The organism is Arthrobacter sp. sptzw32 (assembly GCF_059089735.1).
Map to the genome: position 1 here is coordinate 114082 of NZ_JBNHEZ010000001.1, position 55236 is coordinate 169317.

General features: G+C 65.4%; 57 protein-coding genes and 3 tRNA genes (2 of these 60 cut by a window edge). 39 read left to right on the plus strand and 21 right to left on the minus strand.

Translation table 11 applies throughout. The features are described from left to right. Window positions 1-273, minus strand: partial view of a potassium channel family protein gene (locus AC5RVN_RS00515; RefSeq protein WP_494105170.1) — the start only. 459 nt of this gene lie to the left of the window's left edge; the window shows 273 of its 732 coding nt (coding positions 1-273); its start codon is at window positions 271-273; its stop codon lies off the left edge, out of view. A gap of 79 nt (window positions 274-352) precedes the next feature. Here AC5RVN_RS00515 and AC5RVN_RS00520 point away from each other — a divergent pair, with 79 nt between their 5' ends. Then, a complete protein-coding gene (locus tag AC5RVN_RS00520; protein ID WP_494136762.1) occupies window positions 353-898 on the plus strand; it encodes an acyl-CoA thioesterase in 546 nt (181 codons plus the stop codon). A 128-nt stretch (window positions 899-1026) separates the two neighbouring features. Then, on the plus strand, window positions 1027-1440 hold the full coding sequence (locus AC5RVN_RS00525) for a thioredoxin family protein (RefSeq protein WP_494136763.1): 414 nt from the start codon (window positions 1027-1029) through the stop codon (window positions 1438-1440). Between the two features lie 74 nt (window positions 1441-1514). Here the strand turns inward: AC5RVN_RS00525 and AC5RVN_RS00530 are convergent, their stop codons facing one another. Both AC5RVN_RS00530 and AC5RVN_RS00535 read right to left on the minus strand, forming a co-directional pair. Further along, on the minus strand, window positions 1515-1793 hold the full coding sequence (locus tag AC5RVN_RS00530; RefSeq protein ID WP_163161755.1) for a putative quinol monooxygenase: 279 nt from the start codon (window positions 1791-1793) through the stop codon (window positions 1515-1517). Window positions 1794-1908: 115 nt separating this feature from the next. Then, the gene (locus AC5RVN_RS00535; RefSeq protein ID WP_494136764.1) at window positions 1909-2892 is read right to left on the minus strand and encodes a DNA-3-methyladenine glycosylase family protein; all 984 of its coding nucleotides are present in this window, start codon (window positions 2890-2892) and stop codon (window positions 1909-1911) included. 156 nt (window positions 2893-3048) lie between these two features. Between AC5RVN_RS00535 and AC5RVN_RS00540 the strand changes: the two genes are divergently transcribed. Genes AC5RVN_RS00540 through AC5RVN_RS00565 form a run of 6 tightly spaced genes read left to right on the plus strand, consistent with a single transcriptional unit; the run spans window position 3049 to window position 8783 of the window. Continuing rightward, entirely contained in the window at window positions 3049-3456 is a 408-nt protein-coding gene (locus AC5RVN_RS00540) for a VOC family protein (protein WP_494136765.1), read from the plus strand. Window positions 3457-3491: 35 nt separating this feature from the next. Next, the gene (locus AC5RVN_RS00545; RefSeq protein ID WP_494136766.1) at window positions 3492-4877 is read left to right on the plus strand and encodes a cystathionine beta-synthase; all 1386 of its coding nucleotides are present in this window, start codon (window positions 3492-3494) and stop codon (window positions 4875-4877) included. Window positions 4878-4904: 27 nt separating this feature from the next. Next, window positions 4905-6068: a cystathionine gamma-synthase gene (locus AC5RVN_RS00550; protein WP_494042013.1), complete on the plus strand. Its 1164-nt coding sequence runs from the start codon at window positions 4905-4907 to the stop codon at window positions 6066-6068. A gap of 54 nt (window positions 6069-6122) precedes the next feature. Further along, entirely contained in the window at window positions 6123-6632 is a 510-nt protein-coding gene (locus AC5RVN_RS00555) for a winged helix-turn-helix transcriptional regulator (RefSeq protein ID WP_494105163.1), read from the plus strand. Continuing rightward, a complete protein-coding gene (locus tag AC5RVN_RS00560; RefSeq protein ID WP_494136767.1) occupies window positions 6629-7993 on the plus strand; it encodes an MFS transporter in 1365 nt (454 codons plus the stop codon). Before AC5RVN_RS00555 ends, AC5RVN_RS00560 begins: the two co-directional genes overlap by 4 nt. A gap of 25 nt (window positions 7994-8018) precedes the next feature. Beyond that, the gene (locus AC5RVN_RS00565) at window positions 8019-8783 is read left to right on the plus strand and encodes an SDR family oxidoreductase (RefSeq protein ID WP_494042010.1); all 765 of its coding nucleotides are present in this window, start codon (window positions 8019-8021) and stop codon (window positions 8781-8783) included. A gap of 92 nt (window positions 8784-8875) precedes the next feature. Here the strand turns inward: AC5RVN_RS00565 and AC5RVN_RS00570 are convergent, their stop codons facing one another. Genes AC5RVN_RS00570 through AC5RVN_RS00580 form a run of 3 tightly spaced genes read right to left on the minus strand, consistent with a single transcriptional unit; the run spans window position 8876 to window position 12277 of the window. Next, window positions 8876-10414 carry an APC family permease gene (locus AC5RVN_RS00570; RefSeq protein ID WP_494136768.1) on the minus strand — a complete coding sequence of 513 codons (1539 nt, stop codon included), beginning with the start codon at window positions 10412-10414 and terminating at the stop codon, window positions 8876-8878. 13 nt (window positions 10415-10427) lie between these two features. Then, window positions 10428-11639, minus strand: coding sequence for a glutathionylspermidine synthase family protein (locus AC5RVN_RS00575; RefSeq protein ID WP_494042008.1), 1212 nt, complete (start codon window positions 11637-11639; stop codon window positions 10428-10430). 2 nt (window positions 11640-11641) lie between these two features. Continuing rightward, window positions 11642-12277 carry a Tat pathway signal protein gene (locus AC5RVN_RS00580; RefSeq protein ID WP_494105161.1) on the minus strand — a complete coding sequence of 212 codons (636 nt, stop codon included), beginning with the start codon at window positions 12275-12277 and terminating at the stop codon, window positions 11642-11644. A gap of 166 nt (window positions 12278-12443) precedes the next feature. On the opposite strand from AC5RVN_RS00580, the gene AC5RVN_RS00585 reads away from it, so the two are divergent. The 8 genes from AC5RVN_RS00585 to AC5RVN_RS00620 all read left to right on the plus strand — a co-directional run bounded on the left by AC5RVN_RS00585 (window position 12444) and on the right by AC5RVN_RS00620 (window position 19774). After that, on the plus strand, window positions 12444-13100 hold the full coding sequence (locus tag AC5RVN_RS00585; protein WP_494136769.1) for an MOSC domain-containing protein: 657 nt from the start codon (window positions 12444-12446) through the stop codon (window positions 13098-13100). Between the two features lie 403 nt (window positions 13101-13503). Beyond that, the gene (locus tag AC5RVN_RS00590) at window positions 13504-15630 is read left to right on the plus strand and encodes a DEAD/DEAH box helicase (protein ID WP_494136770.1); all 2127 of its coding nucleotides are present in this window, start codon (window positions 13504-13506) and stop codon (window positions 15628-15630) included. Window positions 15631-15978: 348 nt separating this feature from the next. Beyond that, window positions 15979-16050, plus strand: a tRNA-Thr gene (locus tag AC5RVN_RS00595). Between the two features lie 61 nt (window positions 16051-16111). Next, window positions 16112-16185, plus strand: a tRNA-Met gene (locus AC5RVN_RS00600). Window positions 16186-16474: 289 nt separating this feature from the next. Continuing rightward, a complete protein-coding gene (locus AC5RVN_RS00605) occupies window positions 16475-17437 on the plus strand; it encodes a hypothetical protein (protein ID WP_494136771.1) in 963 nt (320 codons plus the stop codon). A gap of 191 nt (window positions 17438-17628) precedes the next feature. Continuing rightward, window positions 17629-18429, plus strand: coding sequence for a membrane protein insertase YidC (yidC, locus tag AC5RVN_RS00610; RefSeq protein WP_494136772.1), 801 nt, complete (start codon window positions 17629-17631; stop codon window positions 18427-18429). A 64-nt stretch (window positions 18430-18493) separates the two neighbouring features. Then, window positions 18494-19051, plus strand: coding sequence for a dihydrofolate reductase family protein (locus AC5RVN_RS00615; protein WP_494136773.1), 558 nt, complete (start codon window positions 18494-18496; stop codon window positions 19049-19051). Between the two features lie 63 nt (window positions 19052-19114). Continuing rightward, window positions 19115-19774 (plus strand): SDR family oxidoreductase, encoded by a 660-nt coding sequence (locus tag AC5RVN_RS00620; RefSeq protein ID WP_494136774.1) that lies wholly within the window; start codon window positions 19115-19117, stop codon window positions 19772-19774. Here the strand turns inward: AC5RVN_RS00620 and AC5RVN_RS00625 are convergent. Continuing rightward, window positions 19767-20975 carry an ROK family protein gene (locus AC5RVN_RS00625; RefSeq protein ID WP_494136775.1) on the minus strand — a complete coding sequence of 403 codons (1209 nt, stop codon included), beginning with the start codon at window positions 20973-20975 and terminating at the stop codon, window positions 19767-19769. The two genes, AC5RVN_RS00620 and AC5RVN_RS00625, sit on opposite strands and share 8 nt — an antisense overlap. A gap of 97 nt (window positions 20976-21072) precedes the next feature. Here AC5RVN_RS00625 and AC5RVN_RS00630 point away from each other — a divergent pair, with 97 nt between their 5' ends. The 8 genes from AC5RVN_RS00630 to AC5RVN_RS00665 all read left to right on the plus strand — a co-directional run bounded on the left by AC5RVN_RS00630 (window position 21073) and on the right by AC5RVN_RS00665 (window position 28442). After that, entirely contained in the window at window positions 21073-22785 is a 1713-nt protein-coding gene (locus tag AC5RVN_RS00630) for a glycoside hydrolase family 13 protein (RefSeq protein WP_494136776.1), read from the plus strand. 34 nt (window positions 22786-22819) lie between these two features. Then, window positions 22820-23761 (plus strand): aldo/keto reductase, encoded by a 942-nt coding sequence (locus AC5RVN_RS00635; RefSeq protein WP_494136777.1) that lies wholly within the window; start codon window positions 22820-22822, stop codon window positions 23759-23761. Window positions 23762-23929: 168 nt separating this feature from the next. Further along, window positions 23930-24793: an HpcH/HpaI aldolase/citrate lyase family protein gene (locus AC5RVN_RS00640; RefSeq protein WP_494041997.1), complete on the plus strand. Its 864-nt coding sequence runs from the start codon at window positions 23930-23932 to the stop codon at window positions 24791-24793. A 185-nt stretch (window positions 24794-24978) separates the two neighbouring features. Next, window positions 24979-25203 carry a DUF3188 domain-containing protein gene (locus tag AC5RVN_RS00645; protein ID WP_494041996.1) on the plus strand — a complete coding sequence of 75 codons (225 nt, stop codon included), beginning with the start codon at window positions 24979-24981 and terminating at the stop codon, window positions 25201-25203. A gap of 41 nt (window positions 25204-25244) precedes the next feature. After that, window positions 25245-25706, plus strand: a complete 462-nt coding sequence (locus AC5RVN_RS00650) for an FAS1-like dehydratase domain-containing protein (RefSeq protein WP_494136778.1) — start codon at window positions 25245-25247, stop codon at window positions 25704-25706. 2 nt (window positions 25707-25708) lie between these two features. Then, entirely contained in the window at window positions 25709-26146 is a 438-nt protein-coding gene (locus tag AC5RVN_RS00655; RefSeq protein WP_494136779.1) for a MaoC family dehydratase, read from the plus strand. A 41-nt stretch (window positions 26147-26187) separates the two neighbouring features. Further along, window positions 26188-27255: a UDP-N-acetylmuramate dehydrogenase gene (locus AC5RVN_RS00660; RefSeq protein ID WP_494136780.1), complete on the plus strand. Its 1068-nt coding sequence runs from the start codon at window positions 26188-26190 to the stop codon at window positions 27253-27255. Between the two features lie 50 nt (window positions 27256-27305). Further along, window positions 27306-28442: a winged helix DNA-binding domain-containing protein gene (locus tag AC5RVN_RS00665; RefSeq protein WP_494136781.1), complete on the plus strand. Its 1137-nt coding sequence runs from the start codon at window positions 27306-27308 to the stop codon at window positions 28440-28442. An 84-nt stretch (window positions 28443-28526) separates the two neighbouring features. Here AC5RVN_RS00665 and asd read toward each other — a convergent pair whose 3' ends face one another. The 8 genes from asd to AC5RVN_RS00705 form a co-directional block, all read right to left on the minus strand. Further along, the gene (gene asd, locus AC5RVN_RS00670) at window positions 28527-29657 is read right to left on the minus strand and encodes an aspartate-semialdehyde dehydrogenase (protein ID WP_494136782.1); all 1131 of its coding nucleotides are present in this window, start codon (window positions 29655-29657) and stop codon (window positions 28527-28529) included. A gap of 133 nt (window positions 29658-29790) precedes the next feature. Then, complete coding sequence (locus tag AC5RVN_RS00675; protein WP_494041990.1) at window positions 29791-30009, minus strand: NF038396 family protein; 219 nt, start codon at window positions 30007-30009, stop codon at window positions 29791-29793. 2 nt (window positions 30010-30011) lie between these two features. After that, a complete protein-coding gene (locus AC5RVN_RS00680) occupies window positions 30012-30596 on the minus strand; it encodes a dihydrofolate reductase (RefSeq protein ID WP_494136783.1) in 585 nt (194 codons plus the stop codon). Next, window positions 30593-31396 carry a thymidylate synthase gene (locus AC5RVN_RS00685; RefSeq protein ID WP_494136784.1) on the minus strand — a complete coding sequence of 268 codons (804 nt, stop codon included), beginning with the start codon at window positions 31394-31396 and terminating at the stop codon, window positions 30593-30595. The genes AC5RVN_RS00680 and AC5RVN_RS00685 overlap by 4 nt, the downstream gene beginning before the upstream one ends. Before the next feature lie 43 nt (window positions 31397-31439). Next, complete coding sequence (locus AC5RVN_RS00690; protein ID WP_494136785.1) at window positions 31440-32405, minus strand: NUDIX hydrolase; 966 nt, start codon at window positions 32403-32405, stop codon at window positions 31440-31442. Between the two features lie 11 nt (window positions 32406-32416). Then, the gene (locus AC5RVN_RS00695) at window positions 32417-34666 is read right to left on the minus strand and encodes an RNA degradosome polyphosphate kinase (RefSeq protein WP_494136786.1); all 2250 of its coding nucleotides are present in this window, start codon (window positions 34664-34666) and stop codon (window positions 32417-32419) included. A 117-nt stretch (window positions 34667-34783) separates the two neighbouring features. Further along, window positions 34784-35764 (minus strand): mycothiol synthase, encoded by a 981-nt coding sequence (gene mshD, locus AC5RVN_RS00700; protein WP_494136787.1) that lies wholly within the window; start codon window positions 35762-35764, stop codon window positions 34784-34786. A 48-nt stretch (window positions 35765-35812) separates the two neighbouring features. After that, on the minus strand, window positions 35813-36511 hold the full coding sequence (locus tag AC5RVN_RS00705) for a winged helix-turn-helix transcriptional regulator (protein WP_494041984.1): 699 nt from the start codon (window positions 36509-36511) through the stop codon (window positions 35813-35815). A 336-nt stretch (window positions 36512-36847) separates the two neighbouring features. Between AC5RVN_RS00705 and AC5RVN_RS00710 the strand changes: the two genes are divergently transcribed. From AC5RVN_RS00710 to AC5RVN_RS00730, 5 genes are all read left to right on the plus strand, one after another. Next, a complete protein-coding gene (locus AC5RVN_RS00710; RefSeq protein WP_494136788.1) occupies window positions 36848-37615 on the plus strand; it encodes a permease in 768 nt (255 codons plus the stop codon). A 169-nt stretch (window positions 37616-37784) separates the two neighbouring features. After that, entirely contained in the window at window positions 37785-38393 is a 609-nt protein-coding gene (locus tag AC5RVN_RS00715) for a nitrobindin family protein (RefSeq protein WP_461172091.1), read from the plus strand. Between the two features lie 90 nt (window positions 38394-38483). After that, window positions 38484-39566, plus strand: a complete 1083-nt coding sequence (ygfZ, locus tag AC5RVN_RS00720) for a CAF17-like 4Fe-4S cluster assembly/insertion protein YgfZ (protein WP_494136789.1) — start codon at window positions 38484-38486, stop codon at window positions 39564-39566. Continuing rightward, window positions 39566-40000: an ankyrin repeat domain-containing protein gene (locus AC5RVN_RS00725; protein ID WP_494041981.1), complete on the plus strand. Its 435-nt coding sequence runs from the start codon at window positions 39566-39568 to the stop codon at window positions 39998-40000. The genes ygfZ and AC5RVN_RS00725 overlap by 1 nt, the downstream gene beginning before the upstream one ends. A 50-nt stretch (window positions 40001-40050) precedes the next feature. Further along, a complete protein-coding gene (locus AC5RVN_RS00730) occupies window positions 40051-41571 on the plus strand; it encodes a DHA2 family efflux MFS transporter permease subunit (protein ID WP_494136790.1) in 1521 nt (506 codons plus the stop codon). On the opposite strand, the gene AC5RVN_RS00735 is transcribed toward AC5RVN_RS00730, so the two are convergent. From AC5RVN_RS00735 to AC5RVN_RS00755, 5 genes are all read right to left on the minus strand, one after another. Further along, window positions 41533-42249, minus strand: a complete 717-nt coding sequence (locus AC5RVN_RS00735) for a GNAT family N-acetyltransferase (protein ID WP_494105537.1) — start codon at window positions 42247-42249, stop codon at window positions 41533-41535. The genes AC5RVN_RS00730 and AC5RVN_RS00735 overlap by 39 nt on opposite strands. A gap of 63 nt (window positions 42250-42312) precedes the next feature. Next, window positions 42313-43338, minus strand: a complete 1026-nt coding sequence (locus AC5RVN_RS00740) for an ATP-dependent 6-phosphofructokinase (RefSeq protein WP_494041979.1) — start codon at window positions 43336-43338, stop codon at window positions 42313-42315. A gap of 191 nt (window positions 43339-43529) precedes the next feature. Beyond that, complete coding sequence (locus AC5RVN_RS00745; RefSeq protein WP_494041978.1) at window positions 43530-43787, minus strand: PspC domain-containing protein; 258 nt, start codon at window positions 43785-43787, stop codon at window positions 43530-43532. Window positions 43788-43790: 3 nt separating this feature from the next. After that, window positions 43791-44069 (minus strand): hypothetical protein, encoded by a 279-nt coding sequence (locus AC5RVN_RS00750; protein ID WP_494136791.1) that lies wholly within the window; start codon window positions 44067-44069, stop codon window positions 43791-43793. Window position 44070: 1 nt separating this feature from the next. Continuing rightward, a complete protein-coding gene (locus AC5RVN_RS00755) occupies window positions 44071-45621 on the minus strand; it encodes a PspC domain-containing protein (RefSeq protein ID WP_494136792.1) in 1551 nt (516 codons plus the stop codon). 124 nt (window positions 45622-45745) lie between these two features. Between AC5RVN_RS00755 and AC5RVN_RS00760 the strand changes: the two genes are divergently transcribed. Together AC5RVN_RS00760 and AC5RVN_RS00765 are read left to right on the plus strand one after the other, a co-directional pair. Then, complete coding sequence (locus tag AC5RVN_RS00760) at window positions 45746-47182, plus strand: ATP-binding protein (protein WP_494136793.1); 1437 nt, start codon at window positions 45746-45748, stop codon at window positions 47180-47182. Continuing rightward, entirely contained in the window at window positions 47179-47859 is a 681-nt protein-coding gene (locus AC5RVN_RS00765; RefSeq protein ID WP_494136794.1) for a LuxR C-terminal-related transcriptional regulator, read from the plus strand. The genes AC5RVN_RS00760 and AC5RVN_RS00765 overlap by 4 nt, the downstream gene beginning before the upstream one ends. 172 nt (window positions 47860-48031) lie before the next feature. On the opposite strand, the gene AC5RVN_RS00770 is transcribed toward AC5RVN_RS00765, so the two are convergent. After that, on the minus strand, window positions 48032-49249 hold the full coding sequence (locus AC5RVN_RS00770) for a pyridoxal phosphate-dependent aminotransferase (RefSeq protein ID WP_494105531.1): 1218 nt from the start codon (window positions 49247-49249) through the stop codon (window positions 48032-48034). A 276-nt stretch (window positions 49250-49525) separates the two neighbouring features. On the opposite strand from AC5RVN_RS00770, the gene AC5RVN_RS00775 reads away from it, so the two are divergent. From AC5RVN_RS00775 to rplJ, 8 genes are all read left to right on the plus strand, one after another. Continuing rightward, window positions 49526-49598: transfer RNA gene (locus tag AC5RVN_RS00775), tRNA-Trp, on the plus strand. An 82-nt stretch (window positions 49599-49680) separates the two neighbouring features. Beyond that, window positions 49681-49965 carry a preprotein translocase subunit SecE gene (secE, locus tag AC5RVN_RS00780; RefSeq protein WP_104042553.1) on the plus strand — a complete coding sequence of 95 codons (285 nt, stop codon included), beginning with the start codon at window positions 49681-49683 and terminating at the stop codon, window positions 49963-49965. Window positions 49966-50079: 114 nt separating this feature from the next. Then, window positions 50080-50904, plus strand: a complete 825-nt coding sequence (nusG, locus tag AC5RVN_RS00785; protein ID WP_494041972.1) for a transcription termination/antitermination protein NusG — start codon at window positions 50080-50082, stop codon at window positions 50902-50904. 131 nt (window positions 50905-51035) lie between these two features. After that, entirely contained in the window at window positions 51036-51467 is a 432-nt protein-coding gene (rplK, locus tag AC5RVN_RS00790; protein ID WP_003803853.1) for a 50S ribosomal protein L11, read from the plus strand. A 199-nt stretch (window positions 51468-51666) separates the two neighbouring features. Further along, entirely contained in the window at window positions 51667-52374 is a 708-nt protein-coding gene (gene rplA, locus AC5RVN_RS00795) for a 50S ribosomal protein L1 (protein WP_163161877.1), read from the plus strand. 127 nt (window positions 52375-52501) lie between these two features. Further along, window positions 52502-53632, plus strand: coding sequence for a GNAT family N-acetyltransferase (locus AC5RVN_RS00800; protein ID WP_494136795.1), 1131 nt, complete (start codon window positions 52502-52504; stop codon window positions 53630-53632). A 7-nt stretch (window positions 53633-53639) separates the two neighbouring features. Then, window positions 53640-54761: a GNAT family N-acetyltransferase gene (locus tag AC5RVN_RS00805; RefSeq protein ID WP_494136796.1), complete on the plus strand. Its 1122-nt coding sequence runs from the start codon at window positions 53640-53642 to the stop codon at window positions 54759-54761. Window positions 54762-55058: 297 nt separating this feature from the next. After that, window positions 55059-55236 carry the start of a 50S ribosomal protein L10 gene (rplJ, locus tag AC5RVN_RS00810; RefSeq protein ID WP_494041969.1) on the plus strand. It continues 407 nt past the right edge of the window, so only the first 178 of its 585 coding nucleotides appear in the window; it begins with the start codon at window positions 55059-55061; the stop codon falls past the right edge of the window.

Below are 55236 nucleotides of genomic sequence, written 5' to 3' on the forward strand. Positions count from 1 at the left end.
GAGCAGGCGCAGCGGCCGGAAGAACGGCAGCACCACAATAAGCAGTTCATGCAGGTTCCGGAGAAACCAGCTGCCCCGGTCATCCGCCAGCCACAGGTTAACTAAGTAGTCCACGGCAAAGATACCCCAGGTCGCCCACATGACAGCCTCAAGCCAGAAGGCGCTACTGCCTTCGATGCGGCCCAGCACCTGCCATGCATACGCCGCCAGGAAGATGAGCGCCGTCACCGTGAGCGGCCAGTCCGCGAGGTCCCGGTAGCGATGTTGGGTCATGCAGGAAATCCTACGTGGGTCGGGCCGGGCGTCTTCGTGCTTGATCCCGCCCGACATTACCCGTAGGTAACATGATCGAATGCACCTGCTTCTGCGAACCCTCCTGCTGCTCTTCACCTCTTCCCGCCGCCCGCCGCTGACGGTTTGGGACAGTTCCTCGCTTCCGCTCAGGGTGCTGCCCACCGACATCGACATCGCCCTGCACGTCAACAACGGAATGTATCTTTCCCTGCTGGACCTGGGCCGGTTTGACCTGATGGCGCGAAGCGGAGTGTGGAAGCGGATGCGCCGCCGCGGGTGGGGCCCGGTGGTGGCGGCAGAAACCATCGCCTTCCGGAAGTCCCTTCAGCTGTGGCAGCAGTACACCATCGAAACACGCATCATCGGCCTGGACGCCAAGGCCATCTACTTCGAGCAGCGCATGGTAGCCGACGGTGAGATCTACGCCCGTGCCCACATCGCCACCCGCCTGGTCCACAAGGGCAGGCCGGTCAGCCAGGAGGAGATCCTGCGGGAGTTCGGCGGCCCGCCGTCGGACCTGGTGCTTCCGAATTGGGTACACGAGTGGCGCGCTTCCAGCGCACTGCCGGGAAGCCGGAGGCCTGCGCCGCACGTTTGGGGCTAGCCCTCCCGGGCAAGAGCTCCAAGGTTTCCCCGGGTCCGCTGTGCAGGCCAGGTTATTCCCAATGACGCGGGGAGCGAACAAACGGCCGCCGCCGCGACATCCCGGGCGGCCGCGCGTACCGTTGACTCATGGCTACCGTTGACATCACAGGTGAACAGTTCGCGTCAATTATCGAGGGCAATGACATTGTCCTGGTGGACTTCTGGGCAGAATGGTGCGGCCCCTGCAAGCAGTTTGGGCCCACGTACTCCGCCGTCTCCGAGAAGCACCCGGACGTCCTCTTCACGAAGGTGGACACGGAAGCGGAGCAGCAGCTCGCCGCCGAGGCAGGCATTTCCTCAATCCCCACCCTGATGGCTTTCCGCGAGAAGGTGCTGGTGTTCTCACAGCCCGGAGCCCTGAACGCACAGCAGCTGGAACAGGTGGTTGACGCCGTCAAGGCGCTGGACATGGACGAGGTCCATGCCCATGTAGCCCGCCAGCGGGAGGAAGCCGCTGCCGCGGCCGGCCCCCAGGACGGTACGCAGATTCCGGAAGCGTAAACATCCCCCAAAACGTAGAAGCGGCGCCCTCCACGAGGAGGGCGCCGCTTCGCTTTAACCGCGTTTAGAAGAAGTTAGAGGCGTTCCAGCTTGACGGGCTCGGCCAGGAGCGCGCTCAGGGACTCGTTCAGGTCCTGCACCGCGATGCCGTTGGAGTGCTTGGCCAGGTCCTCCTCCGACGCCCACTGTTCGGTGAGGACCAGTTTTTCCTCCGTTGCTTCAGTAAGCTCGTAGCGGATGCAGCCCGGCTCGTTCACCACCTCGTCGATGGCGATTTCCAGAGCCAGCTTCACACGGTAAAACTCGCCGTCATTGGGGATGAACGTTGCCTGCAGGTCAATAGGTGAACTCATGGATTTCACCATACCGGCCCCTGCCCGCGTGCCCTTTACTGTTGACGCAGGCCCGCCGGACTGTTGCGCCACTAATCGATTCTCCTGCCGGTATCAGCCGTTCGTCCTGGCCGGATCAGTGCCGGCGGTGGTCCTGAATGGTCATCCTGGGTCCGAAGGTGGGTTTGCGGAAGCCGCTGCTCTGGATCATCCGCACCACGCGCTGGCGGTGCCCGTGCCACGGGGCGAGGAGGCGGAGCATGCCGGCGTCGTCCGTCCGCCGTCCCGTCAACGCGGCCCCTACATAGGCGGCGAGGTGGTAGTCGCCCACCGAGATGGAGTCAGGGCAGCCGTGGGTGCGCTGCACCACCTCCGCCGCCGTCCAGATGCCGATGCCGGGGATGGTCTGCAACTTCGCCGCCGCTTCCAGCGCAGGCAGCGCTGCCAGCCGTTCAAGCGCGACGGCGGAGCGGAGCGCCCGCATCACGGTCGCAGAGCGCTGCGGCCCTACTCCGGCCCGGTGCCACTCCCAGCTCGGCACCTGCAGCCATTGGGTGGCGGTGGGTGCCAGCAGGAGCCCGGCAGGAGCCAGCGATCCGGCCGTGGGAGCGGGGGAGCCGTATCGGTGTATCAGGTACCGGTAGGCCCGGCGTGCCTCAATTACTGTCACTTTTTGTTCCAGGATGATCGGCACGAGCTGGTCCACCATCCGCCCGGTGGATGGGAGCCGCAGGGCCAGGCTGTGCCGCCGCGCTTCCCGCACCATGCGGGGAAGTGTGGCGTGGAATGACGGCTCGTCAAATCCCTGCCAGTCGTCCTCCGCCCCCAGGAGCCGCGGGACAGACGCCAGGGCTGCGCCGGCGCCCGGACCCCACGCCTGCACGTCCACCCGGTGCTCCAGCCCGGCGCTGCCCGCCCCGCTGAACCTCACGGTGGCCGGGCCCTCTTCCGTGGTGAAGGCATTCCAGATAACGCTGCCCTGGACACTGAAGGATGGATCGCTGTTGCCGCGCAGGAGCGGGCTGAGAGTCCGCGCCAGGTCATAGGGGCCACCCGGATACCACCGGAGCGAGGCGTCCGCCGCGGCCGCCAGCCGCGGGGGTGCCTCTGCGATTGTCATGCAGCAATCGTCCCACGACGGGGTGACAAAACACCCGCAGGGCTGGAACGGCGTCGGACGTTCCGGGCCCTTATCCAGCACGCATCCGGAGACTAGAATCCTGCCTGTGGTGCGGAAAACACTGCATCCGGAAGCTCGAAAAACCAGGAGGAAACGATGGGTGGAGTCGTGCACTTCGAAATTCCCGCGGATGATCAGGAGCGGGCCAGAAGCTTCTACAAGGAGGCCCTCGGCTGGCGGATCGACCCCGTCCCGGGCATGGATTACAACATGGTGGTCACCACGCCCATGGACGAGTTCACCGGACAACCCACGGAAGCGGGGGCGATCAACGGCGGCATGATGGCGCGGGAGGCTGACCTGTCCAGTCCCGTCATTACCGTGGACGTGGAGGACATTGAGGCCACCTTGAAGACGGTGGAGTCTCTGGGCGGCGCGGTGGTAAGGCCGAAGGAAACCATCCCGGGCATGGGCTCCTTCGCATACTTCAAGGACACCGAAGGCAACGTCATGGGCCTTTGGGAAAACCTTCCCGCGGACCAGCAGGCGCAGGCTGCCGGGTAGGGGACAGGGCCTGTGGAAGCGGTAGCTTTGTACTCATGAAGTACGCCCAGTCCATCCTGGACCTCATCGGCAACACCCCGCTCATCAAGCTCAACCACGTTACTGAGGGCATCAAAGCCACAGTCCTGGTCAAGCTGGAGTACCTGAACCCCGGCGGATCCATCAAGGACCGCATCGCGGCCAAGATGATTGAAGACGCCGAGCGGGAGGGCAAGCTGCAGCCTGGCGGAACCATTGTTGAGCCCACGTCCGGCAACACCGGCGTGGGCTTGGCGCTGGTTGCACAGCAAAAAGGCTACAAGTGCATTTTTGTGGTGCCGGACAAGGTGGGCGAGGACAAGCGTGCCGTCCTGCAGGCCTACGGAGCCGAAGTGGTGGTGACACCCACTGCCGTCCCGCCGGACAGCCCGCAAAGCTACTACGGTGTCTCGGACCGGCTGGTCCGGGAGACACCTGGCGCGTACAAGCCGGACCAGTTCTCCAACCCCGCCGCCCCCGGCAGTCACTACCAGACCACCGGGCCGGAGATCTGGCGGGATACGGACGGCCTGGTCACCCACTGCGTTATCGGCGCCGGTACCGGCGGAACCATCACCGGTGCGGGCCGCTACCTCAAGGAGGTCTCGGCTGACCGGCCGGAGTCCGACGGCGGGCTGGTCCGGATCATCGGTGCCGACCCCGAGGGTTCGGTCTACTCCGGCGGCACCGGACGCCCCTACTTCGTTGAAGGTGTGGGGGAGGACATGTGGCCGGCGAACTATGACAAGTCCATCCCGGACCAGGTCATCGCCGTCTCCGACGCCGACTCGTTCGCCATGACGCGCCGGCTTGCCCGCGAGGAAGGCCTGCTGGTGGGCGGATCCTCAGGCATGGCTGTGGTGGCCGCGCTGCAGGCGGCACGGGACCTGCCGGAGTCCGCCGTCGTCGTCGTCATCCTTCCCGACTCAGGCCGCGGCTACCTGGCGAAAATCTTCAACGACCAGTGGATGCGTTCCTACGGCTTCCTGTCCGGCGGTGAGGAGACGTCCGTGGGCGAGGTCATCAGTTCCAAGAACGGCGAACTGCCGGACCTGGTACACATCCACCCCAACGAGTCCGTCCGCGATGTCATCAACGTCATGAACGAGTTCGGGGTCAGCCACATCCCGGTGCTGTCGCAGGAACCGCCGGTGGTGATGGGCGAGGTCCTGGGCGCGGTGGACGAACGCACCCTGACCGCCAAGCTCTTCCGCGGGGAAGCCAGGCTGACGGACAAGATCTCCGAGCACATGGGCCCCAAACTGCCTGTCATCGGTTCACTCGAAACCATCTCGGCCGCCCGCGAGCTGCTCTCGGACGTGGACACCGTCATGGTCACGTTCGTCGGTGCGCCGGTGGGCATCCTCACCCGCCACGACCTTCTGGCCTACCTCAGCAACTGACCTGCTTCCCCCAACAAAAGGAGCATCATGTCCGCCTCCCAGAACCAAGGTTTTAATACCCGCGCTGTGCATGCGGGGCAGGATTTCGAGCCGCGCACCGGCGCGGTGGTGCCTCCCGTGCATTTCGCCACCACCTATGCGCAGGACGGCATCGGGGGACTCCGGGACGGGTATGAGTACGGCCGCGGGGGCAACCCCACCCGCGACGCCCTGCAGGAGCAGCTGGCCGCGCTGGAACTGGGCACCCACGCCTACAGCTTCGGCTCGGGCCTCGCGGCGGAAGACGGGCTGATCCGCGCTTTGACCCGGCCGGGCGATCACATTGTGCTCGGCAACGATGCCTACGGCGGAACCTACCGGCTCATCAGCCGTGTGCTGGGTCCCTGGGGAATCGGCAACACCCCGGTGGATATGGCGAACCTGGACACCGTGCGGCAGGCTGTCGCCGCCAATAACACCCGGCTCCTGTGGGTGGAGACACCGTCCAACCCGCTGATGAAGATCACCGACATCGCCGCGCTCGCCGGGATCGCGCACGACGCCGGGGCCCTCCTGGTCGTCGACAACACCTTTGCATCCCCCTACCTGCAGACCCCGCTCGCCCTGGGTGCCGACGTCGTCGTTCACTCCACCACCAAGTACATCGGCGGGCACTCCGACGTGGTGGGCGGCGCCGTGGTGGTCAAGGATGCCGAACTGGCCGAGAAGATCGGCTTCGTCCAGTTCGCCGTCGGGGCAGTTTCCGGCCCCATGGATGCTTTCCTCACCACCCGCGGCCTGAAGACTCTGGGCGTGCGGATGGACCGGCACAGCCTGAACGGACAGGCGGTGGCCGAATGGCTGCTGGAACGGCCTGAAGTGGAAGCCGTCCTGTATCCGGGCTTGCCCGGCCACCCTGGGCACGAGCTGGCGAAGAAACAGATGCGGCAGTTCGGCGGCATGGTGTCCGTACAGTTCAAGGGCGGCGAGGCGGCCGCGCGCAAGGTGGCTGAATCCACCAAAGTGTTCATGCTCGCGGAGTCCTTGGGCGGCATTGAATCGCTGATGAACTACCCGTCCGAAATGACCCATGCCTCGGTCAAGGGCACCGAACTGGCGGTTCCGGTCAACCTGCTCCGCCTGTCCTGCGGGATTGAGGACGTGGAGGACCTGATCGCGGACCTGGAACAGGCCTTCACCTCACTTCCTTAGGGGGTCTTCGGCGGGATGCTGGCTATCTTTAAGAAAGCCAGCTACGGTTTTGCCATGGCACTTCGATCCGACTGGTCCGGGCAAAACTGCAGCATCGCCCGCGGCGTTGACATCCTGGGCGACCCCTGGGCCATCCTTGTCCTCCGGGAGCTTTTCTTCGGCAACGGCCGCTTCGACGCCATCAGGTCGCGGCTGAAGGTGGCGGACTCTGTGCTCACCAAGCGCCTGGCAGGCTTGACCGCGGCAGGGCTGCTGGCGAAAAGGCCGTACGACGACGGCGGGCGCACACGCCAGGAATACGTCCTCACCCCCATGGGCGAGGACGCCCTCCCGGTCCTGAATGCGCTGACGCTCTGGGCAGAAAAGCATCTGGCCGCACCCTCGGACAAGGCCCACCTCTTTGTCATTCACTCAACCTGCGGCAAAAGGACCGGCTCAGCCGATACCTGCACCGAATGCGGTGAGCGGCTGACGGCGGCCAGCACGAGCTGGCACAGCCAGGCGAGGTCGGAACGTCCCATCGCGCTTTCCACCGCTGCACCCCGGAAAGGAGCCGCGGCGTGAGCACTGTCCCCGATGAAGCAGCAGTGCCCGATGAACAGGAAGCGCCCGCAGCCCGGCCGGAGGGGTGGCCCGGGCGCCGCTTCCATCCCGCGTGGATTGTTGCCGCCGTCGCCTTCCTCGCCCTGGTGGGTGCCGCCGGCTTCCGCGCCGCGCCCGGTGTCCTCATGGTGCCGCTCCAGCAGGAGTTTGGCTGGTCCACCACAGCTCTGTCCGGGGCGGTCAGCATCAACCTGGTTCTCTTCGGACTCACGGCACCCTTTGCCGCTGCGCTGATGGAACGCTTCGGCATCCGGAAAGTCACGGCAACGGCACTGGTGCTGATCGGTCTGGGAAGCGCCCTCACCGTGCTGGTGAACCAGTCCTGGCAGATCCTGCTGACCTGGGGCCTGCTAATCGGGCTCGGCACCGGCTCCATGGCACTGGTCTTCGCCGCCACAATCGCCAACACCTGGTTCGTCAAAAGCCGCGGGCTGGTGATCGGCATCCTCACCGCAGGCAGCGCTGCGGGACAGCTGGTCTTCCTGCCGTTCATCGCCATGCTGGCCCAGGACCCGGGCTGGCGGCAGGCGTCGCTGCTGATCGCCGCCGGCGCCCTGGCGGTGGTCCCGCTGGTGCTGAAGTTCCTCAAAAACTCACCGGCCGATGCCGGCGTGCTGCCGTACGGGGCCGCTCCGCCCGCCGCCGGGGCCTCCGCGCAAGCGCCGGCACCGGCAGACAGGACCCGCGACAACGCCGCGGTCAGGGCGCTGCAGGTGCTTCAACGTGCCAGCAAGGTCCGGACCTTTTGGGCGCTCGTGGCAGGGTTCGCAATCTGCGGCGCCACCACCAACGGCCTGATCGGCACCCACTTTATCCCCTCCGCACACGACCACGGCATGGCGGAAACCACCGCCGCCGGCCTGCTCGCCGTCGTCGGGGTCTTCGATATTGTGGGCACTATCGCCTCCGGCTGGCTGACGGACCGGCACAACCCGCGGATCCTGCTTGCCTTGTACTACCAGTTCCGCGGGATCGGCCTGCTGGTGCTTCCCCTGCTCCTGAGCGCCGAAGTCCAGCCCAGCATGATCGTTTTTGTGGTGATCTACGGCCTTGACTGGGTGGCCACCGTTCCGCCCACCGCCGCCATCTGCCGCGAAACCTTCGGCGCGGACGGCAGCGTTGTGTTCGGCTGGGTGTTCGCCGCGCACCAGCTTGGAGCGGCCGCGGCAGCACTGGGGGCCGGAGCCATCAGGGACGCCACCGGCCAATACACCTACGCCTGGTTCGGCGCGGCGGCCATGTGCACCATCGCGGCGATCATCAGCGCCACCATCCGCAAACACCCGGCGTCCCGGGAAGCTGAGCCGGTTCCAGCCCCGTAGCGCCCTCCGCCGCTAGGCTGGGCGGATGGAGCCTCCCGCAACAACGCGCAAAACCGCACTCATAACCGGGGCAGGACGGCTGGCCTCCATCGGCGCCGGCATCGCGCGGCAGCTTGCCGCGGAGGGCTGGGACCTGGTGCTGGCTTACTGGCAGGACTACGACGCCCGGATGCCCTGGGGGAGCGAGCCGGACGACGTCGTCCGTTTGACCGCCGAACTGGAAGCCATCGGCGCGCGCGTGCACCTGCTGCCCGTGAACCTGGAGGACCCGGCGGCGCCGGAACGGCTGCTGTCCGAAGCGGTACGGCTGGCCGGTCCGCTGCAGGGCATGGTCCTGAGCCACGCCGAATCGGTGGACTCGGGCATCCTGGACACCAGCCTGGAGTCCTTCGAGCGCCACTTTGCCGTAAACACCAGGGCCAGCTGGCAGCTGATCGCCGGGTTCGCGCGGCAGGCAACAGCCGACGGCGGCGCGATCGTGGCGTTGACCAGCGACCACACGGCGTTCAACCTGCCGTACGGTGCATCCAAGGGGGCGCTGGACCGGATCGTGATTGCGGCTGCCCGCGAGCTGGGACCGATGGGCATCTCGGCGAACGTCCTGAATCCGGGCCCGGTGGACACAGGCTGGATGGACGACGGAATCAGGGAAGCCGTCCTGGCCCGCCAGCCGACCGGACGCCTGGGAACCCCTGCCGACGTCGCCGGCACTGTCGCGTTCCTGCTCTCCCCGGCGGGCCGCTGGGTCTCGGGACAGCTCATCAAGTCCGACGGCGGCTTCTCGGCGTGAATCCTGTTCCGCCCGGCCCGCCTTCCCCCGCACCACCCAACTAGCTCGCAGTTGTTGTCGTTTTGAGCGCCCAAAACGACATTTACTGCCAGTTAGTTGGGGAGGGGAGTGGTGGTTTCTCCGGTGCGCGCCTTACCGGTGAAATAGCCGCGGGTTGCGGGGAGGAAGCGGCAGACAACCGCGAGCACCACGCCCAGTGCCAGCAGCACCACGCCGCTGACGAAGGCACCGCCGACGCCGAAGATCTGGGTGTCGCCGTACGCCGGGTCCCACATTTGGACCGCAGAGATGAAGAACGCAGCGGTCAGCAGCAGCGCCCCCACCAGCGGCAGGATGCCCCGGAACCACAGGTTCCGTGCGGACCCGCGCAGCGTGTTCCGGAAGTACCAGAAGCAGGCGTAACCGGTGAGGGCGTAGTAAAAGGCGATGAACAGGCTGATGGCGCTGATGGAGTCGGATAGCAGGTTTTCGCTCAGGAAGCTCATGGCCACGTAGTAGGCGATGGCCGCGGCCCCCATGACCTGCGTGGAGAAACCGGGAGTCTGGTTCTTGGGGTGCACTTGACCGAACTTGGCAGGCAGCGCACCGTGAACGCCCATGGACAGGGTGCCCCGCGCAGTGGGCAGGATGGTGGTCTGCGTGGAGGACAGCACCGAAGCCAGGACCGCGACGACGATCAGCCAGCCCCAGGGTCCGAGCACCACGTCCTTCATGGCCAGGAAGACGTCGTCCTGGTTCGCCTCGTTGCCCAAACCGATGCCGTCGCTGCCGACGGTGGCGTACATCATCACCAGGAGCGCAACGGACACGTAGATGGCCACCAGGACGAACGCGGATATCACCGCGCCGCGTCCCGGAGTGGTGGACGGATTTTCCGTCTCCTCGTTAACCGCCAGGCAGGTGTCCCAGCCCCAGTAGATAAACAGTGCCAGCAGGGCGCCGTGCACCACCGCGCCCGGATCAGCGAACGCGCCCACCGGGTTAAACCATTCAAAGTCGAATGTCTGGATAGTGGTGTCCCCGGCCGAGGACCCGGCCACAATACCCACTACAACGGCCAGTGCGAAGATGCCCAGCGCAACGTACTGCACGTAGGTCAGGACCCGCTGGACGTGCTCGCCCAGCCGGATGCCCCGGTAGTTCACCAACGTCATGACCGCAATGAACAGCACGCCCGTGGCGGTGACCAGCGCCGTGTTCTCAGCCAGCGCGCCGTCACCTACCAGGAGCCACAGATACTGGCCCGCCACCTGGGCGAGGTTGGCCAGGACCACGATGCCTGCGAGCGCAACGCCCCAACCCCCCAGCCAGCCTGCCCAGGGTCCGAAGGCCCGCCGTGACCAGGTAAAGGTGGTGCCGCAGTCCGGGATGGCGCTGTTGAGCTCCCGGAAGGCGTACGCAATGAACAGGACGGGGATGAAGCCGAGCAGCAGGATCAGGGGAGTGTAGTTGCCGTTTACGGCGACAATAAGCCCCAAGGTGGCGGCCAGCGAATATACCGGCGCCGTTGAAGCCAGCCCCAGCATGACGGAGTCGCCAAGGTCCAAAATGCCGGCGCGGAGTCCCTTCGGCGGTACAGAGGTGCCGGGCCCGCTGCCGGGTGCCCCCGCCGTCGTAATTTCTGTGCTCATGGTGTCACCGGGCTCATAGTGCAATACCTGCTTTGCTTGAATCGGTCAGGGCGGGGGGCGGGGCCGCGGCGTCAATGGTGTTGGGCACAAACCTGCAGAAGTAATCGGTGATGGGGCCGTCAGATTCCCGGATACCGCAGCCCACGGACTCGCCGTCCACCACCCAGAGGCCAAGAACGGGGTGGTTGCCCTCGAAGTCCGGCAGGGGATGATACTGCTGGTAGCACCAGCCTTCGCGGCCGTACCCGCCGGGCTGTTCGAGACTGATGCCCTGGGCGTGGATCTTGATGTTGTCGCCTTCGCGGCCGTGCAGGGGCTTGGCCACCCATTCCTTCAGCGGTCCCGGTTCGTTCAGGTACGCGGGCAGCAGGTTGGGATGGTCCGGGAACAGGTGCCACAGCGCTGCAAGCAGCGCCTTGTTGGAGAGCAGCATTTTCCACGCCGGTTCAACCCAGCGGGGGTTGTGGGCGCGTTCCAGCAGTCTGGGCCCGAACGGTTCCTTCATCATCAGCTCCCACGGATACAGCTTGAAGATGGTGCTGATCATAAAGTTGTCCAGGTCCACGAACCGGTTTAAGTTGGGGTCCCAGCCGATGTCGGACATGTTGATGCCGATAGTCGTCCAGCCGGCCTGGCTGGCCACATCCCGCATGTAGGCCGCGGTCATCCAGTCCTCACCGGATTCCTCCACCTCCGAGTGCGCTACGTGGAGAGTGCTCATGCCGGTACGGAACTGCATCTTTTTCCACTGCCGGATCAGTGCTTCATGGATGCCGTTCCACTGGTCCGTTTCCGGAAAGACGTCCTGCAGCCAGAACCACTGGGCCACTGCCGCCTCGATTAGGCCGGTGGGGGTGTCTGCGTTGTACTCAAGCATCTTCGCCGGTCCGCCCTGGCCGTCGTAGATGAAGTCGAACCGGCCGTAAACATCAAAATCACCGGCCTGCAATGATGCAGCAGCCAGTTCCAGGGCCTGCGGACCGATACCAATGTCCCCCATGGCGCCGGTGGCCAGGAACCGCGCAGCCTCCAAGCACATTTTGTGCATGTCCTCGGCCGTTGCCTCGAGGGTCTCCACCTCGTCCATGGTGAATTCGTAGTAAGCGGCCTCGTTCCAGTACTCGATCCTGCGGCCGTCCGGCATGGTGGTGGTGGAGAAGACCAGGCCCTGTTCTTCAATCTTCCGTTTCCATCCGGGCCTGGGCTCGCTCAGCAACCTTTTCACGCTCAGCCCCCCGAGACTTTGCTGCCGCCGCCGCTGGTGCCGCTCTTTGCGGTGGTGCCGAATCCGCCACGGCTGACGGTACCGCCCTTGGTGCTGTAGCCGGTGGATGCCTTGGCGCCGCTGGGCACAGTCCGGGTGTAGTTCGGCGCCATGGACCGGTTTTGCCCGATGGCAGGCACGAAGGCGCCGCGTGAAAAGAAGTACCAGGCATAGATGCCGCCGCCACGCCCAGCGGAGCTGTTGCAGTTGGTGTCTTCCACGCGCTCGCCGGTTTCATCGTTGAAACAGACCTGGGCGTACTCCGGATCGTCCTGGTTGCTGGCCACGACGGCGGTGAGGGTGCCCGCGAGCAGCGCGGTGACACCGAGACCTACGACGACGGTCCGCCGTTGGGAGCGCTTCTTCCGTGTTGCCGCCTCTGCCTGCTTCTCCCGGTCCCGGGCAAAAGGATCCATCGGAGTGACTGGTTCATTGAGGAGTTCCGGGCGCAGTTCCGGTTTGGGTACCTGCCACGGAGGAGGCTTGGGGCTGTCCGAGGCGGGGCTGCCGTCCGGTGCGGCACCGGAACCGCGGGCCGGGCCTGGCTGCCGGCCGTCGCCTTGGGCTGGATTGTGCTTCGGATCCTTATTCGGGTCCATGGCGTCCCCCTCAGTTGTCCACATGAATTGGGCACAGCGCTGCACCCCCAATTGCAATCCTCAAATCAGCGTAGTCCCTGCAGCCCACCGCTGCGAGCAGGCACGGGAGAACTCCGCACGGCGGGAAAGCCAAGCCGGGGCGGTAAGGGATCCCTACACTGGTGCCATGGAAACTGCCGCTGTGCTCGCCGTCTGCCGTGTCCACCAGCTCCTGCCGGATGCCTCGAATGTGGGCGTGACCGCGATCGACAAGCGCTCGGTGGAGGGCCCGGTGAAGGTGCACAAGCTGGGCCTGCAGGGGGATATCCAGGCGAACCGCGTCCATCACGGCGGGCCGGACCAGGCTCTTTATGCCTATTCCCAGGCCGACGCCGACTACTGGGCGCGCGAACTTCAGCGGGACCTTCCGCCGGGAATCTTCGGGGAGAACCTGCGCGTTGCAGGGATCGAGGCAACCGGGGCCGTGATCGGCGAACGGTGGAAAATCGGCCTGGACGTGGAAGTGGAGGTGACTTCCCCGCGGACACCCTGCGCTACCTTCCAGCGCCGGCTGGCCGAGCCGCAATTCGCCAAACGGTTCACCGCTGAGGGCCGGGTGGGCGCGTACCTGCGTGTGCTGCGGGTGGGCACCATCCGGGCAGGGGACCAAATTCACCGGCTCTACGTCCCCGGGCACGGGGTCACCGTGCGCCAGTGGTTCCGGGAACCGGACCTGGAGTCCATGGAAGCGCTCCGTGACGCCGAGGCCGGCGGCGACATCCGCCTTCAGCAGCCTGAGTTCAGGCGGAAGTTCGCCCAGCTGGAGCGGCAGCTGGGCCGGTAGCTGTCCCGCCGCGCGGCTGGGGAGCAGGCGGTGTGCGCAAGCTCACCGCCGCCGTCGTGCCCTTAATTACCGCTGGGGCTGGCGGTGCCCTACACTTGAAATATCCCCCACTCCGGAAATCCCTTATTCCTGCCCAATTTTTGAGGCAGGACTGGCAAGTGTTGGGGCCCGCTAATGTGAAGCGGGCATTTTCATAGGGAGAGCCGGCTAAAGAAAACGCTGTACAGACTGCTGGGATAGCAGCCAAGAGATGCAGCGGGAAGTCCTGCCACGGGATTGCGAAAGCGCCGGACTTCTGTGACCGGCCGGTCAATGTACGCCCGGCACCCACGGCACACGTACTGCGGCTCCGCTCACCTCGGGTAGCGCCGCCTGGCCCCCTATGGATGAGGAACATTCTCCTATGCCCGAAAATCAAAACGACGACGCCACCTTCGAAGCGGCATCACCCGAAACCGCCGCCGTCGAATTCACCGAGGCCGCTGTTCCCGCAGCAGAGCCCGCCCCCGCAGCTTCCGGGGAAGCGCCTGCCGCCGCCGCAGCTTCCGTCGAAGCGCCTGCCGCCGCCGCAGCCGGCCCTGAGGACGAGGAAGACGCCGTAAAGTTCGCCGACCTCGGCATCGACGGCCGTGTCCTCGCAGCACTGCAGGACGTCGGCTACGAAAAGCCTTCGCCCATCCAGGCAGCAACCATCCCGCTGCTGCTGGAAGGCCGCGACGTGGTTGGCCTGGCACAGACCGGCACCGGTAAGACTGCAGCTTTCGCAGTACCGGCACTGTCCCGCCTGGCCGAGCTCCACGACCTCAACGGCCCGTCCCGCAAGACCCAGGCACTGGTTCTGGCCCCCACCCGTGAGCTCGCGCTTCAGGTGGCGGAAGCCTTCACCTCCTACGCCAAGCACATCGACGACTTCACCGTCCTGCCCGTGTACGGCGGTTCCGCTTACGGACCGCAGCTCGCCGGCCTGCGCCGCGGCGCACAGGTTGTTGTTGGTACCCCGGGCCGCGTGATTGACCACATCGCCAAGGGTTCCCTGGATCTTTCCGAACTTCAGTACCTGGTGCTGGACGAGGCCGACGAGATGCTGCGCATGGGCTTCGCCGAGGACGTGGAGCAGATCTTCCAGCAGACCCCGTCGGACCGCCAGGTAGCGCTGTTCTCGGCCACCATGCCGAGCCAGATCCGCCGCATGTCCAAGCAGTACCTGAACAACCCGGCTGAGATCGCCGTCAAGTCCAAGACCACCACCGGCGCCAACACCCGCCAGCGCTACCTGCAGGTCATGGGCCCGCACAAGCTCGATGCGATGACCCGCATCCTCGAGGTCGAAGAGTTCGACGGCGTCATCGCCTTCGTGCGCACCAAGATGGCTACCGAGGACCTGGCTGACAAGCTGAAGGCCCGCGGCTTCCAGGCAGCAGCGATCAACGGCGACATCCCGCAGCAGCAGCGTGAGCGCACTGTGGACGCGCTGAAGGAAGGCCGCATCGACATCCTCGTTGCTACCGACGTTGCCGCCCGCGGGCTCGACGTCGAGCGGATCAGCCACGTGATCAACTACGACATCCCGCACGACACCGAGTCCTACGTGCACCGCATTGGCCGCACCGGCCGTGCAGGCCGTTCCGGTGACGCCATTCTGTTTATGACGCCGCGCGAGAAGTACCTGCTGCGCTCCATCGAGAAGGCCACCCGCCAGCCGGTGGAGCAGATGCACCTGCCCACGGCCGAGACCGTGAACACGCTGCGCCTGGGCAAGTTCGCCGAGAAAATCACCGAGACCCTCGCCTCCGAGGATGTCGCCGCCTTCCGCGACCTCATTGCCTCCTACGAGGAAGAGCACAACGTACCGGCTGCGGAAATCGCTGCTGCCCTTGCCGTCATGGCGCAGGGCGGCCAGCCGCTGCTGGTGAAGGAACTGCCGGCGGCTCCCGAGTTCCAGAAGCGCGAACGGGCCAAGGACGGCTTCGGCTCACGTGGACCGACCCGCACGCTTACTGAGGGCAATGCCACCTACCGGATCGCCGTGGGACGCCGCCAGCGTGTCATGCCCGGTTCGATCGTGGGCGCCATCGCCAACGAAGGCGGCATCTCCTCGGCCCAGATCGGCGGTATCGATATCCGTTCGGACCACTCCCTCGTGGAGCTTCCGGCGGACCTGAGCCCAGAGCAGCTGCGTGCCCTGTCCCGCACCCGGATCGGCGGCGAGCTGATCCACCTTGAGCTGGACAACGGTCGCAAGCCCTCTGGCGAACGTGGCGCGTACCAGGGGAACCGCGGCGGTGACCGTGGCGGCAACTTCAAGGGCAACGGCGGGTTCAAGAAGGAATTCCGCAAGAACGACGGCGAACGTTCCTCCGCTGACCGCGGCGGCCGTTCGTACTCCGAGCGTTCCTTCGGGGCTGACAGCGGTTCCAGCCGCGGCCAGGCCAGCGACTCCCGCTTCGGCGGCCACGGCGACGGCTCCCGCAAGCCCCGCCACGGCAACGAGGGCGGTCAGCGCGACTTCAACCGCAAGGGCAAGTGGTAACCCGTCAGGTAGTCTGACGCGTTCTCCTGGTGGGCCGGCTTTCGAGCCGGCTCACCGGCGTTTAACCAGCCCGTTAGCGGACAGGTACCAGGCCTTCCGGTCAGCTCAGGTCGTAGCGCCCGTCCGAAACCTATGGGACGGTGTGTGCCTGAACACATTGATGCCTTCCACCGGGTCCAAAACCCCCGTGGCAGTCGGGGCCGCACTCGGCTCGAATAACAGAAACCCCAGTAATGGCGCGGAAAACAGGCCTGCCCAGGCGTGAAAAGCGGCTGCGGAGCAGTTGCCAAACCGCTGCAGGCGCCGATTTGTTGGGAGGAAAATCTTCCGGTAGAGTATTTACTCGTTGCCCCCCTAGCTCAGTGGTAGAGCGCGTTCTTGGTAAGAACGAGGTCACCGGATCGATTCCGGTGGGGGGCTCTGAATGAGGGCCTGTGTCAAGGCGGTTTTGACCGGCTTGACACAGGTTTTTCTCATTCGTGGCGGTGTAGCTCAGTTGGTTAGAGCGCACGACTCATAATCGTGAGGTCGGGAGATCGAGCCTCCCCACCGCTACAGGACAAGCCCCCGGATCCACTCAGGATCCGGGGGCTTTTCAGTTAATTGCCTCTAATTTTCACGCAGCAGGGCCTGTCCTTACCCGATTGGCTTCTTCCCTGCCGGTCCATGTAACGTTTAGGTCACCGGTCGGCGCACACGCCCGACGAAAGCGTTCTGAATGCTTTTGCGTGTGCTAGTCCCCAGGTGGCAGCGCCTTTTGTGCTCCACAGACCGTGACCAACTCCTGGCAGGACATCCCACGGAACCTGCCGTTCCGCACTTCCATGAAGAGGCTTAGTTTTCCATGCGCAGAAATACTCTGCTGGCCGCCGGCATGCTCTCCGTCCTACTCGCCACCTCGGCGTGTGCCGGAACCGGCGCACCCTATACGTCCGCACAACCATCTGCGGCCGGTGCCGGTCTTGAAGCCAGCTCCAGCACCTTGGCCGGAACATCGTCCTCCGAGGTAGGAACCTCCCAGCGTGCCGCAGCGGAAAGGGCCGCTGCGGAGAAGGCCAAACAAGCCGACGCAGCCGCCGCAGCCGAAAAGGCTACGGCAGCCGAGGCGGCGCGAAAGGCCGAGGCCGACGCCGCTGCAAAAAAGGTTGAGGCTGTCGCTGCCGCAAAGGCCAAGGACGCTGCCGCGCTGGAGCAGGCCGCGAACCGGGTGCCGGCAGTTGGCTCCGTTCCCGCCCCGTCTGCGGCCGCACCGGCAGCCCCAAAGCCGTCTGCGGCACCTGCGGTCCAGGCGTCGTCCTCCGAGCGCATCGTCACCACCGCCTACACCACCGCATACACCTGGTACGACAACACCCCGGCGGGATCGACTGCCATCAGCCACCCGGTACTGCACAAGACTGCAGGCGGCACCGGCACCTATGAGGACCCCATCACGATCGCCGTAGGGCACTCCCTTGCCACCGGCCAGGACGTGCTGGACTTCCCGGCCGGTACCCGGATCTACCTTCCGGACGTCCGCCGTTACTTCATTGTCGAGGACACCTGCGGGGACGGCAGAGAGCCGCAGGGCGGCCCCTGCCACCAGGGCGTCAATGTCCACGGCACGAACTCCACCATCTGGCTTGACATGTGGATCGGCGGTCAGAGTGTGAACGCCGACGCTGCCAACGCCTGCGCCAGCAAGGTGACCAACGTCAACACCGCCGTCTTCAACCCCGCAAACAACTACGCCGTGGCGCCGGGCGCCGGCGTCATCCACGACGGCAAGTGCGATGCGGGCTACGGAAATGCGCTCGTAAAGCAGTAGCAACAGGGCACCCGATGTCGGGTCTTACCGGGGGTCTCACGGGAGCCGGCGTTCATCCGCCGGCTCCCGTTCCTGTCTCCGGCCCCCGACAAGTGCTGCACCTGGCCCGCCACGATCCCGCCGCGCACGGAAGCGTGACAAGTCCAGTGATTCCCCGTAGTTTTGCCGCAACTCACGGATGAGGGAAGCGCATGGACTCCGACGCGGTCATGGTCCCGTTCAGATGGCTTGTGTCCGCCATTATGGTCGGCTTCCATGAAGGACTGGGCGCCGCTGGCATGCCGCCCGCCAGCGGTTGGACGTGGGCGCTGTCCATCGTCGGGCTGGTGCTGGTCATCCGCGCTGCCATGATTCCCGTGTTCCTCAAGCAGCTTGACGCGCAGCGGCGGATGCGGCTCCTGCAGCCGGATCTGAAGACACTGCAGGATAAGTACCAGGGCAAGACTGATCCGCTTTCCCGCCAGTCGATGGCGCAGGAGCAAATGGCTTTGTATAAGAGGCATGGCACCAACCCTTTTTCGGCATGCCTGCCCATGTTGATCCAGGTGCCTTTCTTTTTCGCGCTGTTCCAGGTTCTCTCCGGCATCAGTGCCCGGGCGAGGCAGGACGAGGGGATTGGTGCGATGGGCCATGACCAGGTGGTGCAGTTCGACCAATCGAGCATTTTCGGCGCTCCGTTGACTGCGTCCGTACTGCACGGAGGGGGTGATCCCGCGGCCGTCGCTGTGCTGACCGTCCTGATGATTCTGGCCATGACGGCGGCGCAGTTCATCACACAAAAGCTGGTCATGGCCCGGAACGTGCAGTCAGGCGTGGAGGCAAGCCCCTTCATGCGCCAGCAAAAGATGCTGCTGTACATCCTGCCGCTCATTTTTGGTGTGGGCGGTGTTCTCTTTCCCATCGGCGTCCTGGTCTATTGGACAGTCTCCAACGCCTGGACCATGGTTCAGCAGTTCCTTGTCCGGGACCGGCAGGCACCGAACAACACGTAGGTAAAGGGGGACCCGCAAGCTGCGGCCCTTACCAAGAGGCCCGCAGCCCGGGCAGAATTAGCCCATGGCCCGGCTCATCTACATCGGCATTGCCTCCCTTGATGGCTACGTGGCGGACAGCAGCGGCAACTTCGACTGGAGCGCCCCCGACGAAGAAGTCCATGCCTTCGTCAACGACCTCGAGCGCGACGCCGGCATTCACCTGTACGGGCGGCGCATGTACGAGGTCATGTCTGCCTGGGAAACCATGGGGGGCCCCGACGATCCGGCGGTGATTCAGGACTACGCCCGGATTTGGCGGAGGGCAGAGAAGGTGGTCTATTCAGCGTCGCTGGCAACCGCGGCCACTACGCGCACCCGCGTGGTGCGGACTTTCAATCCGGAAGCGGTGAGGGAGCTGAAGGCCAGTGCCAGCGGCATCATCAGCATTGGCGGCGCAACCTTGGCCGCCGCTGCGCTCCGGGCCGGACTGGTGGACGAGTGCGGAATCTTCCTTAACCCCGTAGCCGTCGGAGGCGGCCTGCGGTTCCTTCCCGACGGCCTGAAACTGCGGCTCGAACTGCAGGACGAACGGCGGTTTGGCAATGGAGTTGTGTACCTCAGCTACCGCATTAACTCCTGACTGCCGCCAGGAACTGACGCGCCGGGATGCGGCATCGGCCTGCCGGGGGAGCAGAATGGGCCCATGACCCGAATCGCAATCATCGGCGGCCACGGCAAAGTGGCCCTCCACCTGTCCACCCTGCTCACCGAAGAAGGCCACAGCGTCACGTCGTTTTTCCGCAACCCGGACCATGCGGACGACGTGGCGCGAACCGGTGCAACGCCGTCGGTCCTGGATATCGAGAATTCGACGACGGCGGCAATCGCCGAGGCGCTGCAAGGCAACGACGCCGTGGTTTGGTCCGCCGGCGCCGGTGGTGGAAACCCGGCCCGGACGTACGCGGTGGACCGGGACGCTGCCATCCGTTCCATGGACGCCGCAGCACAGGCCGGTGTGGACCGCTACGTGATGGTGTCCTACCTGGGAGCCCGCAAGGACCACGGCGTGCCGGAGGGCAACGCCTTCTTCGCCTATGCCGAAGCCAAAGCTGCCGCTGATGATCATCTTCGCGGCACCAACCTAGCCTGGACCATCCTCGGGCCGGGCACGTTGACGGACAAGCCCGGCACGGGCCTGATCACGGTGGATCCTGGTCCGGAGGAGGTAGACCGGGGAACGTCGCGCAGCAACACGGCCATCGTGGCAGCTGCCGTGCTGGACCTGCCGGACACGGCTGGCTGGATGATCAGCTTCTGCGACGGATCCCTGCCGGTAGCCGCCGCACTGGAGTCCTTTAGCTGACTGCCCCTCTAAGTGCAAGATCCAGGGAATTCTTTTCCACGTAGTCGAGGGCGGCCCGGACCGCGCCCACGGCCACGATGGAATCGCCCAGGGGTGATACCGCAACGCGCGGGGGCGTGGCGGTAAGGTCCTTCAGCTTCCGGGCGATCGGTTCCAGCAGCACGCCGGCGGAATTGGCCACGGCACCACCTATGACCACGAGCTCCGGGTTGAGCATCGTGGCCACTGCGCCGATAACCCGGGCCACCCTGTCTGCCAGGCGGTTAAGGATCTCCAACGCCACCGCATCCCCGGCAGCAGCGGCGGCAAAAACGTGCTCGGCCTCCACGACACCTGTCTGCAAGTGTTGGCGAAGGGTGGTCCTGGCGTCTCCAGCCAGAGCCTCGGCAGCCCAGGCCCTGGCAAGGCTTGCGATGCCGAACGTGTCACCCACGCCCCGGACCTGTTCCAGGAATGCGAGCTCGCCCGCGCCGCCGCGGCTGCCGTGCAGCAGCCGCCCGCCGTCTAGCATCCCTGCACCCAAGCGTTCGCTGGCAAGAATAACGACGACGTCCTGGACTCCCGCGGCCGCGCCCCGCCACCGGTCACCAAGGGCAGCAAGGTTGGCGTCATTCTCCAGCAGCACCGTCCAGCCGTGCCGCGCCCGCAGTGCCGACTTCAGGCCAACGTCGAACAGGCCCCAGAAATGCTGGGCCACCAGAACGTCCCCGTTGCGGTCCACCGGGGCGGCGATGCCGGCGGCCGCGGCAAGGACGAACCCGGGGGAGGCGCCTGCTGTGTCCAGGGCCGCCAAGGCCGCGCGGTCAATGACGGAGACGCGTTCCTCCGCCGTTATTTCCGCCTCGGCGAACGGCAGGCTTGACCTGCCCAGGGTGTTTCCCCGGAGATCTGACACCACCACTGTTGCCTTGGAGATGCCAACGTCCATTCCCAGCACCACCCCGGCCCGCTCATTGAGCTCGAAGCGCCGGGCGGGCCGTCCCTTTTGGTACCCGCCAAAAGCCCGCTGGTTTTCCAGCTCCCGGATCCAGCCGCGTTCCTTCAGGTCTTCACACACTGCAATGGCTGTGGCCCGCGTCAGGCCTGTTGCTTCCATGACCTCTGTAACGGTCACGTCCGAGGAGGAGCGCATGAACTCGAGCACCGAGCCGGCGCTGACCCTGCGCAGCAGCTGGGGAGTTGCCGGGGCGGTGTCGGCCATGGGTGTTGACCTTTCCGTGTATTGCGCCAGATAATGATCAGGAAACTAAATTTAGAACCAAAATAAATATAGCCGACAAGACGCAAAGGATCACCCCTTGTCCACCACCGCCACCCTGGCAACCCTTTCCGATTCCGACCGCCTGGCCGATCCGAACTGGTGGCGCCAGGCCTCCGTGTACCAGATCTACCCGCGGAGCTTCGCGGACTCCAATGGTGATGGCATTGGCGACCTCAAGGGCATCACCTCCAAGGTTTCGTACCTGAAATCGCTGGGCATCGACGCCGTCTGGCTGAGCCCGTTCTACCCCTCGGCACTGGCCGACGGCGGCTACGACGTGGACGACTACCGCGACGTCGACCCCAAGCTGGGAACGTTGGCGGACTTCGACGAGATGGCCGACGCGCTGCACGCGGCCGGCATCAAGCTCATCGCCGACATCGTCCCCAACCACTCCTCGGACCGGCACCAGTGGTTCAAGGAGGCGCTTGCCTCACCCAAGGGGTCGGCTGCCCGGGACCGCTACATCTTCCGTGACGGCAAGGGCCCGAACGGCGAGTTCCCGCCGTCGGACTGGGACTCAGTGTTCGGCGGCCCTGCCTGGGAGCGCATCACTGAACCGGACGGCACCCCCGGCCAGTGGTACATGCACATCTTCGCCAAGGAGCAGCCGGACCTGAACTGGTCCAACCGCGAAATCCGCGAGGACTTCCTCAAGACCCTGCGCTTCTGGTCCGACCGGGGCGTCGACGGTTTCCGGGTGGACGTGGCCCACGCCCTGACCAAGGACCTCACCGAGCCGTTGCTGTCCAAGCTGGAACTGAGCGCGGCCAACACCGGCGTGGACGGATTCGACGACGGCACCCACCCCTTCTGGGACCGCGACGAGGTCCACGAGATCTACGCCGAATGGCGTGAGGTGTTCAACGAGTACAACCCGCCCCGTACCGCCGTCGCGGAGGCCTGGGTCCACGCCACCCGCCGCGCCCGTTACGCCAGCCCCCAGGGCCTCGGCCAGGCCTTCAACTTCGACCTGCTGCAGGCCGATTTCGACGCCGGGGAGTACCGGGAAATCATCACCCGGAACCTCGCCGAGGCAGCGGCCACCGGCGCCTCCTCCACCTGGGTCTTCTCCAACCACGACGTAGTCCGCCACGCCACTCGGTACGGACTTCCCCAGGTGTCCAGGGGCAAGGCAGGCACCAAGGGCCAGGACGGCAAGGACTGGCTCCTCGCCGGCGGCCCCGCCGAGGAGCTCAACGTGGAGCTCGGTGAACGCCGTGCCCGCGCGGCGACCCTCTTGATGCTGGCCGTCCCCGGCTCCGCCTACCTGTACCAGGGCGAGGAACTCGGCCTTCAGGAAGTCGCCGACATCCCGGAGTCCGAGCGGCAGGACCCGTCCTTCTTCCGCAACAAGGGCGTGGAAATCGGGCGCGACGGCTGCCGCGTGCCGCTGCCCTGGAAGGTGGAAGGAACCTCCTTCGGCTTCGGCGACGGCGGGGCACACCTGCCCCAGCCGGACTGGTTCAGCAAGTACGCGGTGGAGGCCCAGAACGGTACCTCGGGCTCCACGCTGGAGCTCTATCGTGCAGCCCTGAAGCTGCGCCGCGAATTGCAGACCGACGAAGAGCTCGAATGGGTAGAAACCGGCACCCCGGACGTCCTGCACTTCCGCCGGCCCAACGGCTGGCAGTCAGTGACCAACTTCGGTGACAGCGCCGTCGACCTTCCGGCCGGCAAGGTGCTGGTCAGCAGCGCTCCCCTCGAGGACGGGAAACTGCCCGCGAACACCACCGCATGGCTGCGCTGACCCCCCGTCGCTGTCCGGCGGGGCGGCCGGCCTAATGCAGGAACTGATTTACGGCTGCATGGGCCTGGGCGGCAGCTGGTCCGACGAGCCGCATGCCGGCGAGCATGTGGACGAGGCCGCTGCCGCCGTCGAGGCCGCACTGGATGCGGGAATCACGCTGTTTGACCACGCAGACATCTACCGGAGCGGCAAGTCGGAGGCTGTCTTCGGGGAGGTGCTGGCGGCCAGCCCCGGGCTCCGGGACCGCGTCCGGCTGCAGACCAAGTGCGGCATCAGGTTGAACGAGCGCGGGCTGCAGACGCACTACGACCTCAGCCGGGAAGCCATCCTCGGGCGCGTCAACGAGAGCCTCAAACGGCTGCGGACCGACTACGTGGACATCCTCATGCTGCACCGCCCGGACCCGCTGGCGGACCCCGCTGAGGTGGCCGCCGCCGTCGGGCAGCTCACGGCGGAAGGCAAGGTCCGGCAACTGGGTGTCTCCAACATGTCCGGGGCGCAGATCCAGGCGCTGCAGGACCGGCTGGAAACCCCGGTGGTGGCAAACCAGCTGGAAATGAGCCTGTTCAAACGGGCATGGCTGGAAAGCCAGGTGCTGGTCAACCATGCCGAGCACCTGGACTACAGCTTTCCGCACGGCACGCTGGAGTACTGCATACGCCATTCGGTCACCCTGCAGGCCTACGGTTCCCTGGCGCGCGGCCTCTATACCGGGGCGGAACCGGACAGCCTGACGTCGGCAGAAGCCGCCACCGCAGAACTGGTTGCGGAACTGGCAGGGCGGTACGGCAGTTCGGGTGAAGCAGTCCTGCTCGGATGGCTTATGAAGCACCCGGCAGGGATCTCGCCGGTGATCGGAACGGTTAACCCGGCCCGGATCCGTAACTGTGCTGATGCTGCCCAAGTGGCACAGGCCATGAGCCGGGCCGAGTGGTACCGCCTGTGGGTGACGGCACGGGGCAACAACATCCCCTGACTTCCCCCCAACCTGCCGGCAGCAAGGGCCGTAATGTCGCCGCACAACGGCCCTTGCTGCTGCCTGCATTCACGCCGGTTACAGTCATGTCCCGTTTAGTTCGTATTGAACCTCACAACGGGGCCCTTTTCTTGGCCTTGCCGCTTGCCGGGCGGATACGGTAGATACATGACGTCTACCATCGCCACCGAGACCGTAAGGCCGGAACGCAATATCCCAGCAGAAATCGCCCGCTCTTGGCTCCTCGTGAATGCCATGAAGACCGAGCTTTTTGACCAGTCGGCCGTGTCCCGCGCCGATTCGATCATCCTGGATATTGAAGATGCCGTGGACCCCTCGCAGAAGGACCAGGCCCGGGACAACGTGGTTAACTGGCTGACTGCCGGCGGCAAGGCCTGGGTCCGGATCAACGATGCCACCAGCCCCTTCTGGGCCGCCGACCTCGCCGGCCTGCGCGGCACCCCGGGCCTCCTCGGCGTCATGCTCGCCAAGACCGAATCCGCGGACCAGGTCACTGAAAGCTTCCACCGCATGGACGGCAAGACCCCCGTTATCCCGCTGGTGGAGTCCGCCATCGGCATCGAGGAAGCCAACAACATCGCCAAAGCCCAGGGCGCTTTCCGCCTGGCCTTCGGCTCCGGCGACTTCCGCCGCGACACCGGCATGGCCGCCACTGCCGAGGCCATGGCCTACCCGCGCGCCAAGCTCGTTGTAGCCAGCCGCGTCGGCAACCTTCCTGGCCCCATTGATGGCCCCACCGTGGGCACCAACCACCCCATTTTGCGCGAGCAGACCGGCATCACGGTGATGATGGGCATGACCGGCAAACTGTGCCTGGCCATCGATCAGACCCCCGTCATCAACGAGGTCATCAGCCCCACGCCATCGGACGTCGCCTGGGCCACGGACTTCATGGCCGACTTCGAAGCCAACGGCCGCGTCATCCGTGACGGCTCGGACCTGCCCCGCCTTGGCCGCGCCGAGAAGATCATGAAGCTCGCGGTAGCCTTCGGGGTGCAGCCCGCGCTCTAGCACCCGCATGTTTCCAGGAGACCCCGTGACCGGTACCCGCTATCCGGTCCACGGGGTTTCCTGGTCTGCGCCCTGAAGCTCCGGGCGGCAGCGGACCTTCCCTGTCCTGCGGGTTGAGGGCCACTGCCTTGACCGTCCCGGCCCTGGTCCGACTTGTGCCCCGGGCAGGCCGGTAGACTGGCACGGTGCTGAACGAATTCTGGGCCACTGCGCCAACCCGCTACAAAATCCTGGTCTTCAGCGCGATGGGACTGATCGCCGTCGGCATCATCCTCAACCTGGCAGGAAACACCAGCGGAAACCAGGCACTGGCCGTGGCCTCATTGCCGTTGATCGGGCTGGGACTTGTCCTGCACATTGCCGGAATCGTGGTCCGCGGCCAGGCCATCCGGAAGAACCTTCGCCGGTAATTTTTCGGGCCGCTTCGGAGGCTGACGATAGGCTTGAGCCCATGACTATCAATCCGGACCTGCAGGGCCGAAGCTACCCTGCCGCAGAGGTGTACGACGTTGGCCGCGAAAAGATCCGCGAGTTCGCCCGTGCCGTGAAGGCCACCCATCCTGCACACTTCGACGTCGACGCCGCCAAGGCCCTGGGCCACTCCGACCTGGTTGCCCCGCCGACGTTCGCCATCATCATTGCCCAGCGCGCAGACGCCCAGCTCATCGAGGACCCGGAAGCCGGCATCGACTTTTCCCGGGTGGTCCATGCTGACCAGCGTTTCACCCACCACCGGCCCATTCTCGCCGGTGACCGCCTGGTGGCGGAACTCCACGTGGACGGCGTCCGCGCCATGGGCGGGGGAGCCATGATCACCACGCGCTCGGAAATCTTCGCGCTCCTCGGGGACGAATCACGGGAGCCGGTCACCACCACCACGTCATCCATCCTGGTCCGCGGAGAGGGACAGTAACCATGAACCTCAGCATTCACGAACTAAGCCCCGGCCAGGAGATCGGCAGCCGTACCATCGAGGTCACCCGTACTGACCTGGTCAAGTACGCCGGTGCTTCCGGGGACTTCAACCCCATCCATTGGAACGAGGCATTCGCCACCGGCGTGGAGCTGCCCGGCGTCATCGCACACGGCATGTTCACCATGGGCTCCGCCGTGCAGCTGGTCAGCGACTGGGCAGGCGACCCGGCCGCCGTTGTCGACTTCCAGACCCGCTTCACCAAGCCCGTGCTGGTCACGGACACCACCGGAACCGAAGAGCCCGGCGCCACCATCGAGGTGAGCGGCCTTATCGGCAAACTCGACGCCGAGGCCAACACGGCGCGTGTCGACCTCACCGTTATCTCGGTGGGCCAGAAAGTGCTGATGAAAGCCCAGGCAGTGGTCCGGCTCAGCTGAGCCGGGAAAGCGTGGCCTGACTTTCCCGATAGGGTTGTTTGGTGACTTCCACTCTCCTTTCCCAGCTGACCACGGCCGCCGTCGGGGGCCCGGCCGGCGCCTTCATTGAGGCCCGGACCGAGGCGGAGATTATCGACGCCGTGCGCACTGCGGATGCGGCCGGCGAGCCGCTGCTGATCCTTGGCGGCGGGTCCAACCTGCTCATTTCCGACGACGGGTTCCCCGGGACCGTCGTGAGGATTGCCTCGGAAGGGTTCACCGTCAACGCGGAGGACTCCTGCGGCGGGGTCGCGGTGGTAGTGCAGGCCGGGCACAACTGGGACAAGCTGGTGGAGCATGCGGTCCTGCACGCATGGTCCGGGATCGAGGCCCTCGCCGGTATTCCGGGCTCAACCGGAGCAACACCGGTCCAGAACGTGGGCGCTTACGGTTCTGATGTTTCCCAAACCATCGCCGCCGTCCGCACCTGGGACCGCGAGCGTAACGCCGTGAAGACCTTCACCAACTCCGAGCTGAAGTTCGGCTACCGGGACTCCATCCTTAAACAGACCACCGTCAACGGCTCACCCCGGTACGTGGTGCTGACTGTGGAGTTCCAGCTCCCGCTGGGCCGGATGAGCGCTCCCATCCGGTATGCCGAGCTCGCACGGTCGCTGGGCGTGGAGCAGGGCAAGCGAGCCTACTCCACGGACGTGCGCAGGGAGGTGCTGCGGCTGCGCTCTTCCAAGGGGATGGTGTGGGATGCCGAGGACCGGGACACGTACTCCACCGGTTCATTTTTCACCAACCCCATCGTCCCGGCCGACGTTGCCGCCGCCCTCCCGGAGGGCGCACCGCGCTACCCGGCGGGCAAGGACGGGCTAGTGAAGCTCTCCGCCGCGTGGCTGATCGACCAGGCCGGCTTCAGCAAGGGCTTCGGCCTGGAGCCGGGCAGCGTCAGCGGGGGCCGCGCTTCCCTGTCCACCAAGCACACTCTGGCCATCACCAACCGCGGCTCGGCCAGCGCGGCGGACGTGGTAGCGGTGGCCCGCGAAGTGCGGGCCGGCGTCGAACGCCGTTTTGGAATCAAACTGCACCCGGAGCCGTTGCTTATCGGCCTGGAGCTGTAGCCCCCGCTTCCCCATGTCCCGCAGACCCGCCCGGAGCCTAGGATGGGCCCATGGCTGCGAGGGTGGGGAAACGACTTGACCGCCGGACCATGGGCAGGCTGCGGCTGGCATCCCAGAGACTGGTGCCGGTTCCAGCCCCTGCACCGGGGTTAGCGCGGGATGACACCGTCTCCGTCGCCGGGACAGTCCGCTGGATGACCGCGATGCAGGCGCAGGACCTGCAGGCCGCTTTCTGGGCCGTGGGTGTGAGGGTTCCCGGAGCTGGATTGGGGGATGTGCGGTCCGCGCTCGATTCCGGCGCCGTGGTGCGGTCGTGGCCGATGCGGGGCACCTTGCATCTTGTGGCGCCGGAGGACCTGCGGTGGATGCTGGACCTTACTGCCGAGCGGCTCACCCGGGGTATCGCCGCCAGGCACCGCGAACTTGGGATTACGTGGCCGGATATTGAGAAGTGCCGCGACCTTGCGCTGGAACGGATCGCGGCTGGCGGAGCAGCGAGCCGTTCGGAGCTTTTCACCGCTTTTGAGGCCGCAGGGCAGGCCACCACCGGGCAGCGCGGAATCCATATCCTGGGGACATTGTGCCGGCATGGCTGGCTTGTGCAGGGGCCGCTGGCCGGGAACCAGCAACTGCTCGTGGGCTTCGAGAGCTGGATTCCTGTCTCCCGCCGGCTGGAGCGGCAGGAGGCCGTTGTGGAGTTCCTGCTGCGCTATTTCCGGAGCCACGGACCCGCCACCATCCGCGACTTCGCCTGGTGGACGCAGATTCCCCTGACGGAGGTGCGGGCGGCGCTCAAGGAGATCCAGGGCCAGCTGGTAAAGCTCGACTTCGAGGGCACGGGCTACTGGCTGTCCCCGGAGACAGCGTCACTGCTCGACGGCGGCGTGCCTGGACAGCGGTCGGTTCTCCTGCTTCCCGGCTTCGACGAGTTTGTGCTTGGCTACACGGACCGAAACCTTGTCCTGGCACCCGAGCACGCGAACAGGATTGTTCCCGGCGGCAACGGCGTCTTCAAGAAGACCGTGGTGGCCGGGGGAGAGGTGACGGGCACCTGGGCGCGGGAAGGCGCAGGCCAGCGAGCCGTCGTCGTGCCTCAGCTGTTCGATGAAACAAAGCCCCTGGGGGCCACCGCCCGTGCTGCTTTCGCCCGCGCCGCCCGGCGGTACCTGGAGTTCCTGGACTCATGACCCGTGCCGCAGGGACACTGCCCAGGGACACAAAAGCGGCCCTGCCCACCAGGGGCAGGGCCGCCAGTGCAGCAAACTGGGGGATTACAGGTTCCCAGTGGCGATGTTGAGCATGCGGCGCAAAGGCTCGGCGGCGCCCCAGAGGAGCTGGTCGCCAACGGTGAAGGCGCTGATGTAGTTCGGGCCCATCTCCATCTTGCGGATTCGGCCCACAGGGATGTCCAGGGTGCCGGAAGCTGCCACCGGGGTGAGCTCCGCCATTGAAGCTTCCTTGGTGTTGGGAACCACTTTGGCCCACTCGTTGTCCTCGGCCAGGAGCTTTTCAATCTCGGCGACCGGCAGGTCCTCGCGGAGCTTGAGGGTGAGGGCCTGGGAGTGGGAGCGCATGGCACCGATCCGGACGCAAAGGCCATCCATGATGACGCGGTTTTCCTCGGAGGTGCCCAGGATCTTGTTGGTCTCAACCCCGGCCTTCCACTCTTCCTTGGACTGTCCGTTGCCCAGGTCGGCGTCGATCCAGGGAATCAGCGAGCCGGCCAGCGGCACGCCGAACTGGGTGGCGTCGATGCCGGTGCGCTGGTGGGCCAGGACTTTGCGGTCGATGTCCAGGATGGCCGACGCCGGATCCTGCAGTTCCGTGCTGACCTCGGCGCTGAGCGTGCCGAACTGGCTCAGGAGTTCGCGCATGTGCCGGGCACCGCCCCCGGAGGCTGCCTGGTAGGTCATGGAGGTGCCCCACTCGACCAGGCCGTTCTTGAACAGGCCGCCGAAGCCCATGAGCATGCAGGAGACGGTGCAGTTGCCGCCGATGAAGTCCTTGGTGCCGTTGACCAGGCCCTTGTCAATGACGTCGCGGTTGATGGGGTCCAGCACGATGATCGAGTCGTCGTTCATGCGCAGGGTGGAGGCGGCGTCGATCCAAAGGCCGTCCCAGCCGCGGGCGCGCAGTTCGCCGTGGACCTGCTTGGTGTAGTCGCCGCCCTGGGCAGTGACGATAATGGGCAGCTTCGCCAGGGTGTCCACATCGAATGCGTTCTCGAGCTTGCCGGCGCCTTCAGCGAAGGAGGGGGCGGCTCCTCCCGCGTTGGACGTGGAGAAGAACACCGGGTTGATGTTGGCGAAGTCGCCCTCGTCCTGCATGCGCTGCATGAGGACGGAACCGACCATGCCGCGCCATCCGACCAGGCCGACGGAAGGGGTAGCTGCTGTAGTCATCCGTCCAGTTTAGTCGCCGGTACCGGCACGGCGCAGTCGGTTACGTCACTCCCCGGCTGGCACACGTGACGACGCCGGCACGCGGCCCGGGATCAGTCCGCATGACCTGCCCATGCGCCTTGGCCGCGTTCGGCTAGCTCCGCTTGGACTCCTCGAGCACGGCGGCTTTCCTGGCGCGGAGCGCGTAGAACGCCCCGAAGGCGAACACCTGCGTCACCACCACCAGCACGATCGCGCCGGCGATCTTGTTGCCGCCCAGGATCATGGTGAACCCCACGATGGCGGACAGCAGCGCCAGAAGGGGGAGCAGCATGTAGCCCAGCACAAATAGGGTTTCCGGTTTCTTCAACATGCCTAACCCTCAGTCCTCGACCATTTCGTAAAGCGGTAGCGTGTCCCGTTGATGCCCGTCAGCCAGCCGTCCGGGGGAACGGAGGCCGCCGCTCCCCAACTGGTGCCCAGTTCCGGAGCGAACGTGTCGCCGTCGGCATCGACGTCGATGGTGGTGACCACCGCGACGTTGGCAAGCTCCGTGGACTGACGGAATATCTCTCCGCCGCCCAGGATCCACACGGTTTCGCCTCCGTCGACGAACTGGGACTCCAGCAGGGCGTCGTCAAGGGAAGGGACCACGACGGCGCCCTCCGCCTCGGGCGTGTCCGCCCAGTTTTTCTGCCGGGTGATCACGATGTTGGTCCGCCCGGGCAGGGGCCGGTACTTTTCCGGAAAGGACAGCCAGGTTTTGCGGCCCATCACCACCGGGTGGCCCATCGTGAGCCGGTTGAAGTGCTTGAGGTCCTCAGGCAGGTGCCAGGGCATGTCCCCGTCCTTGCCGATGACGCCGTCAGGGGTCTGCGCCCACACCAGGCCCACGCCGGTCACCGATGCGGCCAGTTCCTCCGTAAAGGACTGCGGGTCCGTGAAGTTTTCGGTGCTCATACGGCGATCGGTGCCTTGATCGTGGGGTGATGCTTGTAACCCACCACTTCGAAGTCCTCCAGCGTGTAGTCGAAGATCGACGCCGGTTTCCGGATGATCTTCAGCTGCGGGTACTCGTACGGCTCCCGCTCCAGCTGCTTGAGGACCTGGTCCATGTGGTTCTCGTAGATGTGGACGTCGCCGCCGGTCCAGACGAACTCGCCGGGTTCGAGCCCCACCTGCTGGGCCACCATGCAGGTGAGCAGTGCGTAGGAGGCGATGTTGAACGGCACACCCAGGAACATGTCCGCGGAGCGCTGGTAAAGCTGGCAGGACAGCTTGCCGTCCGCAACGTAGAACTGGAAGAACGCATGGCACGGAGGCAGGGCCATGTCGTGCAGTTCGGAAACATTCCACGCGGACACGATGTGGCGGCGGGAATCCGGGTTGGACCGGAGGTTCTCCACCAGCTCGGCAATCTGGTCGATATGCCCGCCGTCCGGGGTGGGCCAACTGCGCCACTGGACGCCGTAGACCGGCCCCAGCTCGCCGTCGGCGTCAGCCCACTCGTTCCAGATGGTGACGCCCTGGTCCTGCATCCACTTCACGTTCGTCTCGCCACGCAGGAACCACAGGAGTTCCACCGCGACTGACTTGAAATGCACCCGCTTGGTGGTGATCAGCGGGAAGCTCTTACCCAGGTCAAAGCGCAATTGGCGCCCGAAAACGCTGGTGGTTCCTGTCCCGGTGCGGTCCGATTTGTGCGTGCCGGAAGCCAGGACATCGCGCAGGAGGTCTTCATAAGGCGTTGGGATGCTCACGGCCCAAGTGTACTTTGCTCGATCACCGCGGCGCCCAAACGGCTCAGTCGTCGAAGGGCTTGAACTGCTCCACGGCAACAATCCGGTTGGCTCCGAGGGCCACATGGCACACCACCAGTTCCCCGGGGGACAGGTAGGGTTCCTCGGCGGGCAGGAGGGCGGCAAGGTGCGCGGGCATGTGTTTTGCCAGTTGCCCGAACACAGTGGGCAGCGCCGGACGGTGGGTGCAGACCGCTACCGCCCGCTGCCTCTCGAGAAGGGCCTCGATGACTGCCGCTGTCTTCTTGGGGCTCCGCTCGTGCCGGTGTTCGGTTAGCGCTTCCGCCAGTTTGACCTTGGCGCCGGTTGCCTTCGCATACGGCGCAACGGTCGCGACACAGCGCAGCCACGGGCTGGTGACCACACGTGGCGGCTTCCACGCCTGAAGCAGCCGGCCCACAGCCTGGGCCTGGCGCATCCCGGTGGCAGCGAGCGGCCGCTCGCCTTCTGCCTTGCTCCAGGACGAGCGCGGCTTTGCCTTTGCGTGGCGGACCACCAGCAGGGGCCAGGTGTTCAGCTCCCCCCGCTCGTGGGCATCCCGCAGGTAATCCAAGGGCTCGACGTCGGAGGGGTTGGACAGCAGCCGGGCGGCCTTTTCCGGGGTGCACCACATCACGCTGTCCACCTCTTTCCCGTCCGGGACCAACCTGTCGCCGTTGACCTTGACCGCCCAGTAATGGACCACCTTCAGCCCGCTGGCCACGTGGTAGTGGATCGGCGGCAGCGGTATGCCCAGGGCGGCGGTGAGCCCAACCTCCTCGAACACTTCGCGGATGGCGCATTCGGGGATGGTCTCGCCGTCGTCGATCTTGCCTTTCGGCCAGGACCAGTCGTCGTAACGGGGGCGGTGGATCAGCAGTACCTCAAGCCTGTCCTTGTTGAGGCGCCACGGCAGTGCCCCGGCAGCCGTGACGGCTACCGGTTCACCGGGGTGGTCTGTCTGGTCTGCTACGAGTGCGTCGCTCGACAAAACTGCAGCCCTTACCGTCGGCTCAGGCTGCGCTGCCGCGGCCGTGACGCCAGCAGGAAGGACTGGACGTCCTCCAGTGGCCTGCCGTCATCGGCGAGGTGGTGTCGGGACCAGTTCCCTCCGTTGTCCAGGTGCCAGCTTGCAGTTTCCGGAGCCATATAGCGGCGCAACAGGTCCTGCACGTAGTTGATGTCATCAAAGGCGCTCAACTGGACCAGGGCCTCCACCCGGCGGTCCAGGTTGCGGTGCATCATATCTGCTGAGCCGATGTACACCACCGGGTTCCCGCCGTTTGCGAACGCGAACACACGGGAGTGCTCCAGGAACCTGCCCAGGACGGAACGGACCGTGATGTTGTCGCTGAGTCCGGGCACGCCCGGGCGCAGCGAGCAGATGCCGCGGACAATGACATCCACCTTCACCCCGGCCTGGGATGCGCGGTACAGGGAATCGATGATGGCCTCGTCCACCATGGAGTTGACCTTGATCTGGACGCGGGCGGGGAGGCCGGCGCGGGCGTTCCGGATCTCGGTTTCGATCCGGTCAATCAGCCCGGAACGCACCGAGCGCGGAGCGACCAGAAGCCGTTTGAAGGTTGACTTGGGCGCATAACCGGAGAGTTGGTTGAAGAGCTTGGAAAGGTCCTCGCCCACCTGGTCGTTGGCCGTGAGGAGGCCCAGGTCCTCGTAGTAGCGGGCGGTGCGGGGGTGGTAGTTGCCCGTGCCGATGTGGCAGTACCGCCGCAGCCCGTCCACTTCCTGGCGCACCACCAGTGACAACTTGCAGTGTGTTTTAAGGCCCACGATGCCGTACACCACGTGCACGCCGGCCTGCTCAAGCTTGCGGGCCCAGGAGATGTTTGCCTGCTCATCAAACCTGGCCTTGATTTCCACCAGGGCCAGGACCTGCTTGCCGGCCTCGGCGGCATCAATAAGGGCATCCACAATGGGGGAGTCACCTGAGGTGCGGTACAGGGTCTGCTTGATGGCCTGGACCTTGGGGTCTGCCGCCGCCTGCTCCAAAAAGGCCTGCACGGAAGTGGAGAACGAGTCGTAGGGGTGGTGGAGCAGGATGTCCCGGCGGCGCATGGCCGCGAAGACGTTGGCCGCCTTGGACGTCTCGGACTCGTTCAGGTACCGGGAGGTATGCGGAACGTGCTTGGGGTAGTGCAGGTCCGCCCGGTCGATGCCCGCGATGACCGAAAGGCCCCGAAGGTCCAGCGGGGCCGGGACCGAGTAGACCTCGGACTCCTCAACGCCCAGTTCGCGGATCAGCAGTGCCCGGATGTTGGGGTTGATGTCGTTGGTGACCTCGAGCCGGACCGGCGGGCCGAACCGGCGGCGAAGCAGTTCCTTTTCGAGCGCCTGCAGGAGGTTCTCGGCGTCGTCCTCTTCAACCTCCACGTCCTCGTTCCTGGTTACCCGGAACGTATGGTGCTCAAGGACCTCCATTCCGGCGAACAGCTTGTCCAGGTGGACGGCGATGACTTCCTCAAGGGCGATGAAGCGCGCCACCCGGCCCGCCACCGCACCGGCGCGCGGTCCGTCGATGGAGATCAGCCGGGGCAGCTGGTCCGGGACCTTGACGCGGGCGAACAGTTCCTTGTCGCTGACAGGGTTCCTGACCACGACGGCCAGGTTCAGCGACAGGCCCGAAATGTAGGGGAAGGGGTGTGCCGGGTCCACCGCCAAAGGCGTCAGGATGGGGAAGACCTTTTCGGCAAACATCTGGCTGAGCTGCTGCTTGGCCGCGTCGTCGAGTTCGTCCCAGTGCATCAGGTGGATGTGCTCGTAGGCCAGGGCCGGACGGATCTGTTCCGCGAAGACCTGCGCGTGGCGCTGCTGGAGCCGGTGGGCTTCCTCACCGATTTTTTCCAGCACCTCCACCGGGCTCAAACCCGCCGGGGAGGGGACGGCAAGGCCGGTGGCGATGCGCCGCTTCAGGCCTGCGACGCGGACCATAAAGAACTCGTCCAGGTTGGACGCGAAGATGGAGAGGAAGCCAACCCTTTCCAGCAGGTGCAGGGAGGCATCTTCGGCCAGTTCAAGGACACGGGAGTTGAAGCTGAGCCAGCTCAGTTCCCGGTCCAGGAAGCGGTCCGGCCGGATATCGCCCTCCGGTTCCAGGTTGGGCGCGAAATCGGGGATGTCGATCCGGTCCTGCGTGGCCCGCGACGCCGGAACCTCCGAGGAGCCGAATCGGGCGCGCACGGGAATAGGAACCTCTTGGGACGTGGCTGCTCCGGAAGGTTCCGGGTTCATGGCATCTCCTTTACCTGGCGCTTCAATGCGGCCGTATCCGGCCTGCGCGGTTCTGTTTCAACCATACAAGCAATCAGTAGGCAGGAACCCTAGGTTTGGCGCCGCAGGGCCCTTGCGTTAGGGAATGGGCTGGCCCGCTGCCGGACCGTACATCACATCCATGTCCCAGCGGGTGAAACCCAGCCGCCTGTACAGGGAGACTGCGGGAGCGTTGTCGGCGTCGACGTACAGCATGACGGCGTGCAGCCCCAGGTTTTGGAGGTATCCAATGCCGGCCACCGTGAGGGCCTTGCCCAGGCCTGAACCCTGGGCTTCGGGGGTAACGCCCACCACGTAGATTTCACCGATCGGGGGGTGGGAGCCGTGGGCCGGATGCACCTTGGTCCAGTGGTATCCGAGCAGCCTGCCGTCCCCGTTCACAGCCAGGAGGAAACCGGCGGGGTCAAACCATTCCTCGGCCATCCGGGCGTCAAGGTCGGCGCGGGTGAGGCTGCCCTGCTCGGGGTGGTGGGCGAACGCGGCACGGTTGGCAGCCAGCCAGTCGTCCTCATCCTGGCCGGGCACAAACGCCCGGATGGACACACCCTCCGGAAGGACGACGGCGGGAAGGTCCGCCGCTGCCGTCGTCATCCGCATCTTCCAGAGCTCGCGCACGGGCACGAAGCCGTAGCGGGCGGCGAGGTCCGCGGCTGCCTCGTGATTTCCGTGGGACCAGGCTTTCAGTCCCTGGAGCCCGCGCCGATCTTGAAGGGCGCCCACAAGACGGTCGGCGACGCCCTGGTTGCGGTAATTGGGATGGACGGCGATTTCCACCACGCCGCTGCCGTCCGGTTCTTCAACTACGGCGGCGAACCCTGCAAGGTCCTGTCCGGAGGCGGGGTCGGAGTCCTCGTCCGGGGCGTAGAGGGCCAAGGTGAGCACCTGGTGTTCACCGGAATCACCGGCCCGCATGCTGATCAGGGTCTGCTCAGAGATGGAAGGATTGCCGTCCGACTCTTCCGCCGCAGCCAGCAGATCGCCGCAGTCCTTCAGCAGCTGCCGGTCAACACCGCCTTTTACAACATGGACGGGCCACTTCTCAGGGTGCGCTGGAGTCATGAGGCAAGGTTATACGGGATCAGCGGAGGCGGACCGCAGGCAGCCGGCTCAGGCTTCCGTCAGCTCGTCTTCCTGCTGCCGCACCAGGGTGAGCCGGTAGCCGACGTTGCGGACAGTGCTGATGAGGTTTTCGTGGTCGGCGCCGAGCTTGGCGCGCAGGCGCCGGACGTGGACGTCCACCGTGCGGGTGCCGCCGTAGTAGTCGTAGCCCCACACTTCGGTGAGCAGCTGCTGCCGGGTGAACACACGGCCCGGGTGCTGCGCGAGGTACTTCAGGAGCTCGAATTCCTTGAACGTCAGGTTCAGGGGTGCTCCGTTAACGCGGGCGGTGTAGCTTGCCTCATCGATGACGACGCCGGCAGCGCGGATTTCGGACGGCGTGTCCTCCTGCTCCGGGATGGCCCGGGCCACGGACAGCCGGATGCGGGCCTCCACCTCGGCGGGGCCGGCAGATTCCAGCACAATGTCATCCACAGCCCAGGCAGAGGAAACAGCAGCCATTCCGCCTTCGGTAAGAATCAGCACCAGCGGGGCGCTCAGGCCGGTGGCTTTGAGGAGCTGGGTGAGGGAACGCGCGCCCACGAGGTCCTTGCGAGCGTCCAGCAGCACAATGTCGCAGGGGTCCGTCTCCAGCAGGGCGGTGGGTTCGGCGGGGAGGATGTGGACCCGGTGGTTCAGCAATTCCAAGGCAGGCAGGATGTCCACCGAGGATCCGGTGCTGTTCGTTAATAACAGGATGTGCGACATTGTTCCTCCAAGGGCCGTCCGCGCATCATTGAGCGACTAAACCGGATTTTCGCCGGCCGGTACTGGCTCCCTGCCCCTGTTTGGGACTCTGCCAAGGCAGCGGTCCGGCCACTTCAGCAGGGAACTTAGCTGAGGTCCCGAGTATACCCGGCGGCCCCGAAGCTGGCACTGGTCCGGCCCGGATCAGGCAGCGTTTTGCGACATAAGCCGTTCACATAAGGCAGGATTGTGGCAGGGCCCGATGCCCTGCCACCGGAGGCGGACCGCCTTCCAAGGTCAACGCAGGATGGGATGCAGCGCAGTGAGTGCACAGATCAAGCCCGGGCCGGGATCAGTATGACGGCGGAACTGCAGGCGCCGGCGCGCTCCCTGGGCTCCTGGACCATCGGTGTGGCAGGTATTGCCGGGCTCGCTGCAATCATTGCCGGCGTTTACACCTCCCGCGAGGCCCTCGTTACTGTCGCTGTAGTCAGTGCGGCTGCCGTGGGCGTCGGCTGGCCCCACTTCCTCCGGATACCTGCCAAGAAGACGCTCGCGGCAGTGATTGCCCTGGCCGGATCCGGATCTGCGCTCGCCGCCGCCTACGCGCCCGCTCCCGGCTACCTGGACCGGACGCCGCCGTTTATTGCCTTGGGGATCATGGCCGTATTCGTCGTGCAGCTCATCCGCGGTACAGGGCAGGCGCAGCGGTTGGAGTCGACGCTTGGCTGCTCCGTGGGAGTGCTGCTGGCCTGCCTCGGCGCGGGCTGGATCGCGGGCGCACGGTTCAACGGGGTAAAGGAGATGCTGCTGGTGGCGGCCATCAGCGCCACCGTGGCCCTGTTGGCCTGTTTGATCAGGTGGCCGGACAGAATCATTGCGCCCCTGGGAATAGTCCTGGCCGGCCTTGCCGGTCCATTGGCAGGACTGGTCCTTTCCGACATAGCGATCCTGCCGGCGGCTATTTTTGGTGTGGTGGTGGGCGCGGTCCTGGTCAGCTTCCGCCGGCTCGTGACGCTTCGCGGCGCACCCCTTGATGTTCCGGCTGCCCTTAGCATAGGGCTTGCGCCCGTCTCGGCGGTGGGTTCGCTGGCCTACTTCATAGACAAACTACTCATCTACTAACGCGTTAGGATGGCATCATGTCCGTACTTGCTTTTGAAATCTTCTTCCTTGTCCTGCTCGGCATCGCCAGCCTGTCCATGGCCTGGTTTGCCGGCTTTGTGGTCTACCGCCTGTTCAAAGGCCAGAAGTAGTCCCTTTCCGGAGCTAGCAGTTTCCCGAGGTATTTGCTGTGCCGATTGAAATTCCGACAGACCTGACCCCAGAACTTGTCCCCCTTTCCTGGCTCATTGGTGAGTGGGAGGGCCGTGGCCGGCTGGGCACCGGGGATGAGGACTCGGAACACTTCCTGCAGCACGTGTCCTTCACCCATAACGGGCTGCCTTATCTTCAGTACCGTGCGGAGAGCTGGCTGACGGACGACGACGGCACGCGCCTGCGGCCGCTGACCGTCGAAACCGGCTTCTGGGCGCTGGAGCGCAAGCAACTTGATGCCGACGGCGGTCCGGGCCTGATCCCGGCGGACATCGTTCCGGCGTTGAAGAGTGCCGACGAGGTGGAGGCCCTCCGCAACAGCGAGGGCGGCTTCGACATCTCTGTGTCCATCTCGCATCCCGGTGGAATTTCAGAGCTGTACTACGGGCAGATCAAAGGACCGCAAATCCAGCTCACCACCGACATGGTGATGCGCGGAAGCCACTCCAAGGACTACAGCGCGGCAACGCGCATCTTCGGCCTGGTGGACGGGAACCTGCTCTGGCGGTGGGACGTGGCCGTCGGCGGCAAGGAAGGCAAGGGGCTTGAAGCCCACGCTTCCGCCTTCCTCAAAAAAGTTTCCTGACCATCCCGGTCCCCAGGTAAGAGGACCGTGGACACCGGATCGATTCTGAATATCCGGAATACCGCCGACCCTCGAGGACTTCTACTACATATGACTACTCCCAGCCCCCTGTTGTCGCGCCCTGGAGCCGTTGAGGCAACCGGCGCGGACGCCGGCGTCGCATCCCACTACGGTGAGCCGCTGCGTGAGCAGCGCGCACTCGCTGCCGGTACCGCCGTCGTCGACCTGTCCCACCGCGGCGTGGTGACGGTCACCGGTCCGGACAGGCTGAGCTGGCTCAACACGCTGTCCTCGCAGCAGGTGACCAGCCTCCAGCCGGGGGAGTCCAGCGAACTGCTGCTCCTGAGCGTCCAGGGCAGGATCGACTTCGACGCCCGGGTGATTGACGACGGCGCCACCACCTGGCTGCTTGTTGAGGCCGCCGAAGCAGCACCCCTGGCGGAGTTCCTGAACCGGATGAAGTTCATGCTGCGGGTGGAAATTGCTGACGTTTCGGCCGAATGGGCGGTAGTGGGCAGCACCAGGGCAGTGCCGGAATGGTCCGAACTGCTGGTGTGGCAGGACCCCTGGCCCCATGTGGCGCCGGGGGGCTACTCCTATGCAACCGTCCCTCCGGGGAGCCATCCGGGGCTGGAGCGCCCGTGGTTTGAGTACCTGGTGCCGGCCGCGGACCTGGAGAAAACCGTCGATGGACGCCCGCTGGCCGGCGTGCTGGCGGCGGAAGCGCTGCGGCTGGCGGCGTGGCGCCCCCGGATAGGCGCTGAAACGGACGACAAAACCATCCCGCATGAGCTGGACCTGCTCCGTACCGCCGTGCACCTGGCCAAGGGCTGCTACAAAGGCCAGGAAACCATCGCGCGCGTACACAACCTGGGGCACCCGCCGCGCCGGCTCGTGTTCCTGCAGCTGGACGGCTCCCAACACACCCTGCCGCAGGCCGGAAGCCCCGTGCTGGCAGGGGAGCGGAAAGTAGGAACGGTCACGTCGGTGGCCCAGCACTACGAGATGGGGCCCGTTGCCCTGGCAGTCATAAAGCGTTCCGTTGGAGCGGATGAGATACTGACGGTCCTGGACGGCGAGGAGCCTTACCCTGCTGCCCAGGAGCTCATCGTTGCCCCCGACGCCGGCCAGGTAGTGGGGCGCCAGACCGGATTCCTCAAGGGGCCACGCTAATGACACAAGACGCTGGAACCACACCAGTGCCGTCCGATTCTTCGGCCGCCCAGGGAGGAGGCGACGACGAGGCGCTGGCTTTGGCGCACACGCTTTTCCAGGCCGCCAGGGAGGGCGATTCCGCGCTGCTGCGCGCCTACCTTGAGGCCGGTGCCCCGGCCACCCTCACAAATGCCGCAGGTGACTCCCTCCTGATGCTGGCCGCATACCACGGCCACGCAGAGACCGTTCAGCTCATCCTGAAACACGGCGCGGAAGCCCACACCGCCAACGACCGCGGCCAGACGCCGCTGGCCGGAGCGGCGTTCAAGGGCTATACCGACGTTGCCCGGGTCCTGCTGGAGGCCGGCGCCGATCCGGACGCCGGATCCCCCTCTGCCCGCGCCGCAGCCCAGATGTTTGCGCGCCAGGACATTCTGGATCTCCTGGGCTAGCACCACCGGGTCCTGCCCGGCCGTCAACCACCGACCCGAAGGATGACCCAGTGGAAAACGTAGCAAGGCCGTGGCCGGCCCTTTGGTCCCTGGTGATCGGGTTTTTTATGATCCTGATCGACAGCACCATCGTGTCCGTGGCCAACCCCCGGATCATGGAGGGGCTCGGCGCGGACATCAACTCGGTCATCTGGGTGACCAGTGCCTACCTCCTCGCCTACGCCGTCCCGCTGCTGATAACCGGCAGGCTCGGTGACAGGTTCGGGCCCAAAAAGCTTTACCTCCTGGGTTTGGTGGTGTTCACCCTGGCCTCGTTGTGGTGCGGGTTGTCCGGTGACGTGCAGACCCTGATCGCCGCGCGGGTGCTCCAGGGCCTCGGCGCAGCCATCATGACGCCGCAGACCATGGCCGTGATCACGCGGATCTTCCCGCCGGACCGGCGGGGCGCCGCCATGGCCATCTGGGGAGCCACCGCCGGCGTCGCAACCCTTGTCGGCCCCATCCTCGGCGGCGTCCTGGTGGACGCCCTGGGCTGGGAATGGATCTTCTTCATCAACGTGCCGGTGGGCATCGCAGGTTTCGTCCTCGCCTGGCGGAACGTCCCGGCCCTCAGTACCCACCCCCACCGGTTCGACATCCCCGGCGTGGTGCTCAGCGCCGTCGGACTCTTCCTTCTGGTGTTCGGCATCCAGGAAGGCGAAACCTACAACTGGGGCACCATAACGGGGCCCGTTAGTGTGTGGGGACTTATCATCGCCGGGCTTGCCGTGCTGACGGCGTTCGTGGTGTGGCAGCGCTACAACAAGGGCGAGCCGCTCCTGCCGCTGGGGCTGTTCCGGGACCGGAACTTCTCCCTCGCCAACATTGGCATCACCATGGTGGGTTTCACGGTGACCTCCTTCGGCCTGCCGCTGATTTTCTACTACCAGATGGTCCGCGGCCTGACCCCAACCCAGTCCGCCCTCCTCATGGTGCCGATGGCGCTGATTTCAGGCGGGCTGGCACCGGTGATCGGGAAGATAGTGGACCGGGTGAACCCCAAGTACCTGGCTGCCGGCGGGCTGACCCTGATGGCGGTGGCCCTGGCATGGAATGCAGTCCTGATGCGGCCGGACACCCCTATCCTGATGTTCCTGCTGCCCAGTGCCGTCCTGGGCTTTGCCAACGCAGGAATCTGGGCGCCCCTGAGCACCACCGCCACGCGCAACCTTCCGCCCCGGCAGGCCGGTGCAGGGTCCGGGGTTTACAACACCACCCGGCAGTTCGGGGCCGTCCTGGGCAGCGCAGCCATCGCGGTGCTGATCCAGTCCCGGCTGGCAGCCGAGCTTCAATCCGGCTTGCCCGGCGCGGCTGCGGGGGAGGGCATGGCCTTGTCCGGCGGCTTGCCGGAGGCGCTCCACAGCGGATTCTCGACGGCGATGGCCCAGTCCATCCTGCTGCCCGCCGGTGTGGTTCTGGCCGGGGCGGTCGTGGCACTGTTCTTTGCCAAACCCCAGCCGGTTCAGGGTTGGGGCGGCGGCGGGTCTGCCCCGTCAGCCAAGGTGGACGCTGGTCTGGATTCCGCCGGCTGAGAGGCCGAGCTTCCGGGCCAGCGCCAGGGAGCCGGTGTTGCTGACATCTGTCCGCCACTGCAGCGTCAGCCCGGCGGACAGTGCCTCGTGGGCCGCGATGGACGCGGCGAGTGAACCTAGCCCGCGGCGCCGCCATTCCGGATCCACCAGCACACCCAGGTGGGCCAGCAGGCCCACCCACTCGGAGTAGGCGCCACAGGCAAGGGGTACACGGCGCCCGTTAATATCCCGGACGATCGTGTAGCGGTTTTCCAGGTCCGAAAGGCCAACCTCGTTGACGTCGTCCGGCGGGCAGCGGCCCTCCAGTTCGATCGCCTCCGGGTTTCCGTGCGAAACGGTCATCTCGTCAGAAGGCTGCTTCAGGGGAAGGTCGTCCGCAAAGAACAGCGCGGCGGCACCCAGGCCGTGGCCACCATGGGACCGGGTCAGCGTCAGGAGTGTGACGTGCTGGGCCATCTCCTCATCCGGGATGCCCGCAGCGGCGTCAATGACCCACTGCGGACCAACGAGTGCCGAACTGCCAAAGAGCCGTACAAACTCCACGGTCTTCACCGATTCGTCAGCCCGGACAATCCGTTCCCCGGACGTCAGGGCAGTTCCGAAAGCGTCGTCGTCGAGTCCCAGGCGCCGGGCCCAGGCAAGCTGGATGATGGCGGCAGAACCGGGGTCAAGTGTCATACTCCCAGCCTAGGCCGGGCAGGGAGTCCGGCCGGACAGGACACCGTGGCTGGGGGAAACGCCTTAGCCGAAGAGGACGGCGGCTTCGTCGTAGCGCCTTTGAGGAACGGTCTTGAGTTGCCCCAGGGCTTCCTGGAACCCGACGTGCTCGATGTCCGTTCCCTTCAGCGCCACCATGGTTCCCCAGTAGCCTTCCACCACGGAATCGATGGCGGCCATGCCCAGCCGGGTGGCCAGGACACGGTCGAAGGCCGACGGTACGCCGCCGCGCTGGATGTGTCCGAGGATGGTGGCGCGGGTTTCGATGCCGGTCCGGGCTTCTAGTTCCGGGGCGAGCTGGTCTGCGATGCCACCAAGGCGGGGCCGGCCGAATGTGTCCAGGCCGCGTTCGGAGTGCGGGGTTTCCATGTGCGCGGGAACGAAACCCTCGGCCACCACCACCAGGGGAGCGCGGCCGCGGGCGTGGGCTTCCTTGACCCATTCGGTGATCTGCTCGATGCTGACTTTCTGCTCAGGAATGAGAATGGCGTGGGCGCCGGCGGCCATGCCGGCGTGCAGGGCGATCCAGCCCACGTGTCGGCCCATCACTTCAGCGATCATGCAGCGGTGGTGGGACTCGCCGGTGGTCCGGAGTCTGTCGATCGCTTCAGTGGCGATCTGGACGGCGGTATCGAAACCGAAGGTGTAGTCGGTGGCGTCGAGGTCGTTGTCCACGGTCTTGGGAACACCGACGATTTTCAGGCCGGCGTCGGTGAGGCGCTTGGCAGCGGCCAGGGTTCCCTCACCGCCGATCGCGATGATCGCGTCGATGCCCAGCCGGTCCATGTGGGCTTTGATGACCTCGGGGCCGCCGCCGTTCTCGAACGGGTTGGTGCGTGAGGTGCCCAGGATGGTCCCGCCCTGCTTGGCAATGCCGCGGACCATGGTGCGGGGGATATCGATAATGTCGCCCTCGACCACACCGCGCCAGCCGTCGAGGAAACCGACGAATTCGTGACCGTGGATGGCGATGCCTTTGAGGACGGCTCCGCGGATCACGGCGTTCAGTCCGGGGCAGTCGCCACCGCTGGTGAGAATTCCAATTTTCATGTCTCTGGCTCAAATCCTGGGAGAAGGTGTACAGGCAGAGCGCCACGCTGAGCTCACATAGAGTCTAGTGGGGGGTGTGGGGTACGACACAAACCGGTTACATAAGGCCCTGCTCCCTCGCAATGGCCAGTTGCGCCCCAGCACGAAGGCCCCCGCTTCCCAAAGGGGCGGGGGCCTTTGTGCCCGCAGTCTCAGCGGCGGTTGATGGACCGCCGGTCAAGGAACGTCTGAAGCGGGATGACGTTCCGCTGGTCCGGCAGGACTACCCAGGCCAGGAGGTAGAAGATGACAGCCGGGCCGGGGAGCAGGCAGAAGAGCAGGAAGGCGATCCGGACATAGGCCACATCCACGTTGAGCTTTGCCGCGACGCCTCCCAGCACTCCTCCCAGCCAGCGCTCCGGTCCGCGTTTCAGGCCAAGGCCCCTGACGATGCTGAAGAACTTTTCCATGGCTCAAGACTTCCGTGTTGCAGGACTGTTGTCACGTTTCCGTGCGGAGAGGAGCCCGCCAATCACCAGGGCCGCGCCGGCGCCGATCATCAGTCCGATCAGGACGTAGGTCCCGTTGAGGGTGATGATGCCCAGCTGCGCGATGATGATCAGGGCGGCGAGGGCCAGGACTATCAGGCCCCACACCACGGTTCCCACCCGCGCTCCCGGAGGAGGGGCAGATTCGGTGCCTGCCGCCGTCGTGCTTCCCGGAGCGTATGGGTCCGGAGTTTGGCTGCTCATGTCAGTTACCTTCCTTGATGATGACGTTGCTGACGGTGCCGTCGATCTGGATCACCAGGTGGCTGCCGGGCTTGTCGGTGTTGTAGCTGCTTTCCCGTGTGGTGGTTCCGCCGCGCTGGCTTCCGCCTTCGGTGAGGTTGCCGAGCGTCATGTCGGCCCTGATGTCCACGGGCACGGTGTCGGGAATGACCACCGTGACGTTGCTGGCCGTGAAGTCCAGCGGGACCAGGACTTCGGACTGGAGCGGGGTGGCCAGGGCCAGTTCGGTAAGGTCGACCGTGCCGCGTCCTGCCGTGATGTTCAGCCCTTCGGTGGCCTGTTCGATGCTGGTGGGCGTCCAGTCAACCTGCTGGAACCGGACCCGGTCGCCGTTGTTGCCCACCACGTTGAAGATCCCGCCGATGATCAGGGCCGCCACCGCGAAGAACGAGAGGATGCCGGACGTCCTTCCGCGCAGGCCCAGGATGAGGATCCCGAGGCCCAGGACCGCAGCTGCGCTGGCCCAGGCGATGGCGTTGGTGGAGTCGCCCAGGTCGATGACGTTGGTGACATCCAGCGCCTTGAGTCCCGCACCCACGATCAGGGCTGTGCCTGCGGCGATTGCGACGGCGGGGGCACCGGGTCCTGGCGGACGTACGCGGGGTGCCGGCGGGTTGCCCTGCGGCTGCCGCGTGCCGCCCGTGCCGCCGTTGTTCCATCCACTGCCGGCCCCGGTTCCACCGTAAGGGCTGCCGGTGAAAGGACCTGTGCCTGCTACGTCTGAGTAAGGGGGCGTAGTCCCTGCAGAGGTTGCTGTGGAGTAGGCGTTGGTCCCGGAGTAGGGCGTGGAACCGGGGTAGGTTGCGCCTGCCGGTGTCCCAACCGCTGCCTTGTTTCGCTGGGCCAGGTAGTAAATCAGGTAGATGGCGCCGCCCACCCAGAAAACGGTCCAGAGGAAGGCGCCGAAGCCGTGGTCGCCCCAGCCCCAGAAGCCGCCGCCCAGTCCGCCGAAGCCGAGGATGGTGGCGATCAGGGAACCGGTCATGCCGCTGGTCCAACGGCCGGAGCCGGCTTCCTGGACATGGATCCGGCCATCGGGCTCGGGCAGGAAGGCCCATGCCAGGCCGTAGACGAGCACACCAATGCCGGCGAAGAGGGTGAGGACGATGAAGACGCCGCGGACGATCAGCGGGTCGATGCCCATCCGCTGGGCAATGCCGCTGGAAACACCGCCGATCCAGCGGTCCTGGCCGCGCATGACTCCGTGGCTGCGGACCCAGCCGAAGAAGTCAGTCTGCTGGCCGGGCATACCGGCGTAGGCGTAGCTGCCGGTCTGGTGTGGGCCGCTTTGATTGGCGTAGGGTCCAGCCGACGGCCCGGCGTAGGTCCCGCCGGCGGTCTCCTGCGCCGGAGAGCCCTGCGTGGATTCCCGGGAGGGGTCCTGCGCCGGGTTCTCGTCCGACGCGGTTGGGGAAGCGGGCGGCAGCAGGGGCTCCGTGGTCTGGTCTTTTTCCCGCTGGGGGAGGGGCTCCGTATGCTGGCCGTCATCTGGGGTGGGGGTTTGCGAGTTCATACCTCGATCCTTCCGCCCGCGCTGGTCTGGCTCTACTGGGGGACACCCTGAACAGGCCCTGAGCGGCCCCCGGCTCCGGCCCGAACGCGGTCCGGGAAACCCTGATCCGTGCTTGGATTGATCCATGACAACCGTCCCCGTCCGCCCCCCGCTGGTCCGCCGCAGCGACCGCTTTCTGGCGGGTGTGTGCTCCGGCCTTGCTGTCCATCTGGGCTGGCCGGTCCGGAACGTGCGGGTGGTGATGCTCCTGGCTTCACTGGCCGGTGGCGCCGGCGTCGTCTTCTACGCCTGGCTGTGGATCATGGTGCCCACCGCGGATGAAAGCGCAAGGCGCCAGGCGCGCCGTCCGGCGTCGCCGATTGCCCCGGCCGTAAGTCATGAGCCGGCGCAGGCTGCCGTTCCCCGGACGGCGGCGGCAGCCGGGACCGGAGCCGCCCCTGGTGGATTTGGCGCGGTGCCGCCCGGAGTGCTCGACGGCGGCAGCGGCTCAACAGTTGTCGGTCCTGATGCCCGTGGCAGCGCAGCGGGGCACGCTGGAGGACATGCTTCTGAGGTTGCCGCGCCCTGGTTCAGGTTCCGTGACATGCGGTATGGCAAGGAGATCCTGCTCGGCGTCGGGTTGCTCCTGGTTGCAGGCATCCTGGTGGCCCAGCTCCTGGGCGTGGACGTTCCGCTGGGCACGCTGATTCCGGCGGCGGCAGTTCTGGGTGGGGCGTCCATCGCGTGGATGCAGTTGGACGAGACCCGGCGGGCGGGGCTGGTGGACAAGACGAAGGCGGATCAGGCCGGCGGTTGGGCACGGCTCGCTGCAGGCCTGGCCCTGGTGGTTGCAGGCGTTCTGGTGATGGTGTCGGGATCGGGATCCTGGGAGCAGACGTGGCTGGCGCTGCTCGCCTCCGTGGCTGTCCTCGGCGGGGTGGTGCTGGTTCTGCTTCCTTGGGCGCTGAAGTTCTGGCGCGACCTGGAAGCGGAGCGCGCCGGCCGGATCCGGGAAACTGAGCGGGCAGAAATCGCCGCCCACCTGCACGACTCCGTGCTGCAGACCTTGGCACTTATCCAGCGGCGGGCTACCAATGAGCACGACGTCGTCCGGCTGGCCCGTGCCCAGGAGCGGGAGTTGAGGGGCTGGCTGTTTGAGGACCCGGGCAAGGATGCCGGGCAGTTGTCGGACCGGATCAAGGCCGCAGCTGCCGAAGTGGAAGACCTGCTGGGCAACGCCGTCGAGGTGGTCAGCGTGGGAGACACCGCCGTCACCGAGGGCCATGAGGCACTGATCCAGGCCAGTCGGGAAGCGATGCTGAACGCCTCCCGCCACGGCGGCGGAGCCGTCTCGGTGTACCTGGAGGCGTCCGCTGACCATGCCGAGGTCTTCATCAAGGACCGGGGCCCGGGCTTCGAGCTGCAGGACGTGCCGGAGGACCGGCTCGGTGTCCGGGAATCCATCATCGGCCGAATGAACCGCCACGGTGGCACGGCCACCATCTCCAGCACCAATGAAGGCACCGAGGTGCGGCTGGGATACCCGGCCGCCACGCAGGACAGCACGGAAGGCAAACCATGAATGCAACGCAGGAAGCCGGTACCGGACCTGCCCGGACCGCCAGGGTGGTCATTGTGGACGACCACGCGATTTTCCGCTCGGGCTTGAAAGCGGACCTCGACCCCAGCATCCAGGTGGTGGGGGAGGCGGCCACCGTGGAGCAGGCCATAGCGGTGATCGCCCGGGAACGCCCGGACGTGGTGCTGTTGGACGTCCACCTGCCCGGAGGCCTCGGTGGCGGGGGCCGCGAAGTCATCGCCGGCTCAGTCGCCTTGCTGTCCACCACCAGGTTCCTTGCCCTGAGCGTCTCGGACGCGGCAGAGGACGTTGTGGCGGTGATCCGGGCGGGAGCGCGCGGCTACGTCACCAAGACCATTTCAGGGGCGGAGATCACCGATGCCGTGTACCGTGTGGCCGGCGGGGACGCCGTCTTCTCGCCACGGCTTGCAGGCTTCGTGCTGGACGCTTTTGGCACCGCTCCGGCGGACATCGCGGACGATGAACTGGACAGGCTCTCGGCCCGGGAACTGGAGGTTATGCGCCTCATCGCGCGCGGCTACAGCTACAAGGAAGTGGCAAAAGAGTTGTTCATCAGCATCAAGACAGTGGAAACCCACGTTTCCGCCGTCCTCCGCAAGCTCCAGCTGTCCAGCCGGCACGAACTGACCAAGTGGGCCGCGGAGCGCCGCCTCCTCTAGCCAGAGACCCTCTCCCACCTAAAGCACGTTTTCCCCCAGCGCTCTCTCACTTGATGCGCCTTAAGCCGGCACGCTCTCTCACTTGATGCGCCTTAAACCGGGATGCTCTATCACTTCCCTTGAGGAAGTGATAGAGCATCCCGGATTTTCCTGCGGTAAGTGAGAGAGCGTCCTACTGGGCCTTGCCCAGGAAGTCCTGCAGGCGCTGCACGCCGGTGGCAAGATCCTCGTCACCGAGGGCGTAGGAGAGGCGCAGGTAGCCGGAAGGCCCGAAAGCCTCGCCCGGGACCACCGCTACCTCAACCTCATCCAGGATCAGGGCAGCCAGCTCGGCGGAGGTCTGCGGCGTGGCGGTGCCGGACGCCGTCGGGAACTCCTTGCCCAGCAGCGCACGCACGTCCGCGTAGACGTAGAAGGCACCCTTCGGCGCCGGGCACTCCACACCCTCAATCGCGTTCAAACCGGCCACGATCGCCTTGCGCCGGCGGTCAAACGCAACCTTCATCTCGTCCACGGCGGTCAGCGGCCCGGAGACGGCGGCAAGGGCAGCCACCTGGGGGATGTTGGAGACGTTGGACGTGGCGTGGGACTGCAGGTTGGTGGCCGCCTTGATGACATCTGCCGGGCCGATCATCCAGCCGACGCGCCAGCCGGTCATGGCGTAGGTCTTGGCCACGCCGTTGAGGATGACCACCTTGTCGCCCAGGTCAGGGGCGGCGGTGGCGATGGAGGTGAACGGAACGCCGTCATAGGTCAGGTGCTCGTAAATCTCATCGGTGACAACCCAGAGGCCCTTGGCCGCGGCCCACTTGCCGATCGCCGCCACCTGCCCGGGGGAGTAGACAGACCCGGTGGGGTTCGACGGCGAGACGAACAGCAGGATCTTGGTCCTGTCGGTAAGGGCTGCCTCAAGCTGCTCCACGGTTACCAGGTAGTCCTGCTCGGGCCCGGCGAAGACCTCCACCGGCACGCCGCCGGCGAGGCGGATCGCCTCAGGGTACGTGGTCCAGAAAGGGGTGGGCACAATGACCTCATCGCCCGGGTCAACCAGGGTGGCGAAAGTGTTGTAGACGGCCTGCTTGCCGCCGTTGGTGACCAGGACCTGGGACGCGTCCACTGCGTAGCCGGAGTCCCGGAGGGTCTTCTCCGCAATGGCCTTTTTCAGCTCGGGCAGCCCGCCTGCGGGGGAGTAGCGGTGGTACTTGGGCTGGCCTGCCGCTTCAATGGCGGCCTGGACGATGTAGTCCGGAGTGGGAAAGTCGGGTTCGCCTGCGCCAAAACCAATAACCGGCCGGCCTGCCGCCTTCAGCGCCTTCGCCTTGGCGTCAACGGCAAGGGTGGCGGATTCGGCAATAGCGGAAATGCGTTGGGAAACGCGGGCGGCAGACATGGCAGGTCCGTTCTTCGCTTGCAGCCCGGAGGCTGGAATGTGGGATTCGACGTGATCTACTCTATGCTGTTCACCGGACCCTCCGGGTTGCCGGTTTTGATTGTGACTGCCTGCCAGTCGGGGTCATCACCGGCCTGCGGGAAGGGCCGGGGCGGGCTGGTTTTACGAACGCGAAGTTGTTGCGTAGACTGGTTCACCGGTGTTGAAAACACAGATGATGACGTGCGCCCCAGTGCAAACAGGTGGTTCGTTGTCTGAGCGTGGGAATCACTCCATAGGGTAGTGGCGCAATTGGTAGCGCAGCGGTCTCCAAAACCGCAGGTTGCAGGTTCGAGTCCTGTCTGCCCTGCGCAAGCTGCCCCGGGCGAAAATCCGGGGCAAGCGCAGCAACCATGGTTCTGATCAGGGCCGGGTAATCCACCATTGCAAAGATGAGCGAGGACCAGGTGACCGAAACAGCTGCCAGCAGCTCCAAGGGCCGCCCAGCTAAGAAGGACGCCAAGGCAAACTTCTTCGCCCGCATTGCACTTTTCATCCGCCAGATCATCGGCGAACTGAAGAAGGTTGTTGCACCCACCCGCAAGGAACTGATCAACTACACGCTCGTGGTGCTGGTGTTCGTCGGCATCATGATGATCATCGTCAGCCTGCTGGACCTCGGTTTTGGAACCGCTGTCAGCTGGATCTTCGGCGGTAGCGTCCCCACGGACAGCTAGGGCTGAACCGTCCGCAGGCCGTGTGTTCCATCCGGGAAACCGGAGGGGAACACCGGTGTGCGGAATTGAGCCATTTAAATAGGCATGTTAGGCAATGAGGAAGCAGGAGACCAAGTGTCTGAGCAGGAGCTCGAGGTAACCGAGACTGAGCTGGAAGAGTCCGCGGACATCACGGCAGAAGCCGGTGACGAGTCTGAGGTTGATTCCTCCGCGCCCGAAGCCAGCGACGCCGAGTCTGAAGAAGACGCCGAGTACGACGACGACGCAGAAGCGGACGACGCCGGCTCCGGGGAAGAGTCCGGCGACGTCCTTGCCGCTGCCGCCGCAAAGGCCGACGTCGATCCCGCCGAGGAGTTCAAGGCCAAGCTGCGCCGCCAGGAAGGCGACTGGTACGTCATCCACTCCTACGCCGGTTACGAAAACCGCGTGAAGGCCAACCTTGAGACCCGCATCCAGACCCTGGACATGGAAGATTACATCTTCGAAATCCAGGTGCCCATGGAAGAAGTCGTTGAGATCAAGAACGCCCAGCGCAAGGTCATCAACCGCGTCCGCATCCCCGGTTACGTCCTGGTCCGCATGGACCTGACGGATGCCTCCTGGGGCGCCGTCCGCCACACCCCTGGCGTCACCGGTTTCGTGGGCAACGCCCACAATCCCGTGCCGCTGCGCCTGGATGAGGTTTTCTCCATGCTCGCCCCCGTCTTCGAGGAAGAGCAGGCAGAGAAGGGCAAGCCGGTCAACAAGCAGCACCAGGCTCCCGTGGATGTCGACTTTGAGGTCGGAGAGTCCGTCATCGTCAAGGAAGGCCCGTTCGAGACCCTTCCCGCCACGATCTCCGAGATCAAGGTCGAATCCCAGACCCTCGTGGTGCTGGTATCGATCTTCGAGCGCGAAACGCCCGTTACCCTGGCGTTCAACCAGGTCACCAAGATCTGACAAACCCAAGAATTCGTTCCGGTGCGGCCTGCTTTAGCAGCACCGGAACGGCTCGGCTGCCTCGCCATGGCGGCCAAAAACCTGAGGCACGCTCCTGTGCCCCAGGACGTTATTGAGAGAAGGACCCTACATTGGCTCCCAAGAAGAAGGTCACCGGCCTCATCAAGCTGCAGATCCAGGCAGGTGCCGCTAACCCGGCTCCGCCGATCGGTCCTGCGCTTGGCCAGCACGGTGTCAACATCATGGAATTCTGCAAGGCGTACAACGCTGCAACGGAAGCCCAGCGCGGAAACGTCATCCCCGTGGAAATCACGGTCTACGAGGACCGCTCCTTCACCTTCATCACCAAGACCCCGCCGGCTGCAGAGCTCATCAAGAAGGCTGCAGGCGTCGCCAAGGGTTCAGCAACCCCGCACACCGTCAAGGTCGCCAAGCTGACCCAGGCCCAGGTCAACGAGATCGCCTCCACCAAGATGGAAGACCTCAACGCCACCAGCCTCGAAGGCGCAGCGAAAATCATCGCCGGCACCGCCCGCTCCATGGGTATCACCGTCGAGGGTTAATGCCCTCGCTGCCGGACGCCGGACTCGGGAAACCGATCACGACGACGGGCGGCACCGCCGGGAAACCGGCACCACTGCCGTATAAGCGGCACAAACCGACAATGTTGGGAACCGGGCACGGATAACGAGCCCGCTCACCGACTGTGGCAGGGCCCAGCGCGGTCCGCAGACCACAACTGCACAAGGAGAAACAAGCAGCATGGCAAAGCGCAGCAAAGCATATGAGGCAGCAGCCGCCAAGATCGACGCGGAGAAGTTCTACGCGCCGTTCGAGGCCGTAACCCTCGCCAAGGACACCAACCCGTCCAAGTTCGACGCCACCGTTGAGGTTGCATTCCGCCTCGGCGTCGATCCCCGCAAGGCTGACCAGATGGTCCGCGGCACCGTCAACCTGCCCCACGGCACCGGTAAGACTGCCCGCGTCCTGGTTTTCGCCACGGGTGACAAGGCTGAAGCAGCAATCGCTGCCGGCGCCGACTTCGTTGGTTCCGACGACCTGATCGAAAAGATCGCAGCCGGCTGGACCGACTTCGACGCTGCCGTCGCCACCCCTGACCTCATGGGCAAGGTTGGCCGCCTCGGTAAGGTCCTCGGCCCGCGTAACCTGATGCCGAACCCGAAGACGGGCACCGTGACCCCCGACGTCACCAAGGCCGTCAACGACATCAAGGGTGGAAAGATCGACTTCCGCGTCGACAAGCACTCCAACCTGCACTTCATCATCGGCAAGGTGTCCTTCGACGCCATCAAGCTGGCTGAAAACTACGCAGCAGCACTGGAAGAGGTGCTTCGCCTGAAGCCGTCCGCTTCCAAGGGCCGCTACATCCAGAAGGCCACGGTTGCCACCACGTTCGGTCCCGGCATCTCCGTTGACCCCAACGTCACCAAGGTTCTGACCGAGGCCTAAACCCTCGTTCGAAGCCCCGCAGCGGATCCTTCCGCTGCAAACCCAAACCGCCCGGCACATGCCGGGCGGTTTGGGTTTAAGCCCGGGAACATAACGCACACGGTGCATCCTTGCCTAAGCTGTAGAAGTGGCCGAACCGGAGGTGCAACCGTCCCCTGAAAAGACCGCCGCGCTGGTGATAAGCGCAGTGGCGGTCCTGAAGCGTGGCAGCGAAACCGGCGCGCGCCAGGTCACGGGGGAATTCAAGGAGTGCCACGCCCTGCGGGTGGAGCACGAGCTCGCCGTTTGGGGCAACCTGGACCGCTGCGACACGCTGCAGGAAGCTGCGGAGTATTGGCAGGGCAATGCCTATGAAGAACGGCAACTTTACCTGGCCAAGGTCGGCGCCGCCACCGTGGGCATGTGCTCGGTGACACTCCCTTTGCGCGAGAACACCCATACCGCAGGAATAGATGTCCTGATCACGCCTGCCCACCGCCGGCAAGGCCTTGGCAGTGCGCTACTTAAGCATGCAGAAGCAGTCGCCCGTAAACGCGGGCGCACATCCCTTGACGCCTACCACGAAGTGCCGCTGGGGACCGCCGGGGAAGCCGCCCTCCTCCCCGCGAAATCCGGGGCCGGCGGCCTGCCGCTTGATGAGCCCGCCGTGGCCTTTGCTGTTGCCGCCGGCTATGAGCTGGAGCAGGTGGAACGGTCCAGCCGCCTCGCCCTCCCCGTTCCGCCGGAATTGCTGAAGCGGCTTGAAGACGAGGCCTCCGCCCGGGCAGCGGACTACACCATCACGGGCTGGGACGACAGTTGCCCGGAGGACCTGGTGCAGGCCTATGCCGGCCTGAAAGCCACGATGACCACTGAGGTACCCATCGCCGGAATGAACTGGGAGGGTGAAGACTGGGACGCCGCCAGGGTCCGGGAAGAGGAAAACCGACTGGTCCGGAGCGGTGTCCAGTCAGCTGTGACGGCCGCCCGCCACCGGGCCTCAGGGCAACTTGTGGCCTACACGGTGCTGAACTGGCGTGCCGGCGTGCCGGACTCCATCGTGCAGCAGGACACGTTGGTCATCCCGGAACACCGCGGACATCGCCTGGGCATGCTGATCAAAGTGGCAAACCTGAAGCGCGCCCATGAAAAGTGGCCGTCCGCGCGGTCGGTGTTGACGTGGAATGCCAACGAAAACCAACATATGCTGGCCATAAATATTGCACTTGGATTCGAGCCCGCAGGTTATGAAGGCGAGTGGCAGAAACGGCTGGGATGATGCGCCTATGGCTAAAGACGACGTGAAGATCGAGCAGCTTTGGATTCCCGACTCACTGGACGCGCCGGACGCAGCTGATTTCCTCGCGGCCGTCGAAGTGGGCCGGAAGGTCCGGATGCAGACCTGGGGGAGTGACGACCTCGCCTACGGCCCCCTGGAGAAGCTGCTCGAGTTCCAGGACCCGTACGAGCGTCAGCTCATTCTCGTCGCCAAGGTGGACGGTGAGATCGTGGGGACCGTGGACATTGCCCTTCCCCTCACGGACAACCTCGACCTGGCGGAATTCACCCTCGACATCCTGCCCGAGTTCCAGCGCCAGGGCGTCGGCCGCCGCCTCCTCCAGGCCGCGGAGCAGTTCGCCCGCGGCGAAGGCCGCACCATGATCCTGGTGGACACGAACCACCCCGGGGCCTCCCTGCATGAGTTTGAACGCGCCCAGCTGGTTCCCGGTACGGGGCAGGGCTTTGTGCCGTTGGAAAGCCGTGAAGTCGAGTTCGCGCAGAAGACGGGCTACACGCTCCAGCACATCGAGCAGTTCAGCGCCTGCGCGCTGCCCCTGGACACAAAGCTGGTTGCCGACCTGCAGGCGGAGGCGGATGCGGCCAACAACGGAAGGTACCGCCTGCACCACTGGACCGACCGCTGCCCTGACGGCTGGCTGGAAGCCGTGGCCGCCCTTGAAAACCAGGCGGGCGCCGACGTCGATCCCTCCTTGGAGCCGCCAGTTGAGCAGGACATGATGCTCGACGGCGCCATCCTCCGGGAAGCCGAGGAAGTTGCCATTGCGCAGGGCAGGCGGACGGTTGTCACCGCCGTCGAGCACCTCGCCTCGGGGACCCTCGTAGGCCTTACCACCATCACGGTGCTGGCGCACCGCGCGGACGTTGTCTTCCAGGACGACACGCTGGTGCTGCAGGAGCACCGCGGGAACAAGCTGGGGCTGCTGATCAAGGTGGCCAACATGGAACGGCTCACCGAGCAGTTCCCCGATGCCCGGATCATCTATACCTGGAACGCCCCGGAGAACCGGTACCTCCTCACCGTCAACAAACAGCTGGGTTTCCAGACAGCGGGCGTGACGGGAATCTGGCAAAAGGAGCTCCCGCACCTGCACACCAGCACCAGCTGACGGCCCCGATTTGGTGCAGTGGTGGCTCTCCCGTAGACTTGAAGGACCAAAGACCGTCGGTTGTTGGAAATCCACTCTCTCGAACATGGCTCAACTCTGCAGTTGTGCGCGGGAGAAGCAGTGGCTTTCTGGACGAAGGACCCTCAACGTAGGGCGGCCGGCGCAGGTGAACGAAGCAAACGCTCCACGGATTATCCGTGTTGAGCCAAGCCCCGTGCATCTGCGCGGGGCGTTTTTAGTTATAGCTCACTTGAGCGGGGACCGTCGCATACCGGCACTATCCCCGGAAGGAGGGTTATGGCAACGCCTGCAAAGGTTTCAGCAGTAGCTGAGATCACTAACGATTTCAAGGAATCGAACGCCGCTGTCCTGACCGAATACCGTGGGCTCACAGTTGCACAGATCAAGCAGCTGCGTGTTTCTCTCGGCCAGGACACCAAGTTCTCGGTCGTCAAGAACACCCTGACTGCCATTG

Coding starts and splice junctions, on each gene's coding strand:
- AC5RVN_RS00750 (WP_494136791.1), bottom strand. CDS start 44,069: ATGAGCAGCCAAACTCCGGACCCATACGCTCCGGGAAGCACGACGGCG.
- AC5RVN_RS00570 (WP_494136768.1), bottom strand. CDS start 10,414: ATGAGCACAGAAATTACGACGGCGGGGGCACCCGGCAGCGGGCCCGGC.
- AC5RVN_RS00655 (WP_494136779.1), top strand. CDS start 25,709: ATGAACCTCAGCATTCACGAACTAAGCCCCGGCCAGGAGATCGGCAGC.
- ygfZ (WP_494136789.1), top strand. CDS start 38,484: ATGACTACTCCCAGCCCCCTGTTGTCGCGCCCTGGAGCCGTTGAGGCA.
- AC5RVN_RS00640 (WP_494041997.1), top strand. CDS start 23,930: ATGACGTCTACCATCGCCACCGAGACCGTAAGGCCGGAACGCAATATC.
- secE (WP_104042553.1), top strand. CDS start 49,681: ATGAGCGAGGACCAGGTGACCGAAACAGCTGCCAGCAGCTCCAAGGGC.
- AC5RVN_RS00680 (WP_494136783.1), bottom strand. CDS start 30,596: ATGAGCACCGAAAACTTCACGGACCCGCAGTCCTTTACGGAGGAACTG.
- AC5RVN_RS00665 (WP_494136781.1), top strand. CDS start 27,306: ATGGCTGCGAGGGTGGGGAAACGACTTGACCGCCGGACCATGGGCAGG.
- AC5RVN_RS00530 (WP_163161755.1), bottom strand. CDS start 1,793: ATGAGTTCACCTATTGACCTGCAGGCAACGTTCATCCCCAATGACGGC.
- AC5RVN_RS00550 (WP_494042013.1), top strand. CDS start 4,905: ATGTCCGCCTCCCAGAACCAAGGTTTTAATACCCGCGCTGTGCATGCG.
- AC5RVN_RS00710 (WP_494136788.1), top strand. CDS start 36,848: ATGACGGCGGAACTGCAGGCGCCGGCGCGCTCCCTGGGCTCCTGGACC.
- AC5RVN_RS00545 (WP_494136766.1), top strand. CDS start 3,492: ATGAAGTACGCCCAGTCCATCCTGGACCTCATCGGCAACACCCCGCTC.
- AC5RVN_RS00725 (WP_494041981.1), top strand. CDS start 39,566: ATGACACAAGACGCTGGAACCACACCAGTGCCGTCCGATTCTTCGGCC.
- AC5RVN_RS00695 (WP_494136786.1), bottom strand. CDS start 34,666: ATGAACCCGGAACCTTCCGGAGCAGCCACGTCCCAAGAGGTTCCTATT.
- AC5RVN_RS00590 (WP_494136770.1), top strand. CDS start 13,504: ATGCCCGAAAATCAAAACGACGACGCCACCTTCGAAGCGGCATCACCC.
- AC5RVN_RS00805 (WP_494136796.1), top strand. CDS start 53,640: ATGGCTAAAGACGACGTGAAGATCGAGCAGCTTTGGATTCCCGACTCA.
- AC5RVN_RS00540 (WP_494136765.1), top strand. CDS start 3,049: ATGGGTGGAGTCGTGCACTTCGAAATTCCCGCGGATGATCAGGAGCGG.
- AC5RVN_RS00675 (WP_494041990.1), bottom strand. CDS start 30,009: ATGTTGAAGAAACCGGAAACCCTATTTGTGCTGGGCTACATGCTGCTC.
- AC5RVN_RS00580 (WP_494105161.1), bottom strand. CDS start 12,277: ATGGACCCGAATAAGGATCCGAAGCACAATCCAGCCCAAGGCGACGGC.
- AC5RVN_RS00650 (WP_494136778.1), top strand. CDS start 25,245: ATGACTATCAATCCGGACCTGCAGGGCCGAAGCTACCCTGCCGCAGAG.
- AC5RVN_RS00705 (WP_494041984.1), bottom strand. CDS start 36,511: ATGTCGCACATCCTGTTATTAACGAACAGCACCGGATCCTCGGTGGAC.
- AC5RVN_RS00760 (WP_494136793.1), top strand. CDS start 45,746: ATGACAACCGTCCCCGTCCGCCCCCCGCTGGTCCGCCGCAGCGACCGC.
- AC5RVN_RS00625 (WP_494136775.1), bottom strand. CDS start 20,975: ATGGCCGACACCGCCCCGGCAACTCCCCAGCTGCTGCGCAGGGTCAGC.
- AC5RVN_RS00740 (WP_494041979.1), bottom strand. CDS start 43,338: ATGAAAATTGGAATTCTCACCAGCGGTGGCGACTGCCCCGGACTGAAC.
- rplA (WP_163161877.1), top strand. CDS start 51,667: ATGGCAAAGCGCAGCAAAGCATATGAGGCAGCAGCCGCCAAGATCGAC.
- AC5RVN_RS00755 (WP_494136792.1), bottom strand. CDS start 45,621: ATGAACTCGCAAACCCCCACCCCAGATGACGGCCAGCATACGGAGCCC.
- AC5RVN_RS00585 (WP_494136769.1), top strand. CDS start 12,444: ATGGAAACTGCCGCTGTGCTCGCCGTCTGCCGTGTCCACCAGCTCCTG.
- AC5RVN_RS00615 (WP_494136773.1), top strand. CDS start 18,494: ATGGCCCGGCTCATCTACATCGGCATTGCCTCCCTTGATGGCTACGTG.
- AC5RVN_RS00735 (WP_494105537.1), bottom strand. CDS start 42,249: ATGACACTTGACCCCGGTTCTGCCGCCATCATCCAGCTTGCCTGGGCC.
- AC5RVN_RS00745 (WP_494041978.1), bottom strand. CDS start 43,787: ATGGAAAAGTTCTTCAGCATCGTCAGGGGCCTTGGCCTGAAACGCGGA.
- AC5RVN_RS00520 (WP_494136762.1), top strand. CDS start 353: ATGCACCTGCTTCTGCGAACCCTCCTGCTGCTCTTCACCTCTTCCCGC.
- mshD (WP_494136787.1), bottom strand. CDS start 35,764: ATGACTCCAGCGCACCCTGAGAAGTGGCCCGTCCATGTTGTAAAAGGC.
- AC5RVN_RS00535 (WP_494136764.1), bottom strand. CDS start 2,892: ATGACAATCGCAGAGGCACCCCCGCGGCTGGCGGCCGCGGCGGACGCC.
- asd (WP_494136782.1), bottom strand. CDS start 29,657: ATGACTACAGCAGCTACCCCTTCCGTCGGCCTGGTCGGATGGCGCGGC.
- AC5RVN_RS00525 (WP_494136763.1), top strand. CDS start 1,027: ATGGCTACCGTTGACATCACAGGTGAACAGTTCGCGTCAATTATCGAG.
- AC5RVN_RS00635 (WP_494136777.1), top strand. CDS start 22,820: ATGCAGGAACTGATTTACGGCTGCATGGGCCTGGGCGGCAGCTGGTCC.
- AC5RVN_RS00565 (WP_494042010.1), top strand. CDS start 8,019: ATGGAGCCTCCCGCAACAACGCGCAAAACCGCACTCATAACCGGGGCA.
- yidC (WP_494136772.1), top strand. CDS start 17,629: ATGGACTCCGACGCGGTCATGGTCCCGTTCAGATGGCTTGTGTCCGCC.
- AC5RVN_RS00770 (WP_494105531.1), bottom strand. CDS start 49,249: ATGTCTGCCGCCCGCGTTTCCCAACGCATTTCCGCTATTGCCGAATCC.
- AC5RVN_RS00555 (WP_494105163.1), top strand. CDS start 6,123: ATGGCACTTCGATCCGACTGGTCCGGGCAAAACTGCAGCATCGCCCGC.
- AC5RVN_RS00605 (WP_494136771.1), top strand. CDS start 16,475: ATGCGCAGAAATACTCTGCTGGCCGCCGGCATGCTCTCCGTCCTACTC.
- AC5RVN_RS00620 (WP_494136774.1), top strand. CDS start 19,115: ATGACCCGAATCGCAATCATCGGCGGCCACGGCAAAGTGGCCCTCCAC.
- AC5RVN_RS00765 (WP_494136794.1), top strand. CDS start 47,179: ATGAATGCAACGCAGGAAGCCGGTACCGGACCTGCCCGGACCGCCAGG.